Genomic DNA, 43,315 nt, shown 5'->3' on the forward strand with positions numbered 1-43,315 from the left:
CAGAAGTGAAACGTTGTAGCGCCGATGGTAGTGTGGGGTCTCCCCATGTGAGAGTAGGGAACTGCCAGGCATTAAATAAGACGAGAAAGCCAACCCACTGGGTTGGCTTTTTTGCGTTTGGGGTTTTATTTTAAATTTTTTACTTCATTTCTTTTTAATAAATTGTTTTATTTAAAATAATTTATTTCCATCCTATTTCTATACCTAAATTAATTCTCATATACCGATTCAAATTATAAAAAAACATAGGATTAAACATATATTTAACATCATTTTTGTGCCAACATTAATTGTCATACAAATATAACAATAAATAAATGGCGGTTGGTAAATTATTTTGTGTAATAAATAAGCAATAGGAGCAAATGTATGGATGTTAATTTCTATGTCACATGTATTGGGGATGCTCTAAAATCCCATATGGCAAGAGACAGTGTATTACTGCTAGAAAAATTAGGTTGTCGGGTTCATTTTCTTGAAAAACAAGGTTGTTGTGGTCAACCTGCTATTAATAGTGGTTATATTGAGAATGCAAAACCTGCAATGAAGAAATTGATTGAAACCTTCGAAGTTAATGATTACCCCATTATTTCTCCTGCTGGATCTTGTACTTATGCAATTAAAGGTTATTCCAAATATCTTGCTGATGAACCTAATTGGGCTATACGAGCTGAAAAAATAGCTAACAGAATGTTTGATTTAACCTCTTTTATTGTAAATCAGCTTGGCGTACTTGATGTCGGCGCAAGTCTTAAAGGTAAAGCTGTTTATCACCCATCTTGTAGCCTATTTCGTAAAATGGGCGTTAAAGAAGAACCTATTAAATTATTACAACATGTAAAAGGTCTTGAATTATTACCTTTTCAAGATATGGAAACCTGCTGTGGTTTCGGTGGGACATTCTCAATCAAAATGGCCGAAATTTCAGGAGAAATGGTAAAAGAAAAAGTCCACCATATTATGGATGTTAAGCCTGATTATTTAATTGGTGCGGATGTTAGCTGTCTTCTAAATATTGGCGGTCGTTTAGAGCGAGAAGGACACCCTGTTAAAGTATTACATATTGCACAAGTCTTGATGAGTCATGAGGAGGAATTATGTCGTTAAGAACGAGTACGATTCCTTTTAAAGCGCTTATCGATCGCCAAGTACATGATGAAGTCATGCAAAAAGCCGTTGCTAATGCACAAGAAACTATTGGTAAAAATCGGCAAAAAATGGTTGATGATCTTGGACATTGGGAGGATTGGAGAGATAGAGCGGCTCAAATTCGAGATCATGTGCTTGCTAACTTAGATGCTTATTTATGTCAATTGTCTGAAAAAGTAGAAGAACATGGTGGGCACGTTTTCTTTGCTAAAACAAAAGAAGAAGCAGCGCAATATATTCTTAGTGTAGCTAAAGAAAAAAAAGCAAAGAAAGTTGTTAAAGCTAAGTCAATGGTAACTGAAGAAATCGGTATGAATACCGCATTAGAGAATGCTGGGATTAAAGTTATTGAAACCGATTTAGCTGAATTTATACTCCAGCAAGCTAAAGATGCGCCTTCGCATGTTGTTGTACCTGCTATTCATAAAAATAGAGAACAAATTCGTCAAATATTCCATGATAAATTGGGATATAACGGCTCTGATACACCAGAAGAAATGACTCGTTTTGTTCGTCAAACTATTAGAGATGATTTTTTTACTGCTGATATTGGTGTAACGGGTTGTAACTTTGCAGTTGCAGAAACGGGCTCGGTTTGTTTAGTGACTAATGAAGGTAATGCTCGCTTAAGTACTACATTGCCTAAAACACATATAGCAGTGATGGGTATGGAACGTATCGCACCGACATTTAAAGAGGTGGATATTCTTATTACCATGTTAGCACGCAGTGCTGTTGGATTACGTCTAACGGGCTATAACACATGGCTTACAGGGCCTAGAGAAAAAGACAATGTTGATGGCCCTGAAGATTTCCATCTTGTTATTGTTGATAATGGGCGTTCAAAAATTATTGGCTCAGAATTTAAAGATATTTTGCGTTGTATTCGTTGTGGTGCATGTATGAATACTTGCCCTGCTTACCGTCATATTGGTGGACAAGGATATGGCTCTATTTATCCAGGCCCAGTTGGTGCTGTTTTAACCCCTTTATTAGGTGGTTATAAGAATTTTAAAAACCTTCCTTATGTATGTTCATTATGTACTGCTTGTGATTCTGTATGCCCGGTAAAAATACCGCTATCCAATTTAATTAAAAAACATAGAAATGTGATGGTTAAAGAAAAAATCACACCAACAACAGAGCGTACGATCACCAATATATTTAACTATGTGAACCGTCATCCAACATTATGGAAAGTTGGTATGAATTGGGAGGCTCATGCTGCAAGGTGGTTTATTAAAGAGGGGAAAGCTCCTTTAAATATAGGCGCATTAAAAGAGTGGACTGAAGCAAGAAACTTGCCACAAGGTGATGGTGAAAGTTTCCGTAGTTGGTTTAAAAAACATCAAAAAGAGGAGAAATAAGAGATGAATAATAAAAACACATTCCTATCTCATTTAGCTTCTCAGTTAGGAAGACCATTAAAAACAATACCAGACTCATTACCAACGCCAATAAATACATATCCGGAAGAAAGATTAACTGAATTATCGGAAGAGGAACGATATCAATATTTTCTTAATACCGCTAAATTAGCCGGAAGCGATTATGAGACAACGACACAAGAAGCTTTACCTCAGTGCTTACTTGCATTATGTAATAAATATGGTTCATCAGTGATATTGACGGGTGATCCTCGTTTAAAAGAAAGTGGTGTTATTGATTTATTATCTGAACATTGTGATGTTAGTGTGTGGGATCACCATGTTGGTGGAGAAAATATTGAGCATGTAAAAAATGCTAAAGTGGGGATTGTTTTTGCTGAATATGGACTTGCTGAATCGGGGGGCGTTGTTTTATTTTCTGGAGCAGATAAAGGACGTAGTGTTAGTTTGATCCCAGAAACAACGCTCTTTGTTATTAAGAGGAGTACCATTTTACCGAGAGTTGCTCAATTAGCGGAAGAACTTCATCAACTAGCAATAAAAGATGTCCGAATGCCTTCTTGTATTAATATTATTAGTGGACCAAGTTGTACTTCTGATATTGAATTAATTAAAGTTGTTGGGGTTCATGGCTCTTTAAATGCCATTTATATAGTGATTGAAGATTGCTAATAATTATGTATAAGGAGCCATATATTATTGTGGCTCTTGTTCTTCAGAACTTAATAAATCATATTTTAAGAGATTTTTATTACCATCAATGACCATGATGGGTGATCTTGGCTGATAACAATCTGCTAAGGGTGAATAGCATTTATTCGGTGAATGATGTTCTATACCAAGCCAACTACTTAATAACCAATAATTATTTGCTGTTGAGTAAGGTTTGTTTAACACCGCATTACTAATGATTGGTTTTACGGTTGAGGGGCTATACCAAATAAACAACGGGATATCGTAAGCTTCTTTACGTGGTGTATTTACGCCATGATGATAACGAACCTCTCTATTTTTATCGAGACGCTGTAAAGCATGATCGGAAAAGTAGAGAATAGAAGCAGGTTTATCTTTAACTTTTTCAATGATGTCATTAATTAATTTATCTGTATAAGCGATAGAGCTGTCATAACAATTATCATCATCTTCTTGTGTGAATTTCTTTAGATACTGATTTGGAAATCGATTACAGGCCGGCTCATGGCTACCATATGTATGTAAGATGATTAATTTTTTCTGTGCAGATGATTCATTAAGCGCGCTATCTAAATAAGGAAGTAGCTCTTCATCATAACCGATAAATTCATTCCACTTTTTATTTTGGGCCATATTAGCAATGACAGAAATAACACTGGTTTTTTGATTACCTTCACCTTGGTTACTTAGCCAATATGTTTTAAATCCAGCATGATTGGCAAGAGAAACAATATTATCAGCATAATGATTTTTATCTTGTAACTGTTCTAATCCTATATTTGAGAGCGAAATGGGTACAGAAAGAATGGTCACTGGTGCTGGAGAATAAACTTGATTGAATAAAATAAGATGACTCTTTTCTTTCATTAGATTAGGTGTTGTATCGTGCTGATAGCCATAAATTCCAAGATGATCTCTGCGAACAGATTCTCCAATAATTAGGATGTAAATTTCTGTATTATCACTATTTTTATTATATTGGAACTCAACTTTTTGAGAAGGAATTCTTCTAATTTTGCGATTTTCATGGAGGGTTCGGACAAGTGCTGCTGCATTATAAAAAGGTGTATTCAGAAGAGTATATTCTGCAAGTAATTTACTATTGTTGTCGTTTCTTAATGCTAAGCTTTTATAAAATGGAATAATGGCGATTAATATAACAAAAGCGGTCACACTTTTTTTTGTCGTTTTTAGATCAGAGACTTGAGCCGCTTTATGGATGAAAAAATAGTAAACGGCAAAAGCACATATATAAAATAAGACATAGTACTTATTATAAGAGAGCATACCGACAGTTTCGCTACTGTTAGTATTAATAAAAGTTTCAGCAATGGATGATGAAAAGGCAATATCATGTTCACGATAGAAAAATAGAGAAATAGAAAGATTTAAAGACCATAGCGCACTAATAACAACGGTTATTATTTTTCCAAAAACGTAGCGATAAATACCACTACATATCAGCATAAGTAGCCAGCCAATAAGAACAATATAGATTTTTTGTTCTATATACAGCGTTGAACCACCCAATGTTGCAGGTGCCATAGATAAGAAAAATAAAAGTGCGTAATGAGTTAACCAAGACATAATCTATTTAAAAATACCATCTCTTTTTATATACAATAAAAAGTTAATCATTTACGTTTTGACAATACAAGCCTTGTTTGTCTGAAGTGTGTCTGAAATTGATATTATTATGCATCTTTCTGGTTATTTTGGGCTTTTGGGCTTTATTAATAAGTTATATTATAAATAAATTATGTTTACTTTTTTATTTATAATTAATTGATTTTAAATTAATTTATTTTTCTTTTTATACTGCTAGAGTAGATGATAATAAGTTATATAAATAATCGTATAGATATGTAGTTAAAGCTTAAAAATATTATAAATAAGTAAATGATAGAAATAAGAGCACGGTTTTTATGATAATTGATAAAAACGATTGGAATTGAAGAGCCCCAAAGTTGGAATTCACTTTGAGGCTCTTTTTATTAAGAAAGGTTACATTATTTCTGGCTGTTAGTGCTGTTTACCTTGCTCAATACCCAAGCCAATTTGAGAACGTATAAACTGTGCTTGGAATTTTGCTTTTTCTTGCTCACCTAAAGATGATTTATCTGTAATAGAGAAAAGCCATGAGATAATAAAAGCAATAATGATTGAGAATAATGCTGGATATTCATAAGGGTAGATTGGTTTTTCATGACCTAAAATACTTACCCAAATGGTTGGCCCTAATATCATCAATGTGACAGCTACTAATAAACCAGACCATCCTCCTGCCACGGCTCCTCGTGTTGTAAGCCCTTTCCAATACATAGATAACAATATGATTGGGAAGTTACAGCTTGCTGCAATTGAGAATGCTAGCCCTACCATAAAGGCAATATTTTGCTTTTCAAATAAAATACCTAAACCGATAGCGACGATACCCAAGATAACTACAGTAATTTTGGATACTTTTAGCTCTTGTCTTTCATCTGCATGACCATTTTTAATTACATTAGCGTAGAGATCATGCGATACCGCAGATGCGCCCGCTAAAGTTAGTCCCGCAACAACGGCTAAAATAGTGGCGAAGGCAACAGCTGAAATAAAGCCTAAGAAGAAATTACCGCCAACAGCATCTGCTAAGTGAACGGCCGCCATATTGGTTCCGCCAATCAAAGCACCAGCGGCATCTTTGAACATAGGATTAGGGCTAACGAGTAAGATAGCGCCGAAACCAATAATAAAAGTAAGAATATAGAAATAACCGATAAAACCTGTTGCATAGAAAACACTCTTACGGGCTTCTTTTGCATCGCTAACAGTAAAGAAGCGCATGATGATATGAGGAAGTCCCGCTGTACCAAACATTAAAGCAAGACCTAAAGAGAGAGCAGATATAGGATCAGAAACCAAGCCACCTGGGCTCATGATAGAGAACCCTTTTGAGTGAACACTAACGGCTTCTTTAAATAAGGTATTGAAATTGAAATCGGCAGCTTTCATAACCATAACAGCCATAAAGCTTGCACCTGCAAGTAATAAAATAGCTTTAATGATTTGAACCCAAGTGGTGGCTAACATGCCTCCAAATAAAACATATAGCACCATTAGAATACCAACGAGCACAACAGCAATATGGTAGTTTAAACCGAAAAGGAGTTCGATTAATTTTCCGGCACCGACCATTTGTGCTATTAGATAAAGGGCAACGACAACCAGTGATCCAATCGCGGAGAGTGTTCTTACAGGTTTAGGGCTTAAGCGATACGAGACAACATCTGCAAAGGTATAACGCCCTAAATTACGCAAGCGTTCAGCAATGATAAAAAGAATAATAGGCCAACCAATCAGAAATCCAATTGAATAGATAAGTCCATCATAACCCGAAGTATAAACCAGTGCGGAGATCCCTAAAAAGGATGCGGCAGACATAAAGTCACCAGCAATTGCCATCCCATTTTGAAAGCCAGTAATTTTTCCTCCAGCAGTGTAGTAATCAGCACGAGAGCGAGTACGTTTAGAAGCCCAATAAGTAATGTAAAGTGTTAATCCTACGAATATTAGGAACATTATAATGGCCTGAATATTCATCGGTTGTTTCTCACCTCCTTCTGTTATTTCAGCAGCATAAGCCACCGTTGAAGAAAGGAAAAATAAGCTTATTGTATAAAATAACTTTCTCATTTTTCTACCTCTTCAATAACTTCAGCGGTAAGTTTGTCAAATTCAGTATTAGCTTTGATTACGTAAATACCTGTTAATAGAAATGAGGCAATAATTAAGCCAATACCAATAGGAATGCCTCGTGTAATGTAGCTTCCTTCGTACAGTGGTGTACCTAACCACTGTGGATAGAATGCAATAAGTAAGATAAACGAGACATACATAACGAGCGTAATTATTGAAAGTGTCCATGAAAAACGACTACGTTTATTAACCAGTTCTTTAAAGCGAGGGTTGTTTTCTATCTCTTGATAAATATTGGCATTCATCAGAGTTCTCCTCTATATAATTGTTTGGTTTATCACTTGATTTAGAGGCTTCAATCCCCTGCATTTCATGATTTTTAGGTAAGAGCGCCTAGCAAAGACATTTTCATGTCTTTGCTTTGTCGTATTACGTTTTTTAAATGACAGCTATTTTGTTGTGTATTAAGCGGTGAGTGATAGAGACTGTTTTTCTTCTAACAGTTTCTCTACAACACCCGGATCAGCGAGTGTTGAGGTATCTCCGAGGTTAGTTGTGTCGCCAGAGGCAATTTTACGCAAGATTCGGCGCATAATTTTCCCTGATCGTGTTTTGGGTAGGGAATCTGTCCAATGTAGAATATCTGGTGTAGCTATTGGTCCAATTTCTTTACGTACCCAGTTGCGAACTTCAGTATAAAGTTCAGGGGTTGGTTCTTCACCGTGATTTAAAGTGACATACGCATAAATGGCTTGCCCTTTAATATTGTGAGGAATACCCACTACTGCAGCTTCTGCAATTTTAGGATGTGCAACAAGAGCAGATTCAATCTCTGCTGTTCCTAAACGATGACCTGAAATATTCAAGACATCATCAACACGTCCTGTTATCCAATAGTCGCCATCTTCATCTCGGCGAGCGCCATCACCAGAGAAATACATACCTTTAAAGGTTGAGAAGTAAGTTTGTTCAAAACGTTCGTGATCACCAAAAAGTGTTCTTGCTTGACCCGGCCAAGAATCAGTAATCACTAAGTTACCTTCACAAGCCCCTTGCTGTACTTCTCCCATATTATCGACAATTGCAGGCTGAACGCCGAAGAAAGGGCGTGTTGCTGAGCCTGGTTTTAGATCCATTGCTCCTGGTAATGGCGTTATCATGAAACCACCGGTTTCTGTTTGCCACCATGTATCAACGATAGGACATTGGCTACGCCCCATTTTCTGATAGAACCATTCCCATGCTTCTGGGTTAATTGGTTCACCAACAGAGCCTAGAATGCGCAGAGAAGTACGTTGAGTCCCTTCAATTGCTTTATCACCTTCAGCCATTAATGCACGGATTGCAGTAGGTGCAGTATATAAAATATTGATTTGGTGCTTATCAACAACTTGAGCCATACGGTTAACAGATGGGTAATTAGGAACACCTTCAAACATAACCGTGGTCGCGCCATTTGATAGTGGGCCATACAGTAAGTAGCTATGGCCTGTTACCCAACCCACATCAGCAGTACACCAATAAATGTCGCCTTCATGATAATCAAAGGTGTATTTAAAGGTCATTGAAGCATAAACGAGATAGCCCCCCGTCGTGTGCAGTACACCTTTAGGTTTGCCTGTTGAACCTGATGTATACAGAATAAAGAGAGGATCTTCTGCATCCATAACTTCGACTTCACATTCTGCACTGACACCTTGGATGATTTCATCCCACCAAACATCACGTCCTTCAATCCATTGTTCGGTATGCCCTGTGCGGCGAAATACCACTACATGATTAATAAGAGGGATATCAGCATGATTTAAAGCATCATCAACATTTTTCTTTAAAGGGATAGCGCGACCCGCTCGTAATCCTTCATCAGCTGTAATGACTAATTTAGCTTTTGAGTCTATGATCCGGCCTGCAACCGCTTCAGGGGAGAAACCACCAAAAATAACAGAATGGATAGCACCAATACGAGTACAAGCAAGCATAGCGACTGCGGCTTCTGGCACCATAGGCATATAAATCGCCACAACATCGCCTTTTTTAATACCTAAGTTTTTTAATACGTTGGCGAATTGGCAAACATCGTGGTGAAGTTGTCGGTAAGTGATTTTTTTTGACTCATTAGGTGAGTCACCTTCCCAAATAATGGCAACTTGATCACCTCGTGTTTTAAGATGGCGATCAAGACAGTTCTGACTGATATTTAGCTGACCATCTTCAAACCAGCGAATGCGTACATGGCCTGGGTCAAAAGATGTATTTTTTACCACAGTATATGGTTTTATCCAGTCAATGATTTTCCCTTTATCTGCCCAAAAGGCCTCAGGGTTTTTGATGGATAATTCATAATCTTTTTGGTATTGCTCTTTATTGATCAGGGTGTGTTCTGCAATGTTTGCAGGAATATGATGTTGGTTTATTTTTGTCATAATAGTTCTCCTCACTGTTGTTAATACTATGTCAAAAAGTCGTTAACAAAAGAGGGTAAATAAAGATTGTTTCTTTTTTGCGCAGAAGATCACGAATTAATGGAAATGCTTTTCATGGAATGTTCAAATAGTGCGAAAGCTAGTGGTGAATGATTAATCTACTATTCTCTTATTTAATAGAATTATCATTTAATAGAAAGCTTTAAAATTAAAATAATATACTGTGAAAATTAATTTAACCATGCTGGATAAAAAAACCACAAAAATAATATGGATATGATAATGATTTTCATTAGCATTTTTTTCACTATAATGAAATGAAAAGATAAATCACATGGTGTGATCGAAGATAAAACAGCACTGGAGATTAATATGAGCTATACATTACCTGCACTGCCTTATGCTTATGATGCATTAGAACCTCATTTTGATGAGCGCACAATGGAAATTCACCATACTAAGCATCATCAAACTTATGTGAATAATACCAACACAGCATTAGAAAAATTACCTGAGCTTGCTGGTTTAGAAATTGATGAATTAGTTAAAAATCTTCATAAAGTACCTGCTGATCAACGTACCTTTTTACGTAATAACGCAGGTGGTCACTCTAATCATTCATTATTCTGGAAAGGGCTGAAGCTAGGTACTCAATTACAAGGTTCTCTAAAAGATGCGATTGAACGCGATTTTGGTAGCGTTGATGCCTTTAAAGAGTTATTTGAAAAAGCAGCAGCTAGCCGTTTCGGTTCTGGTTGGGCTTGGTTGGTATTAAAAGATGATGGCAAACTTGCGGTAGTTTCTACAGCAAACCAAGATAGCCCATTAATGGGTGAAGAGTTAGCTGGCGCATCTGGTTACCCAATTATAGGGTTAGATGTGTGGGAACATGCTTACTACTTGAAATATCAAAATCGTCGCCCTGATTATATTAAAGCGTTTTGGTCGGTTGTTAACTGGGATGAAGCGCAAAAACGTTTTCAGAGTAAAGCATAATTGAGTAAATAGCTTCCTTTCTTTTTATATTTTCAATGCCGACATCTGTCGGCATTGTTTCTTTTGAACACTCTCTTTACTATGAGTTATTCTTTTCTGTTTAGGTAGAGAGCTATGCGTTATTTTCCTAGTGTTTTTATCGGTAATATCACAACAACATCTAATGGATTTACCAGTGCGATCACCAAAAGGCTGGTGGATGGTCATATCAAATTGACATCACTGGGATTAGAAGGTGATGAGCAAGCAGAAAAGAGTTTTCACGGTGGCCCTGATCGCGCACTTTGTCATTATCCTAAAGAACATTATTTTTATTGGGCTGAGCAATTTCCGCAATTGACGGATTTTTTTCATGCTCCTGCATTTGGTGAAAATATCTCAACAACAGGCATGACAGAAGAAAATGTTTTTATTGGTGATATTTATCAATGGGGAACCGCATTAATTCAAGTTACTCAACCTCGCTCTCCTTGCTACAAACTTAACACAGTGACAGATGTCAGTAACTTTTCGCAAATTATGCAAGATAGTGGTTATTGTGGTTGGTTATATCGGGTTGTGAGTGTGGGAGAAACGGGGAGCCATCATCCTCTTGTTTTAGTTTCAAGAAACAGTGATGTCTCTGTTAAAGAAGCGATTTCGATAGCTTTTCATATGCCATTTGATGAAGAGCTTTATCATCGGTTATTAAGTGCCGCAGGATTATCTGCAAGTTGGAGTAAGACTATGCAGTTGAGGCTGCAAAATCAAACTATTGAGAGTTTTAATCGACGGTTGTTTAAGGAATAAATAGTTAATTTGCTCTTTACTAAAAAAACACCTTCCTAAAAATAAACTGGGGTCAGTTCAAAAATAGGTGAGGTGTTTTTCTAGGTATTAACAAAAGATTATGGATGTGCAATAAATCCGATTGCGTCATAAACCTTGTCTAAGGTTGCTTGAGCGCGAGCTTTGGCTTTATCAGCACCTTCTTTCATAATTTTATTAAGTAATACTTCATCATTACGGAATGTGTTAAAACGTTCTTGAATGTTAGTTAGCATTTCAGATACCGCATCAGCAACAGCACCTTTTAGATGGCCATACATTTTGCCTTCAAATTCAGCTTCTAATTCAGGAATAGTTTTGCCTGTAACACCCGCTAAGATATCGAGTAAATTAGATACACCCGCTTTGTTTTCAAGATCGTAAATAACACGAGGTGGCTCTTCTGAGTCTGTCATTGCACGTTTGATCTTTTTAGCTGCTGATTTAGGATCTTCAAGCAATGCGATAACGTTATTACGGTTATCATCAGACTTAGACATTTTTTTAGTCGGATCTTGTAATGCCATCACACGAGCACCGCCTTTTGGAATAAAAGGATCGGGTACGGTGAATATATCGCCATATATAGCGTTAAAGCGCTGGGCAATATCACGGCTTAATTCAAGATGTTGTTTCTGGTCGATACCAACAGGAACTTGGTTTGTTTGATAAATCAGAATATCTGCTGCCATTAATACAGGATAATCGAATAATCCGGCATTGATATTTTCAGCGTGGCGCGCTGACTTATCTTTAAATTGAGTCATTCGGCTCAATTCACCAAAATAGGTATAGCAGTTAAGTGCCCAGCTTAATTGTGCATGTTGTGGAACATGTGACTGAACAAAAATAGTGCTTTTTTCTGGATCGATACCACAAGCAAGGTACAGAGCCAGTGTATCTAAGGTTCTTTTTCTTAACTCTTTAGGATCTTGACGTACTGTAATAGCGTGTTGGTCAACGATACAGTAAATGCAATCATAATCATCTTGCATTTGTACCCATTGACGCAGTGCACCCATATAGTTTCCGATAGTTAATTCACCAGAAGGTTGTGCACCACTGAATACAATTGGCTTTTGTGCCGTTTTTTCTACTGAAGTCGTCATTTTAATTCTGTTCCACAGTTGTCATTGGCGTGATATCGAGGATAGAGAGCAAATCAGCAAAATTATCGAGAGTAAAATCAGGTTTGCTGTCTGCAATAGATACGCCGTAGTTATAGCCGTAGGTTAAACCTACGCAAGGGCACTCAGCCTCTTGTGCTGCAATAATATCGTTGCGAGAATCCCCAACAAAAAGGAGTTCTTCCTTTTTAACACCAAATGTGCCCATTGTTAAATATAATGGTGCTGGATGCGGTTTTTTTTCTTTTACATCATCGCCACCTAACACCAAGGAGAAGTATTTTTCAATTTCCAATTGTTGTAGTAAAGGTGCAATAAATAGTGTTGGTTTGTTTGTCACGATACCCAGAGGAATATTGTGTGAAGCTAATGCCTCCAGGGTTTCTTTGACGTGAGGGAATAAATCACTGCCTGTTTTGACTGAGGTCGCATAATGTTCATCAAAAAGATCACGCATCTCTTTTAATAAGGTATCAGTCACATCCTCGACGCCAGCATTGTGCAAAGCGCGTGTCAGTAGCATATCCACACCGTTCCCAACCCAAATAGTGACATTATGTTTGCCAGCAGGAGGAAAGCCTTTTGCTTTTAATGCGTAGTCTGTTGCTTCTGTAAGACCAACAGCGCTGTCGGTGAGGGTGCCATCAAGATCAAAGGCGATAGCACGGATACCTTTGAGTTTTTTATCTGTCATTACGATACCTTTTCTAATTCATGGCGCATATTGTCGATAACATGCTTATAGTCTGGCTGATTGAAAATAGCTGAGCCTGCAACAAACATATCAGCGCCAGCTTGCGCAATTTCAGCAATATTATCGACTTTGACACCACCATCAATTTCTAAACGAATGTCATAGCCACCATCATCAATCATTTTACGTACTTGGCGTAATTTATCGAGAGTATTAGGAATAAATGATTGGCCACCAAAGCCTGGGTTAACAGACATCAGTAGAATAAGATCTAATTTATCCATAACATAGTCGAGATAGTTTAATGGGGTTGCTGGATTAAGCACTAAGCCCGCTTTACAACCACAATCTTTAATTAATTGAATAGTGCGATCGACGTGGTCACTGGCTTCAGCGTGAAATGAGATATAAGTTGCGCCCGCGTTTGCAAAGTCAGGAATGATACGGTCAACGGGTTTAACCATTAGGTGAACATCAATGGGGGCGGTAATACCATAGTTACGCAACGCCTTACAAATTGGCGCACCAAATGTTAGGTTAGGAACATAGTGGTTATCCATAACATCAAAGTGGACAACATCAGCGCCCGCAGCGAGTACTTTTTCAGTATCTTCGCCCAGGCGAGCAAAATCAGCGGATAAAATAGAAGGGGCAATCAGAAAATCTTTCATCGCATTCTCCTGACAACACTCCCATTGTCGGGAAGTGTTAACGATTATTTATATAAGGCAAGTAATTCGTTCACTTTGCTACGACCAAGTGTGTTGCTACTGATTGTTCTTCGGACTTTCACACTGTGTAGCTCTTTTGCGTTCACATACCACGTTTTTGTTAACGCAGTCTCATGGTTTGATATTAACACGGGTATCTGTCTCTCGTAAGCCAGCATTGAGGCAAGTTGAGCCAGATGTTCTTGCTCTTGAAAACTAAAGCTATTTGTATGGTATGACGTGAAATTTGCAGTCGGTGATAATGGCGCATAAGGCGGATCGCAATAAACGACGGCACCTTTTTTTGCATTAGTCATCGTTGATGAATAGCTTTGGCAAACAAATTCGGCTTTTTGTGCTTTTTCAGAAAACCAAATTAATTCAGTTTCAGGAAAATAAGGTTTTTTATAACGACCAAAAGGGACATTGTATTCACCTTTTGAGTTATAACGGCACAGCCCATTGTAGCAATGACGGTTAAGATAGAGAAATAACACACTACGCTGATAAGCATCTGTTGAACGATTAAACTCTTGTCGTAGTTGATAAAACTCTTCTGCGATATTCATTTGAGGGGTAAATAATAAGCGGGCATCCTTCATAAATTTTTCAGGATGTTGCTTTACCGTGTTATAGAGATGAATTAGATCACTATTTATATCGGCAAGAATATATGAATCGTATTCTGTATTTAGAAAAACAGAACCGGCACCCATAAAAGGTTCAATTAAACAATTACCCTCAGGCAGATGACGTTTAATGTCATCTACCAAAGGATATTTACCACCAGCCCATTTTAGGAATGCGCGTTTTTTTTTCATGCCGTCCAAATTTCTCAATCGTTTCAGAGTCGCCGATTGTACTCTGTTTCAGACAGCATATCAGCGGTGAACTTCGTCTTAATTATTTTTTTAGATCCTGATGAACATGTTTCATCGGTCTAACCCAAGGTTGTTTTGCTTGTACTGGCGCAGGTAAAGAAGAAACGGCCTGCTTGGCTTCGCTTATATTACGATAATTTCCATAGATGAGTACATACCATGGATTACCATTACGCTGTGTTTTGTAAATAGCGTAGTTTCCATTGAGGTTCTTTTTAGCGAAAGCCTCTAAGGTATCTTGGCGACTTGCACCACTTAATTGCAACGTATAGTTAGTAGCAGGAATAGAACTTAAATTACCTGCTGATAATGAACCTGAAACAACAGGTTTAGTTGTTGCAGGTTTAGTTTGCGTTGTTGCTGGAGGTGTCACTGGTTTTGTCGGTGGTGTTTTTACTTCAGCCGGCTTTTGTACAGGTTGTACTGGTTTGGTGACGGGAGCTTGTGTAACCGGTTGTTGCGGTTTTGGTTGTTGTGCGTTTAATTGCTGATTAGCCGCTTGATTGATGCCCGCTTGTTGTTGATTTAAAGAATCAACGATATCTCCAGGGATCTCAACACGTTGACCTTGTGAATCAATCATTGGTGGTAAGTTTTGTGAAGGTGGTGTTGCAGGCTGTATCTCTTGCCCAGAAATAGATTGAGGAGCCGATGGCTGACCATTTTCTGAAGGCGTAACGGATGACGGTTGTTGAGATAGATCGATATTTCTTTCTGTATTGGTTGAAGGCGTTGGTTCAGTTGTTTCTGGTGATTTTAATGCTGAGCTTATTGCGATAATTAGCAGAATAAGGACTAAAACACCAACACCAATCATCATCTGTTGACGGGATACAGAGAATCGTGCATTTTTTAATGGATTGCTACGAGGTCGATTGGCTCTACGTTCAGGCCTATCCGATGTATCAGGTTTGAGTGAATTATTACCCTTGGTTTCATTATCAGGTTTGAACTCGTCCATTATGCCCTCCGTCAGAGCGTCAAAAAGCGAAAAATATTCTATTCAGCTTAGCCATTACCTCATAGTATAAGGATGAAACGCTTTTTCTGAAACGTTGCATTTGACAATATTAACCAGAATTTTCCTTAATTGAATGTTCTGGTTTATTTCTGGTCAGGTAATGGGGTGCTTAATTTGCATTAATGCAAGATGTTATCGCTTTGTGGACTTGTTCGCGAGTAATATCGGCACGTAATTCGGATTGACCGATACCTTTTGGTAAAACAAGGTGTAATTTGCCACCAGATACTTTTTTATCTCTCATCATATGAGGTAAATAGTCATCAGGTGTCATTTCAATAGGACCATTGACGGGGAGATTGGCTTTCTCAAGCAATTGAATAACACGTTGCGTCTCTTCTTCAGTGAATTGACCCAGTGCTTGAGATGTTCTTGCCGCCATTACCATGCCTGCGGCAACGGCTTCACCATGCAACCAAACACCATATCCCATATGCGCTTCAATAGCGTGTCCATAGGTATGGCCAAGGTTGAGTAGTGCGCGTAAACCACTTGTTTCTTTTTCATCAGCGGCGACAACGTCAGCTTTTAACTCACAGCAACGGCGGATACAAAATGCCATGGCTTTAGGATCAAGAGCTAAGAGTTTATCAATATTATTTTCAAGCCAGATAAAAAAGTTTTTATCTAAAATGATGCCATATTTAATAACTTCAGCTAAACCCGATGAAAGTTCACGAGGCGGTAATGTGGCAAGACAATCGAGATCGATAACAACAGAAGCAGGCTGATAAAACGCACCAATCATGTTTTTGCCAAGAGGATGATTAACCGCGGTTTTTCCACCCACAGAAGAATCGACTTGTGACAATAGTGTTGTTGGTACTTGGATAAAGCGAACACCTCGTTGATAGCTTGCTGCGGCAAAACCGGTTAGGTCACCAATAACACCACCGCCTAATGCGATAAGTGTTGTATCTCGATTGTGATTTTTTTCTAATAATGCAGTAAAGACATCATTCATGATCTCAAGCGATTTATATTGTTCGCCATCAGGCAAAATTACGCTATCAACCAAAACACCCTGTTTTTTTAAGGTGTTTGTTACCTTTTCTAAATAGAGTGGGGCAAGTGTCACATTTGTGACTATCATAACTTGCTGCCCTGATGTTAATGGTAAAAAGGTATCTTCTTGATGAAAAAGGCCAGAAGCAATGGTAATGGGATAGCTTCTTTCACCTAATGTGACAGTGATTTTTTCCATAACAGTGGCCTTCTTCTTATTGTCTTTACTTAACCTTATAAATAGTTGAATTTATTAGTTTTGTTCTAATAATTCAATTATTTGATTGGCTACAATTTTTGCACTCTGATCATCAGTATGAATAGTGATGTCAGCAATCTCTTCATAAAGAGGATTACGTTCTTCAGCTAATGTCTCTAAGACATCACGCACAGGTTCAACACCTTGCAATAAAGGACGTTTTTTATCACGTTGGGTACGAGCGAGTTGTTTTTCAATGTTGGTTTCTAAATAAACAACCACACCACGTGCAGATAGTCTGTTACGGGTTTCTCGCGATTTCACCGAACCACCACCTGTTGCAAGTACAATGCCTTGTTTTTCAGTAAGTTCGTTGATTATTTTCTCTTCTCGTTGACGGAAGCCTTCTTCGCCTTCAACATCAAATACCCAACCTACATCCGCACCTGTACGCCGCTCAATTTCCTGATCGGAATCATAAAACTCCATACTAAGTTGTTGAGCTAACTGACGACCAATAGTGCTTTTGCCGGCACCCATAGGCCCAACCAGAAAGATATTACGTTTCTCTGCCATGTTTTTGGTATTACTAAGATATTCGTTAATGATAACCCGCCCCGCCAAATTCATTCAGCGACGGGACCTAAACTGAAATTTATGAGTGTTTATCTAATTCATGCCTGATAACATTTGTTATCCACTCTCATAATAAGACTGAGTTCTTTCAGTAGATCGCTATAAAATAACCACATGCTGTCATAAGTGACAACATAGGATAAAAATCCCTTTGCCCACAGTACATAACAAAAACTACTAAAAAGTAATTATCTTTGTTGGCAATGCGGAGATTCTAACACAATTTAGTCGGAAAACCGCATCTGATAATATTGTCTTTTTCGTCATCAATCGATCAATATTACATATAAAAAGCCCTACCTCCAAGAATAGAGGAAGTGCATAAAATGTATCCGTATTTTTATTGTGATGTTTCAGGCTCACTCAAATTAGCTAACCCTTGTAAGCTAAATCGTCCTCATCGTCAAATCTATAAATACAGATTATAAGAAAAAACAATGAATAACTCTCAATTTAATCTTAGTGAAAAACATATAATTAATTGTATTTTATAATAAAATTACTTTCTACATAAAAAATTAGATTAATTTGGGTGTAATAAAAATAACCAATTCATGGCGACTGTGTTGATCTCTTTTATGACTGAAAAGTACGCCGAGTAAGGGAATAGAGGATAAGAAGGGTATTTTTGCCGTGTGCTCTTGCTGTTTTTGCTGAAATATACCTCCTAACATAATGGTTTCTCCATCACGAATCGCCACTTCTGTGCTGATCTCTTGTTTATCAATAGACAGATGTTCACTTCCACCTTGAACAAGAGCAATGCCCGGTGTGTTTTGACTAATTTTAAGTATTAACCTTATCTTTTTATCTTTTTGAATAATGGGTGTGACTTCCATACCCAAGACAGCTTCTTTAAATTGAACTCGTGTAATTTCATTATCTCGACTGACATAGGGGATCTCCGTTCCTTGTTTGATGGATGCTGTTTTTTCATGAGCGGTTGTTAGTCGTGGACTTGCAATAATAGATAATTGTTTCTCTTGTTCTAACGCGCTTAATTCAAGCTCTAATAGGCGTCCATTGATTCTGGCAATGTTAAATGCAATATAGTGAAGGGGATTTTTGGTGTTTTGATGGAGTGATAGTGCAGAGAGTGAAGGTGTTGATAACGCTGAATTAAGTGAGGAGGTTGTTGAAATCGCATTAGGTATTGTGGATGTTGTTTCGGTTTGTGTTTTTAATGCTTGTAATCCCCATTGAGTGCCTAATTCATTTAAAGCATCCTGACTGCTACTGACAATATGCGCGGTGATATGAACTTGTTGGTGTGGGGTGTCCCGTAGTTTTAGCCAATCTTCTATTTCAGACAGTGTTTTACTATTATCAACAATTGAAAGGCTATTCGCTTCTCTATCAATAATAACCCGCCCTTGCTGACTAAGTAATGGAATAGTGTGATTAGTTAGTTGGTCACCTAATCTCTGTGCATCTGCATAATTTAAAGGAAAAAGTTGGTGATGCAATTCTTCAGGTTGCTCTGTCGTTGATATTCGTTCTTCAATAAAGGTAGAGGATATCGTTTCATTATCGATATTCTGAGGAAAAAAGGGATCTCGGGTGTGAGCCCAAATGGTGGTTGTTATACATAATATGGCGATTAACATGCCTATCTTTATCATGATATATCACCCTGTATTGCATGAGGATAACTTAGTTCTGTCAGGCTCATTTGTACTGAAATTAGATGGTTTTCTATTGGGAAAATATTCAGAGAAATCAGTGCTAAACTTGTTTGATTGAGACATTCCAATAGTGTTAAAAACTGAGAATAAGACAAAGTAAATGTGAGTTTATGTAACGAGTTGGGCGTGTTTTCCCAAATTTCGGGGATAAATTGATAAATCATCAGTAAGCGTTGTAATTGCTTACTAACCGGTGAGTTATCGAATGGAATGTCATAATCTATCTGTTGTGTGATTAGTGAATTCATTGATGGCATTGTGTTTAATGTGTTTTGATGGTGATTAATTCGCTTTAGTCTTTGTGCTATTTCTAGGTGTTGTTGGGTTATTTCTTGCTGGTAGTCGGTGTAGATAAAGAGGTAATAAGCTAGCAGAGTAATAAAAGGTATCATTAAGCTTAGTAAAGTTAGTTTCCACTTAGGTAAAAACGCAATAAGTAACAGCCATTGTGCATTTTTTTTCATTGTGTTCCCTCATCATCGTCACTCCATCGCTCTTGTTCTTCTAATTTTCCGTTTAAATATACTTCTGTGTAAAACGGATCAATTTTGCTTTGTTGCACATAACTCAGCGTTAAAGAGGCTAAAGCTGGATGACTTTTAAGGTTGGTAATAAAGGTGAGTGATTGTGTCTTGGGGAGCGAGATGTGCAGTGAGCGTTGATTATCTGTCTCATCATAGTGGCTAATCCAACCCGTTGCGGGAAGATGTGTTTCGATAGCTCGAAAGAAGCGAATGTAATGTAAATAACGTAACCAGTTTTGATAATAGAGAGAGTAGTGTTGATAGCGTAAAAGTGTCTGTTTTTTCTGTTTTTGATATATATCGAGTTGTTTTAGTAATAAATCTTCTTGTTGTTGAGTCTGGTGTTGTTGGTCTGTTATAAGTGATTGTTTTTGTGCCAAATAATAGGTGCAATAGCTACATACAACGAAAATGATTATGAGCAATGATAGTGTTTGAGAAAGCCATAACAATGCTTTTTGTTTAAATAAACGGTGGCGCCAAGGTAGATAATTTATTTGATACATAACACCTCTTTAGGGCGTAATGCTAAACCTAATGCAACAAGTGGAATGAGATCTTTATCTGACGTTGTTTCAAATAAGTTGTGGGAACGATTGGGCCAAATAGGCATCAACTGGCTAAAATATTCTTCGTTATCGCCTGTTAAGTAACACTGTTTTAATGACCAATGATATTTTTCTATTAATTGGTAAATACAAGTTTGTTGTTCTTGTTGGTTTTCATAGGTGAGAGTACCGTAATGAGGCATATTTTCATCAGATGATACCCAAAGTAGTGTTTTGTTTTTACAGTATAAAAGTGGATTTTGAGGTGATAGGTTAAGGTAAGTTGCTAAATAACGCAGTGCACATGCTGGGGTATCAATCGCTGTTATTGTTAAGTTTATTCGAGAAAATAAGTCAATATACTTATCTAAAATCGTTTTGTGGCACAGATGAATAGCAAGTTTATCCTTATTCTGTCGATAATCAAAATTAACAGGGATTTTTGTATTTTGTGTGTAAGATGTAGCTCGTAGTTGCGCTAATCGATAACATGCTGCTGATGTAAGGGAAACTGTATGAGGTAGAGGGATAATTTGATAGCTTTCATAATGATCCGGTAGAGAAAGCGTAACATTATTAATAAAGGGTAAGTTTTTACGCCAATCCATTAAGATTTTTCTTAATTTTATATCATTTAAATCGTCATTAAGAGGTAAAGGGAATTGCCAAAATGTACTGATCTTCCATTGTTTATTCTGCTGAAATACCAAAATTGCATTGATATGATGAGTGTTAATTTCAATACCAATCTGATAATTGTGTGTTTCCATAAGTGATATCCATATCTATTGATGAGTAATTGCCTATTTTCAAAGAGGCGTTACCTTTATACTACGCACTGTTTGTTTATAAACCGCCCAATTCACACTACATGGGAAATTTAAGGTGAAGTTCTTAAAATATTTTTTCATCTTCGTTTTTGCTTGCATAATTTTGGGAGCAGCCTCGATATATGGTATGTATAAGTATGTTGAGCCTCAGTTGCCCGATGTCGCGACATTAAAAGATGTTCGTTTACAAACCCCTATGCAGGTATTTAGTGCAGACGGAGAGTTGATCGCGCAATACGGCGAAAAACGTCGTTTACCGCTAACATTGGAGGAGATGCCTCCTCAACTTATTAATGCCTTTATTGCAACAGAAGATACACGTTTTCGTGAACACCACGGTATTGACCCTATTGGGATCTCGCGTGCTGTTGTAGTGGCATTAACATCAGGACAAGCCTCTCAAGGCGCGAGTACCATTACGCAACAATTAGCTCGAAATTTCTTTTTAACACCTGAGAAGAAGTTAATGCGGAAAATAAAAGAAGCCTTTTTGGCGATCCGCATTGAGAAAGAGCTCACTAAAGATGAAATTTTAGCACTGTATTTAAATAAAATTTATCTAGGCAACCGTGCTTATGGTGTGGGTGCTGCGGCTTATGTGTACTTTGGTAAAAGTGTTCATGAACTTAGCTTAAATGAAATGGCAGTAATTGCTGGTTTACCGAAAGCGCCATCTACACTTAACCCACTCTATTCTTATGATCGCGCTTTAAAACGTCGTAATATCGTTTTACAGCGTATGTATGAAGAGAACTATATCACTCGTGCACAATATGAAAGTGCAAAAGCCGAGCCTATTGTTGCGAAATACCATGCACCGCAAATTGATTTTTCTGCACCTTATCTCACAGAAATGGTGAGAATGGAAATGTATGAGCGTTATGGTGAAAATGCTTATACCGATGGCTATAAAATTTACACTACCATTGTTCGTAAAGATCAATTAGCAGCAGAAAAAGCCTTGCGTGACAATGTTATCGACTATGATATGCGTCATGGTTACCGTGGTGCTCAAGAAGTTCTGTGGCGTGAAGGGCAAACGCCATGGGATAACGAAGCTATCAACAAAAAATTAAAAGGGATCCAAACTTATGGTCCTTTAATTCCTGCTGTTGTGTTATCCGCTGATGCGAAAGAAGCCAAAGTTATCTTAAAAACGGGCGACAATATTACGCTAGATTTAAAAGCGGTGCGTTGGGCTCGTAAATTTATTTCTGACACCTCTCAAGGCCCAACACCAACAAAGGTTGATGCCGTTGTGCGTGTTGGTGAGCAAATATGGGTACGTCAAAATAACGAAAACAATTGGGTATTAGCACAGATTCCAGAAGTGAATGCGGCGTTTGTTGCGTTAGATCCTATTAATGGTGGAATTATTGCGCTGGTTGGTGGTTTTGATTTTGAGATCAGTAAATTTAACCGAGTTTCTCAATCTTTACGCCAAGTTGGTTCAAATATCAAACCTTTCTTATATGCAGCTGCATTAGACAAAGGATTGACGTTATCCACATTGCTTAATGATTTACCTATTAGCCGTTGGGATGCGGGCGCAGGCACAGATTGGCGTCCTAAAAACTCCCCACCAACGTATGCTGGCCCTATTCGTTTACGTCAAGGTTTAGGCCAGTCTAAAAACGTGGTGATGGTACGTGCAATGCGTGCAATGGGGGTCGATTATGCTGCTGATTATCTATTACGTTTTGGTTTCCCTAATCAAAATATTGATAGAACAGAATCTTTAGCATTAGGATCACCATCCTTTACACCAATGCAAATGGTGCGAGGGTTTGCTGTTATGGCAAACGGCGGATATCTTATCGAACCTTACTATATCCAACGTATTGAAAATGCGGATGGTGAAGAGCTGTTTACTGCAAAACCAAAGCTAGCTTGCCCAGATTGCACTGATATCCCTGTTATTTACGGCGATACCATGCGTTCTATTGCGTTATCTGATGACTATATGGAAAACGTTGCTCAATCTAATAAATCTCAGCCAGCAGTGGCTACGCCTGAAATTGAATTAGAACAAGCACCATTAGCTGAGACTGTAAAAGAAAGCCCTTATGCGCCACATGTTATTAGCACACCTCTGGCTTACTTAATGCATGATGCATTAAGAACAAACCTTGTGGGTGAACCGGGATGGTCTGGTACTGGTTGGCGTGCTGTTCGTGATCTTAAACGTCAAGATATTGGTGGTAAGACAGGAACAACAAACAGTTCTAAAGATGCATGGTTCTCTGGATATGGTGCCAATATTGTTGCTACAGCTTGGATTGGTTTTGATGATAGTAGTCGCAATTTAGGTCGAACTGCCGCGAGTGGTGGTGAAGCGGGGGCGAAAACAGCTCAACCTATTTGGAACGACTTTATGAAAGTGGCTCTCGATGGCGTACCAGTTAATATGATGCCTGTACCACAAGGTGTTGTGGCCGTTCAAATTGATAGAAGAACTGGGAAATTAGCAGGTGATGGCCCTTCAATGAAAGAATATTTTATTGAAGGGACTCAACCGACAGAAAGAGCAAAAAATGAAGTAGGAACAAAGATTTTTGAGGATAATGGCGAATCTAACGAGTTATTCTAATTAATCGAAAATAAAAACCGGATGTTAACGTCCGGTTTTTTTATTATCTATTTATTTTGTAATAGATAGCGGTGAGCTAAGAAAAGAGCACTGACACTACGAGCTTCTGTAAAGTCTGGATGATCGAGTAAGTCCATCATTTTTGCAATAGGCCAATGTATTTGGAACAGTGGCTCAGGCTCATCCCCTTCGAGTTGTTCTGGATAAAGGTCACGTGCAATGACAATGTTCATTTTGCTAGAAAAGTAAGATGGCGCCATAGAAAGCTTAGCGAGTTCTATGAATGAGTGAGCACCATAGCCAATTTCTTCTTTTAGTTCACGGTTGGCAGCTTGTAGGGCATTTTCACCAGGATCAATTGCGCCTTTTGGAAAACCAAAATCGTAATTTTCGATACCAACAGCGTATTCACGAATAAGAATAAGATTGTCATCAATGATAGGAACAATCATAACGGCTTCACGATTAGCGGGTTTCATTCGCTCATAAGTGCGTTTTTCTCCGTTACTAAACTCTAGATTAACGGATTGGATCTGAAATAATCGAGAACGGGCGATGTTATCAATGTTTAATATATTGGGTTTTTTTAGTTCTTTCATAACAGCCCCTGACAGAATAGAGATTAACCTGAATTTAACACATTAATGACAAAATAAATCTAACAATTAGATTTAGCTTTTAAAGGAAAATTGAGTACACTCCGCTATTAAACCTAGTTATTTATTGATTTTTTGAGAATATTATTATTTATTGATTCGCTATTTTACCTGAAGATAGCATCGTTAGCGGATATAAACTTGATAATAGATATAAATTATAACGCGACTTCAAAAATATAATCTATTGTATTTAAATAAAAAATAGAACAAAAGAATAGGAATTGCCTTATGTTGGGCAGGGTTTTAAATTTGTTATTGTTACTACGCAGCATCAGTATAAGTATGGGGAAAAAATGAGACTATCAGTCATTATATTGGCTATCTTGATGATAAGCCTATTTATAATGGCCGCCTTTCTATTTTTTAAAAGAAGGCGGCTTGATGGTTCACATCATCTCCCGTCTCTTGCTAAACCTACTTATCGCAAGCTCACTTCTGATGACTATGGGCTTATTAGTGATTATTTATCTTATTTTGGCACATCTGACTTCTCTTCTGGTTATTCATTGCAAAACTTCCCCGAGATGCCGATTAAAGGTGAAGTCGTTACTACTTTAAGAAATATCGTCAACCGCTTTGCTGGTTCTAGTGAAGGATTAAATCATTGGCGTTATTATATTGATGCTGTAGAAATTCACATTCCCCCGCTACTTGTTCCTTATCTTCAGCAAGAAAACGTCCTCGATGTTGTTTGTACCCCTTCGATCCCTATCGTTGTTGGTGTGAATGGACATTTCTTAAAAGATGAAAAAATTCATTTTTCTGCTTTAAGTTTAAAACAGCTCTCTGAACCTATATTGGCAAATGGTTCCTCAACAATTCAAAAGAATGAAGGTGATGCGGCTCACTTATTACAAATCCGAGAAGAAACCAACGAAGAATATCGATTACATAACTCATCTGGTTTTTGGGATGGCTCTTTTATTTGTATAGGGCTCACGTTGTGTCTAACAGCCTTAATGATGCCTCAAGTTTTTCTGCCGTGGATCTTAGCGACTGGTGGTGCTTTTCTTGCTGTTGGTATTTTTTTGATCCACAATCCTCTGATCAAACCACGTAAACAAGAAATTCACTGTTTTAAAGGGCGTTTAAAGCGCTGGGGGCTTTTTGGCAATTTTGATCATGGGCAGGTAAAAAATGTTTCTTTAGGGGGGATTGATCTTGTTTATCCACCTCATTGGGAGCCTTATATTCAAAGTGATATTGATAAGGTGACTTATTTAGAAATGTATCCAAGTCATCATGTTGTAAAGCAAGGAAACTACCTTTCATTGCATGATGAAGAAAAAAATTATCCATATAAACGCTATATTAAAAATATTATTTTCGTTTTCTGGAGCCTGTTTATTATTGGCATGTTGTATCTTTATCAACCTCTTTCCCTTTCAATGAAACTCAGTTTTTCATGGCTTAAAGATACAGAACCTCATTTAGTCACCAATTTTACTGAGCTGGAAACAACTGATTTACATGTCGGGGATATTATCCAAGCAAAAGGGGTTGGGATGTGCTACATGCCACCTAATTTATCCAGTAAGAATAATAAAACGATTTTTGCGCCTTTTGATTGCTCAGGGATTTACTGGAATAACAGTAATCCAATGCCAATGCCTGAATCGAGCACGATAGAAAAAGCTGCCGCTTTATTACATATGGTCGAAGAGCAATTACATCCTGTTTCTAATAACCGAGTTAATCCAAGTTTAGGCCAAGCGATCACTAAATCAGGGATGAACTTGTTAGATAATTTTGATGGTATTGTGTTGAAAACACAGGATTTATGCCCGCGAGAAAATGAATGTATTCGCCTGAAAATGGCGCTAGTTAATTTAAGTAATGTCAATGATTGGGATGCATTGGTTCAACGAGCTGAAAGTGGTAAATTAACCGGAACCAATGTTTTATTACGTGCAGTGAGTGCTGAGGCCTTGGAAAAGCTTATCGACACCACCACATCTTCTTTTATCTACCGAGAAATAGATAAAGCCGCAATACTGTTAAACAGTCCTCCTCCAGGTGGGGTACTGTTAATCAGTGATGAAAGAAAACAGCTTGTTGATTACGCTTCAAGTTCAAACTCCGTGTTTGAACCTACTCCGTTAGAACAGTGGCGAGAACTACAACGTTTATCCGATATTTTATTACATACACCTTTTGATACGGGTGGGGTAATAACAGGCATGGTTGTCGATGCGAATGGTACGTTACAGATATTTTTACATAGCCTGCCAGATTCGATGACAATGTTATATTACATTGGTAATACGTTATTATTGTTTATCGCTATTGGGTTCTTAATATTGAACCTATTTCTTATCATCCGGCGTCGGCGACAAAACAACCAACGCATGAATAAAATCAGTCTCTATTATGAGCACTGTTTTTATCGCCCTCCTCAGTAAGTCCCTTGTTGTGGAAGGCTATGTGTTTACACTATCGCCTTCATAAAGAAGTTGAAGTTAAGGAGAAAGGGATGAATCAACTATCTCAAGAAAGTGGCGTTCGTTTAGATAAATGGCTTTGGGCTGCACGTTTTTATAAAACGCGCGCTATCGCTCGCACAATGATTGAAGGTGGCAAAGTTCACTACAACGGTGTGAGAGGTAAGCCAAGTAAAACCGTTGAAGAAGGCGCTGAAATACGTCTACGACAAGGTAATGATGAACGGACGGTAATCATTCTGATGGTAAGTTCACAGCGACAAGGTGCTACCCAAGCCCAAGCGCTTTATTGTGAAACACCAGAGAGTATTGCTAAAAGAGAAAAAATTGCTCTGGCAAGAAAAATGAATGCGTTAACAATGCCTCATCCTGAGCGTCGCCCTGATAAAAAGGAAAGACGCACCTTACTTCGCTTCAAACAGACAAATTTACAAGAATCGGATTAACCGATTCCCTGAAATGAGAGAAAATCATGTCTAAAAAAGACTCTTTATCACGTTTTTTATTCGAAAAAAACGCGGTACGTGGTGAATTGGTCAATGTGACTGAAACCTATCAATCAATGCTTGAAAATCACCATTATCCTGAGCCAGTTCAACACCTTCTGGGCGATTTGCTGGTGGCGACCAGTTTGTTAACAGCTACGCTTAAATTTGAAGGCGATATTACAGTTCAAATACAAGGTGATGGCCCTGTGCGACTAGCTGTGATCAATGGAAATAACAATCAACAAATGCGTGGTGTTGCACGTATTGGGGATGATGTTAAAGCAGGTAGTACCTTAAAAGAGATGATCGGGAATGGTTTTATGGTCATCACGGTGACACCTGAAAAAGGTGAACGTTATCAAGGTATTGTTGCTCTTGATGGTGAAACTATTGAAGCCTGTATTGATAACTACTTTAAGCAGTCAGAACAGTTACCTACGCGGGTATTTATTCGTAGTGGTATGCAAGCGGGCAAGCCAGCCGCAGCGGGTATGTTATTACAAGTATTGCCTGCTTCAGAAGAGTTCACAGCAGAGCATACAGCTGAGCATTTTGAACTGCTTACACAGTTAACACACACAATCAAAGCTGAAGAGCTATTTACGCTAGAGACTAAAGAGATTTTACATCGCTTATATCACGAAGAAGATGTCACTCTTTATGATCCTCAACTTGTTGAATTTCATTGCACTTGTTCGCGTGAACGTTGTGAAAATACATTAGTAACATTGTCGAAAGAAGATGTGAACCACCTGTTGCAAGAACAGGGAAATATTGATATGGAATGCGAATATTGTGGAACACACTACATCTTCACTGAGAGTGATATTAATAATATCAATGCGTTAGATGATTCTGAATTACACTGATTCGATTTAGCAAAGCTGTTTTATCAAAAGGACGCTATTTTGCGTCCTTTTTTATTCAATAATTTTTCTTTAGTTTTGTGCATTAGTTCTCGTTCTTAACATAAAAAAATTATAAATTTTCAAAATATTGATAACAATCGCTGTTAATTACTCGTAACACCTTAATATTATTCGTAGAAAGGTCTATTTATCAGGAGCGAAACTATGAGCGTTAAAGGTCTTACCCCTAAGGATCTCCAGCAGTACGGTATTAAGGACACAAGTGAAATCATTTATAACCCAAGCTATGAGCTGTTATTTAATGAAGAAACCAAACCAGGATTAACAGGTTATGAACGAGGCACACAAACCTCGTTAGGCGCTATTGCCGTTGATACAGGTATATTTACTGGACGTTCTCCGAAAGATAAATACATTGTTCGTGATGATGTTACTCGTGATACCGTATGGTGGGCTGATCAGGGGAAAGGTAAGAATGATAATAAGCCACTTTCACAAGAAGTGTGGAATGACTTAAAATCATTAGTTACCAACCAGCTATCAGGCAAACGTTTGTTTGTTGTTGATGCCTTTTGTGGTGCGAATGCGGATACACGTTTAAAAGTTCGTTTTATCACAGAAGTTGCTTGGCAAGCACATTTTGTTAAAAATATGTTTATTCGCCCTGAACAAGAAGAGCTGGAAAATTTCACACCAGACTTCATTGTGATGAACGGAGCGAAATGTACAAATCCAAATTGGAAGGCGCAAGGTCTGAATTCAGAGAACTTTGTTGCCTTCAATTTAACTGAACGCATTCAGTTAATTGGTGGTACTTGGTATGGTGGCGAAATGAAGAAAGGCATGTTCTCTATGATGAACTACTTTCTTCCTCTTAAAGGTATCGCTTCTATGCACTGTTCCGCAAATGTTGGCGAAAGTGGTGATGTTGCTATTTTCTTTGGTTTATCTGGTACAGGTAAAACAACACTTTCAACCGATCCTAAGCGTAAGCTGATTGGTGATGATGAACATGGTTGGGATGATGACGGCGTGTTTAACTTTGAAGGTGGATGCTATGCGAAAACTATCCACTTATCAAAAGAAGCTGAGCCCGATATCTACGGTGCAATTAAACGTGATGCACTATTAGAAAATGTGGTTGTTTTAGCGGATGGTTCTGTTGATTTTGACGATGGTTCGAAAACAGAAAATACCCGCGTTTCTTACCCTATTTATCATATTGATAATATCGTTAAACCAGTTTCCAAAGCCGGTCATGCTAAGAAAGTTATTTTCTTAACAGCGGATGCGTTTGGTGTGTTACCTCCTGTTTCACGTTTAACACCAGAACAGACACAATACCACTTTTTATCAGGTTTCACTGCTAAACTAGCGGGAACAGAACGTGGTGTGACCGAGCCAACGCCAACATTCTCAGCTTGTTTTGGTGCGGCATTTTTATCACTACACCCGACACAATACGCAGAAGTTTTAGTAAAACGTATGCAAGCTTCAGGTGCAAAGGCTTATCTGGTAAACACCGGTTGGAATGGTACAGGCAAGCGTATTTCGATTAAAGATACACGAGCTATTATTGATGCCATCTTAAATGGTGATATTGATAAAGCACCAACGAAAACATTACCTGTGTTTGATTTAGAGATCCCAACAGCATTACCAGGCGTTAACAGCGAAATCTTAGATCCTCGCGATACTTATGCGGATAAAACGCAATGGGATACTAAAGCAGACGATCTTGCCGATCGTTTTGTGAAAAACTTCGATAAATATACGGATACCCCTGCGGGTCAGGCGTTAACTAAAGTTGGGCCAAAACGTTAATTCTTATTAGCATGAATAAAAAACACCAATCTCATAGTATGTGATTTTGGTGTTTTTTTATTTGAGAGCTTTTAGATAAAAAAAATCCCTGAAATGCGAGAAGCTTTCAGGGAATAGAAAAATAAAGTGAATTGTTTATTAGAGAAAAAGTGACTTTAGAGGGTGATAACCCAACTATGCTGTTACTGGAGGTAAATCAAACAGTAAAATTTCACTATCTTCATCACCAACGAAATGGATCATATCCTCATTCGCAATTGCTATTCCATCACTGGTGGTCGCAATAATGTCATTAATCGCTATCTTGCCTTTCACAACTTGTAGCCAAACATGACGACCTGTTTCGGCTTGATATTGTGCTTTTTCACCTTTTTTAAGGTTCCAGCGCCATAACGTCATATCTTGGAAGACTTTTAAAGAGCCATCACGAGCATCAGGCGATAAAATAAGCTGCTTGCTTACTGTCGTATCAAAACGGCGTTGATCGTAACGTGGTGTGATACCGACGGTGTTTGGCATAATCCAAATTTGGTAAAAATGCAGTCCTTTATCATTATTTGGATTATATTCTGAGTGAGTAATACCTGTACCTGCACTCATTATTTGAAACTCACCTGCGGGAACATTTTCTTTGTTACCCATGCTGTCTTTATGCTCAATATTACCTTCAAGCACATAGGTTAAAATTTCCATGTCTTTATGAGGGTGAGTACCGAAACCTTCACCGGGTATTACGCGATCTTCATTAATAACGCGTAGTGCAGAAAATCCCATAAAATCACGATCGTAATAATTTGCGAAAGAGAAGGTATGCCAACTATCTAGCCAACCATGATTAGCGTGTCCTCTTTCATTTGCTTTGCGTAGATAAATCATAATGTGTTTCCTTCTCTGAAGTTGTTGAACACAGTTTACTCAATAGCGCAAAGTAAAAAAGCGGAGGAATTTAACCTGAGGATCCAAATAATTTGAATAAGAGAAAATAAAAACATCGAATAAGTTCTAGAAAAGAAAAAGCCAGCACCCGGCTGGCTAAAGTAAAACACTGGAAGCAATGTGAGCAATGTCGTTCTTTCATATGACCCTGAAGGAGGTGCATCTGAAAGTGATATTAATGATAATAGTTCTCAGTATCATTTGTAAAGTCTTTTTTTTAATCAAATTAGAAAAAAGAGCCAAAAAAGTCTTAACTCACTGATTAACGAGTTATTTTATTTTAATAATTTTTTAAAATATCAATATAACCAAATAGTTAACAACATTCTTTATGGGGTCATTTATAGAAAAAAGAAGAGAAAACATGGCATAAAACCAGAGAAAAGGAAGGGGTATAAGGCATTTTGAGTCGTTATCGAGAAATACCAGAAGAAAAAGCCATCACTGATTGATGATGGCAGGTTTTCATTATATATGACGTATAAGTTTATAAAATTACAAAACCGATATTTATAACTTTACTATTTACACATTTATTTATTATTACTCAACAAAAGTCGATTTTGGTGTTGAAATAAGACTCTGTGCACAGGCATAAGCTGAGCTCCATGCCCACTGGAAATTATATCCACCTAACCAACCCGTCACATCAACGACTTCTCCAATAAAATAGAGTCCTTTGACTTTCGTGGCTTCCATTGTTTTAGAGGAAAGGGCACGAGTATCTACGCCACCTAGTGTGACTTCTGCGGTGCGATACCCCTCAGTACCATTTGGCTGAACTTGCCATTCTTGTAGTAATGTTGCAACTTGCGTAATACGTTCATTACTAAGTTGAGTCAGAGAAACATCGGGTAACTGTTGATTTTCTATCATTATCTCAATAAACCGCTTTGGTAATAAGCGAGAAAGCGTATTTTTTAATAATTGATTCGGATGTTCTTGACGTTTTTCTTGTAGAAGGTTTTCAAGATCAATATTTGGAAGTAAGTTAATACTTACATACTCACCTGGTTGCCAATAACTAGAGATTTGCAAAATAGCAGGACCAGAAAGGCCACGATGCGTAAAAAGAATGTTTTCTTTAAAACTCGTTCCATTTTTTGCCGTCACAATAGCAGATATAGCTACGCCAGATAGTTGGCTTAATTGTTCAAGTTGGGGTTTATGCAATGTAAAAGGAACTAATCCTGCGCGTGTTGGTAAAACAGAAAGCCCAAATTGCTCTGCAACTTTATAGCCAAAAGGAGTTGCACCTAAACCGGGCATTGAAAGACCACCACTGGCAATAACGACTGAAGATGTTGTGATTGTTTTTCCATCAACAAAAATAGTAAAGCCTACATCTGTTTTCTCGATTTGCGTAATCTCACTACGTAAGCGAACACTTACTTTCCCTTTTTGACATTCAGTGAGTAATAAATCAACAATTTGTTGTGCTGAATCATCACAAAATAGCTGTCCTAACGTTTTTTCATGGTAGGCGATGTTATGTTTTTGCACTAATTCAATAAAATCCCATTGTGTATAGCGAGCAAGCGCTGACTTACAGAAATGAGGGTTCTCTGATAAATACGCTGAAGGTTCGATATACATATTGGTGAAATTACAGCGTCCACCACCTGACATTAGAATTTTACGGCCTGCTTTTTTGCCATTATCGAGGACTAAAACAGATAATCCTGCTTGTCCTGCTAAAGATGCACAAAAAAGCCCCGCGGCACCTGCACCTATAATTACTGTATCGTATGATCCCACAATGATGCCTCGTTCTTAGTTTTTACTGACTACTTAATCAATGATTTTCGCGTAAGATCAGCATGTTTTTGTAAAATTATATGGAGAAATCTGTATTTTTCACCTAAATTCGTATTAGCAAGGAAAAAATTTGTCAGAAATTTACTTTTTTTTTATTTTTATTAATTGGATGATATATAAGGAATTATCTTAAAAAGACTCTGATTTTGTTGGTTATCAAATCAAAAAAAGGTTAAATTTCGCTTCCACCGTTCGCATTTGTCGCTGATAATGCGCCGCGTTCATGTCCAACTAACTGGCTTAACGTCTATGCTACATTTGTTTACTGACCTAGAATTTCATACAGGTTTAATGTTAGTTTTAGCACTGCTATTTGTGCTATTTTATGAAGCTATTAACGGCTTCCATGATACCGCAAATGCGGTAGCAACAGTTATCTATACTCGTGCTATGCGTGCGCAATTTGCGGTCGTGATGGCGGGTGTATTTAACTTTCTTGGAGTTTTGCTCGGTGGATTGAGCGTAGCTTATGCTATTGTTCACTTGTTACCGACAGATCTTCTGCTGAATGTGAGCTCAGCTCATGGCCTCGCCATGGTCTTCTCGTTGCTGTTAGCTGCCATTATCTGGAACTTAGGTACATGGTATTTTGGTATCCCAGCATCAAGTTCACATACGCTGATAGGTGCTATCATTGGTATTGGTTTAACAAATGCTATCGTGACAGATTCGTCTATCGTTGATGCGTTAAACGTACCTAAAATGATCAGTATCTTCCTGTCACTCATTCTTTCTCCAATTATCGGCTTGGTTATTGCAGGCGCGATGATTTTCTTACTGCGCCGTTACTGGAGTGGTACGAAAAAACGTCGTCGTATTCACCTGACACCAGCTGAACGTGAGAAGCAAGATGGTAAGCGTAAGCCGCCATTTTGGACCCGTACTGCACTGATTTTATCAGCAGTTGGGGTGAGTTTCTCTCATGGTGCAAATGATGGGCAGAAAGGTATCGGTCTTATCATGCTGGTATTAATTGGCGTAGCGCCTGCGGGCTTTGTCGTCAATATGAGTGCGAGCGGATACGATATCACCAAAACTCATGATGCAGTTGTACACTTACAACAATATTATGAGAAACATCAGCCAGCGCTACAGCATGCTATTGATAATACACCAGTAGTACCAGCACAAGCTGATGCTAGTGATACAGATTTTCACTGTAATAGCGCAAGAACGCCAATTGTTCTGAATCAAACAGAACAGATGCTTGCAAATATTAGCTCTTATGACGAGCTAACAGCAGACCAGCGTGCTCAAATGCGTCGATTACTTATGTGTATCGCTGATACCGCAACAGAAGTGGCTAAATTACCAGAAACTAGCGCCCAAGATGCACGGTTCTTAAAAACATTGAGTCGTGACCTGCTAAACACGGTGGAATATGCTCCGATTTGGATCATTATCGCAGTGGCATTAGCGCTCTCTATCGGGACAATGGTAGGTTGGAAACGCGTTGCAGTAACAATTGGTGAGAAAATTGGTAAAAAAGGTATGACTTATGCACAAGGGGTTTCTGCTCAGGTAACAGCCGCAGTTTCCATTGGTGTAGCAAGTTATACGGGTATGCCTGTATCAACAACTCAAGTTCTGTCATCTGCAGTTGCAGGTACGATGATTGTTGATGGTGGTGGTGTTCAAACTAAGACAGTGAAAAACATTGCGCTGGCTTGGATCTTAACATTACCTGTTAGCATTGGTTTATCAGGCTTACTTTATTGGATATCACTTACATTTATTGTGAATAGCTAATAGTAGCAAATTACCCAAGTTTGTTTATAAACGGTGACTTTTAGTCACCGTTTTTTGTTTTTGTCTCTACCAGAAAAGCATCGCAATTAAACTTGCGACAGCCAAAATACAAAAACGACTAACAAGATAAAATTGCCGATAAATTCGTTCGCAACGCATAATGACTTCAGGATTATGATGATTGATGTATTGGCGTTGGTTGATATAGCGGATCAGCCGTAACTGTTTTGAAAATTGTCCATGCATAGTAAAAAATCCATTGCCATCCACTGATTGGTATAGCAAAGGATCAGATTGACGCAGTATTGTGAGTAATACCCGAATAGATGAAAAATAACGCATCATATTAATCAGGCAAAGAATACATAGCGCCCAAAAGACAACAATGACATTAAACATAATCCCCTCCCTAGAATAATAGATTCTGAGATGAGAAAATCTTTACCAATAAAGGTTACTTTTTCTCTAATTTAAGTTTAGGTGAAATTAAGCAATAAACAAAAGTGACTTTTTCAAGTTGTTTCCTTTTTCAGAAAAAAAAATAAAAAATAACTCTAAAAGGGTGTTTTTGTTGTTTTTTATACTCAATTCTCATTATTATGATGATATTGTCGGTGAATGACATCGTGCTAATCTAAAATGGTGTATATTGTTATTTATCGATAGATGCTTTCTTGATGATTTGACATAAGTTGTGATCAAGACGACATCTAACTTTCATCTTAAAACGTTATATTTAATACATAGGATTTAGGCTTAACCGCCTTTCCAACCGATTAATCAGCTTATGGAAGGAGTTCACGATGGCTTATAAGCATATTCTAGTGGCAGTTGATTTATCCCCTGAGAGTAACGTCTTAGTACAGAAAGCTGTATCTATGGCAAAACCCTATAATGCCAAAGTTTCCTTAATTCACGTTGATGTTAACTACTCTGATCTTTATACCGGTCTAATTGATGTCAACCTCGGTGATATGCAACAACGTATTACTGATGAAACCCGTAACGCGTTAAAAGACCTTTCTGATAAATCGGGTTATGAAATTCAAGAAACCCTGAGCGGTAGCGGTGATTTAGGTCAAGTTCTGGTTGATGCGATTAAAAAATACGATATGGATTTAGTCGTTTGTGGTCATCACCAAGACTTCTGGAGCAAATTGATGTCATCGGCACGCCAACTAATTAATACTGTGCATGTTGATATGCTAATTGTTCCTCTTAAAGATGATGAATAATAATCGATTGCTTGTTTAAGCAAAAAAAATGCCTGCTTATGCAGGTATTTTTTTGCCTAAAATTCCTATTTTTCCGACAGTTAAACTGAGTCAACCTTTTTTATTTGTCTAATTATGAAAAAAATGTCTTGAAGTGTGAATACATTTTAATGATATATTCAAGAAGCAAAACAATATCAACCTCACAAAAACCCAAAAATATTCCGAATAAATGAGGTTATGTCATCATCACATTACACAAAAAAGGAATAGTTGAATGAATATATCTGGCTCATTATCTTCGTTTTTAGAAGGGGTAGAAAAATATAACGCTCATCAACCTGAGTATCATCAGGCGGTTCGTGAAGTTTTTACCACTTTGTGGCCTTTTTTAGAGAAAAACCCACAATATCGTGAACAATCATTACTTGAGCGTTTAGTTGAGCCTGAACGAATTATTCAGTTTCGCGTCTGTTGGTTAGATGACAAAGGGCAAGTACAAGTTAACCGTGCATGGCGCATCCAATTTAACTCAGCCATTGGACCTTACAAAGGTGGTATGCGTTTTCATCCATCAGTCAATCTTTCCATCCTAAAATTCTTAGGTTTTGAGCAAACATTTAAAAATGCATTAACTACATTGCCGATGGGGGGAGCCAAAGGTGGTTCTGATTTTAATCCTAAAGGTAAAAGTCATGGGGAAGTGATGCGTTTTTGTCAGGCACTGATGACTGAACTTTATCGCCATTTAGGCGCCAATACTGATGTTCCTGCGGGTGATATTGGTGTAGGGGCTCGAGAAGTTGGTTTTATGGCCGGTATGATGAAAAAGCTGTCTAATAGTAATGAATGTGTATTTACAGGCAAAGGCCTTTCATTCGGTGGCAGTTTAATCCGTCCAGAAGCCACAGGGTACGGTTTAGTTTACTTTACTGATGCAATGCTTAAACGTCATGGTATGTCTCTTGAGGGAATGCGTGTGGCGGTTTCTGGTGCAGGTAATGTTGCACAGTTCACTATCGAAAAATGTTTAGAATTAGGTGCTAAGGTAATAACTGCATCAGATTCAGGTGGTACTGTGGTTGATGAAGCTGGATTTACGACTGAAAAACTCGCTCGATTCACTGAAATTAAAAATAATTACGGTCGTGTTGAAGAGTATGCAAAAGAATTTGGCTTAACATATCTTGAAGGTCAACAACCTTGGGCAGTTCCTGTTGATATTGCTTTGCCTTGTGCAACACAAAATGAGTTAGATTTAGAAGCAGCTAAAGTGCTTATCAAAAATGGTGTGAAGGCGGTTGCTGAAGGTGCGAATATGCCAACAACAATCGCAGCAACTGATGCCTTTATTGAAGCAGGTGTTCTTTTTGCACCAGGTAAAGCGGCTAATGCCGGCGGTGTTGCAACCTCTGGTTTAGAGATGGCACAGAATGCAGCACGTTTAAGCTGGAAAGCGGAGAAAGTCGATGCTCGCTTACATCACATTATGTTAGATATTCACCATGCTTGTGTGAACTACGGTGGTGAAGGTAAGCAGACTAATTATATTCAAGGCGCGAACATTGCAGGCTTTGTTAAAGTCGCGGATGCAATGTTGGCTCAAGGCGTACTATAAATTTTATCTATTCTGAACGGGTGTTTAACACCCGTCAGATCCCCTTGAATCTGCTACCCTCGTTTACCTATCTTATCTTTTTCAAATTTTTCATCTGCTATCCTTAAAAAAGAGGCACTTTATAAAGTGATTATTTTTGTAGGAGAAATTTATGGCAATGCAGATCGATTTTACTCTACCAAATAAAGTCGCTGTTATTACTGGTGGAGCCGCTGGAATTGGATTATCTATTGCTAAGATGTTTATTCAGAAAGGGGCAAAAGTCGCGTTATTAGATAGATCCGAGAAAGTTGAGCAAGTTGCTCAGCAATTAAATAGTGCAGTTGGTATTCAATGTGATGTCACAAATGAAGAGTCTGTACATCGTGCGGTTTATTCCGTATTTGAAGAATTTGGCCATATTGATATTTTGGTGAATTGCGCAGGTATTGTCGCGTTAGCGCCTGCGGGATCACTTTCTGTTGAGGACTGGAATAAAACGTTATCAGTCAATTTAACGGGGACATTTTTGTTATGCCAAGAAGTGGGACAATATATGTTACAACAAGGGAAAGGGAAGATTATCAATTTGGCCTCTCAAGCAGGTGTGATAGCTTTGCCCGAACATATTGCTTATTGTGCTACTAAAGCGGGTGTTATCGGTATGACCAAAGTGTTAGCGTTAGAATGGGCACCTAAAGGTTTACAAATCAATGCAATATCTCCCACTATTGTGATGACCGATCTAGGAAAGCAGGCTTGGGAAGGAGAGAAAGGTGAAAAGATGAAAGCTCAAATTCCAGCTAAACGCTTTGCAGAACCAGAAGAGATTGCCGCAGCCGCTGTCTTTTTAGCGAGTAATGCTTCAGATATGATAAATGGTCATAATCTTGTTATTGATGGTGGGTATAGTATTCAATAATCAGAAAATAGAAGAAAAGCTGTGGTGGTGTAATAAAGGGGCTTTTATAGCCCCTTTATAATAAAAGGATAACCTTAAACACAAGGATAAATATCAAAGCGGTGATTTTTGGTTGTTACATTGGCATGTGCAGTCTGATTATTTAATGGTTCTGCGTAGTCGGGTCTTTTTACAACGACACGTTTTTTCGCCAAAGTCATTGCGGGTTCTAATAGCGTATCTGCATCTTCATCAGCACCCACTAAAGACTGAAATACTCGCATCTCTTTTTTTACTAATGCACTTTTCGCCTTATGTGGATACATAGGATCAAGATAAACAACATCAGGAGGGGGGGTGATCTCAGTGAGTGCTTGGGCTGAAGAGGCATGAATTAACGTCATTCTCTCTTGCATCCATTCACCAATATCAGCATCAAGATAAGCACGCTTTAGGCCGTCTTCAAGTAATGCAGCAACGACTGGGTGGCGCTCTACCATTCTGACTTTGCAACCAATAGACGCTAATACAAATGCATCTCGACCAAGTCCTGCTGTCGCATCAACAACATCAGGTAGATAGTCTTTTTTGATCCCAACCGCTTTTGCTACCGCCTCACCTCGACCTCCACCAAATTTACGACGATGTGCCATTGTGCCTTCTACGAAATCCACATAGATGCCACCTAATTTAGGTTCATCTTGTTTGCGTAATTCAAGGTGAGTCGGTGTTAATACTAAAGCCATGATTTGCGTTTCGTCGTGAACTAGTCCCCAACGTTGCGCTAAATCAGATAAGGCGCTGTTATCAGCGCCTTCTTCACAAAGTAAACAGATATTCACATATCATCCTTTAATGCCGTAGCCTTTAAGCATAGCATCAAGTTTCGGTTCACGACCACGGAAGCGCTTGAATAGCTCCATTGGTTCTTCTGAACCACCACGAGTTAAAATATTATCAAGGAATGATTGGCCCGTTTCGCGGTTAAAAATGCCTTCTTCAGAGAAGCGAGAGAAGGCATCAGCTGCCAGTACATCTGCCCATAAATAGCTGTAATAACCGGCTGCATACCCACCTGCAAAGATATGGCTAAAGGCATGAGGGAAACGCGCCCAACGTGTTGAAGGAACAACAGAAACTTGTTCTTTCACACTGTTTAAGGTTTCCATTATACGAGCTCCCTTCGTTGGGTCGTACTCTGCATGTAAACGGAAATCAAACAAACCAAATTCTAATTGGCGTAATACAAACATAGCGGACTGATAATTTTTTGCTTTAAGCATATTATCAAGCATTGCCTGTGGTAATGGCTCGCCAGTTTCATAATGACCAGAAATAAAGGCTAATGCTTCTGGCTCCCAACACCAGTTTTCCATAAATTGGCTTGGTAATTCAACTGCATCCCAAGGTACGCCATTAATACCGGCAACATCAGCAGTATCAATTTGCGTTAACATATGATGCAAGCCATGCCCAAACTCATGGAACAGTGTGGTGACTTCATTATGAGTAAAGAGTGCTGGTTTATCGCCTACCGGCTTATTGAAGTTACAGGTGAGATAAGCAACGGGGTTTTGTAGCTTGCCATCAGCATGACGCATTCTTCCTATGCAATCATCCATCCAAGCGCCACCACGTTTGTGTTCGCGAGCATATAAATCAAGATAGAAACTACCACGTAAAGTGTTACTTTCATCATAAAGCTCAAAGAAACGGACATCATCATGCCAAGTGTCGATGTCGTTACGTTCTTTGGCTGTTAAACCATAGATACGATGAACAACTTCAAATAAACCACTTAAAGCACGCTGTTCAGGGAAGTAAGGGCGTAATTGCTCATCATCGATTGAGAACAGGTGTTGTTTCTGTTTTTCGCTGTAATAAGCCAGATCCCAAGACTCTAATTTATCAACACCATAGTGCTCTTTTGCAAATTGAGTTAACTCAGCCAACTCTTCTTTACCTTGTGGGTGAGCGCGTTGTGCTAAATCAGTTAAAAAATCAAGGACTTGTTTTGGAGACTCCGCCATTTTAGTGGCAAGTGATTTTTCAGCGTAATTTTTAAAACCAAGTAGTTGGGCGAGTTCGTGACGTAATGCGAGGATTTCCGCCATTATTTCACTGTTATCCCACTGGCCTGCATTTGGACCTTGATCTGATGCACGCGTGCTATAAGCGATACTCATCTCTTTTCTTAGTTCACGATTATCCGCATAGGTCATCACAGGGAGATAGCTAGGCATATCAAGTGTTAACAGATAGCCGTCTTGTTCTTTTGCTTGTGCGATAGCTTTTGCGGCATCAATAGCACTTTGAGGCATACCTGATAAATCTTCTACATCAGTAATTAATTTAGACCAACCCATCGTTGCATCTAATACGTTATTTCCATATTTAGCGCTTAACTCAGACATACGCGCGCTAATTTCACCAAAACGCTGTTGTTTCTCTTTAGGTAAACCGATACCTGATAATTCAAAGTCACGTAATGCGTTTTCAATCGCTTTTTTCTGTGATTGAGTTAACGCATTAAAATCAGCACTTTCTTTAATTGATTTATAAGCTTGATATAAGCCTTCATGCTGTCCCATCCATGTACTGAATTCAGATAGCAACGGTAAACTTTTCTCATACGCTTCACGTAGTTCAGCACAGTTTTTAACAGAATTTAAATGGCTAACGGGGGACCAAACACGAGAAAGTTTATCGCCAGCTTCTGCTAAGGGTTGGCAAAGGTTATCCCAGGTAAATTGCGTGTTATCAGCCAGTAATTTTTCGACGGTTTGGCGATAGGTAGTTAAAACTTCTTTTAGTGCAGGAACAACATGTTCTGGTTTGATAAGGGAAAATGCAGGCAATCCCGTTGTGCTAAGTAATGGATTTGACATAAAAAACATCCTGTATTTGGGTTTGCAGTGACGTAAAATACACCACTGAGTTTATTCGTTATAGATAGTAAGATGAGGATGAAACTGTATAAGTTCAATAGTATCGCGGTAATTATCCGAAGTTTTACTCAAAAACGGGATTATTTTATTTGAAAGAGGTTTTATTGATTTGATGCACTTGGGATTAAAAATAATTCAGCGTATAATCATTCCGTTATTTCCTTTTGACCATATTTAAAAATGGAAGATCATCGTCCCCGGTGGGGCGGCTGGACTTCAAATCCAGATGGGGCCGCCAGCGGTCCTTGGCAGGTTCGACTCCTGTGATCTTCCGCCACTCAAGTTCAATGCACCTCCACAAAAATCAAATAATTCCTTAAATATCAGTTGGTAAGCTAATTTATGCTCTTCTGATGTCAACCCGACTCAACCTACACTTGTTTTAGTGGTACTTGCTGAAGCGAGTGATCTGCGAAACCAAGCAAAGAAGATACTCACTGCTGGTGGTGATCTCAGAGAAATAGAAAAAAAGAGTAGGTGAATCAAGAACTCAATACGGATAATACCTTTGAAAGGACATCTTTCCTTAAAGATTTTCTGGCTTAAATTGCCCTAAATGGAAAGAAATCGATAGAGGGCAAAGTGGAGTAAAAGTGAATTAATAAATCGTCTATTATAAAGTTCATCGGTTTTATAACAAAATAGGGAGTGAATAGTGAAGAAAATAACGGGGTGTCTCATCTTGGGATTGTTATCAGTAAGTATGTCTGCATCAGCAACAGAAGATAGGTATGCCAGTATTACTCACACTAAAGAAAGTTTTCTTAACCAAGGTTATTGTAGTTATGAATTCTCATTAGATAATGGCGGCAGCCATATGTCACTCGATAATGCAGGATTTGGCGCTTTAGAAATGACTTTGCAGATGAAAGATAAAAAAGGAAGTGTTATCGGCAATGAAGTGCTTGAAGTTGAACCTTTTGGTGATATGGGGGCTAACCGTTCAATTACAGCATCTTTAGAAGTACTGTGTAACGATATCGGAGAGTTTAAAGTGATTAAGGTCGTTGAAGATAAAAACGGTCGTAAAGTCCAATTACCACTCAGTATTTTTGAGCCAATGAACCCAGAGCTTGCCAAGATGTCTGTGAGTGGCTCTAAATAACACTTTCTGTTTATTATTGTGCTGGTGGTTTGCTAACACAATAATAAATTTATAAAGTTAATCGTTATATGTGAGGTTAATTTTATTTTTTATAAATCATGAAGTTAGTGCTGAGTTAGTAATTATCTTAATTGTGTGTTTTATTTCATTGTTCGCGTCCGCTTGGTGTTGTGAGTTCAATTAATCAATTCAGCACTATCCTTAAATAAGGATAGGCATTAATGGGGGCACTGCTATTTATCCAACTCAGTAAACTCATTTAATACCATTATCCATTAAATTCGACTCCAGTGATCCCACTCATTGCTATCTACTCCAATTTAATTACAGCTAATCTTAAGATATGTAGCATATTGTTATTTCATAAAATAATGTGGTTTCTTACTATTTACAGATGTCCTTATCTTTTTATTAAACATGATATATTGTTATTCATTGTTTATTTATAGCGCACAGATCGGAGGCAGTTTGATAAGCGATAATCTTCCTAAAGCATCACAGGGCGAATTTGTTTTGTTTCGAAGTGAAGATGGACAGACACTCGCGTCGAATGCCGTTTTGAGTCGGATACGCTGTGGTTATTTCAGGCTGAAATTGCCAATTTTTATCAGGTAACACCTCAGGCAATAACTCAACATGTTAAAGCTGTTTACGAAGAGGGTGAGCTTGTACAAAATTCAACTTGTAAGTCTTTCTTACAAGTTCGACAAGAAGGTAATCGGCAGGTTAATCGCAACACGCTGCATTACAACCTCTCAATGATCCTCGCGATTGGCTACCGTGTCCGTTCTGTTCGTGGTACACAGTTTCGTCAGTGGGCAACGCAAACTCTGGAGCAGTATCTGGTCAAAGGGTTTGTGATGGATGATGAGCGTCTGAAGAACCCGCCTATCGGTCAATCAGTCGTGCTAGATTACTTTGATGAGATGCTCGAACGAATCCGGGATATTCGCGCTAGTGAGAGGCGAGTATATTTACGGGTGAAAGAGATATTCACCATGGCAGCGGACTACGAACCTTCCAATAAAGAAACCAATCGTTTCTTCCAAACCATGTGACTGCTCCCCGCCCTGTCGGGCGAGGCTTCCCACTTCTTAGACCGCAACCGTCTGTGTGACGGATTTACGCTGGCCTCCATGGGCAGAAACGACGAGTCCCGCCGCTTGTAATTCCAGTATG

Annotated in this window: 36 protein-coding genes, 1 tRNA gene and 2 pseudogenes; 17 read left to right on the plus strand and 22 right to left on the minus strand. The window is 38.3% G+C overall.

Going from position 1 to position 43,315, the window contains the following annotated elements; all coding sequences use genetic code 11:
* The first annotated feature begins 369 nt into the window (after nt 1-369).
* From QSH13_RS16525 to QSH13_RS16535, 3 genes are read left to right on the plus strand one after another with little or no spacing between them, the layout of a single operon-like run.
* On the plus strand, nt 370-1,107 hold the full coding sequence (locus tag QSH13_RS16525; protein ID WP_109407189.1) for a (Fe-S)-binding protein: 738 nt from the start codon (nt 370-372) through the stop codon (nt 1,105-1,107).
* A complete protein-coding gene (locus tag QSH13_RS16530) occupies nt 1,098-2,516 on the plus strand; it encodes a LutB/LldF family L-lactate oxidation iron-sulfur protein (RefSeq protein ID WP_286039385.1) in 1,419 nt (472 codons plus the stop codon). Before QSH13_RS16525 ends, QSH13_RS16530 begins: the two co-directional genes overlap by 10 nt.
* 3 nt (nt 2,517-2,519) lie before the next feature.
* Nucleotides 2,520-3,209, plus strand: coding sequence for a LutC/YkgG family protein (locus tag QSH13_RS16535; protein WP_109397772.1), 690 nt, complete (start codon nt 2,520-2,522; stop codon nt 3,207-3,209).
* A 24-nt stretch (nt 3,210-3,233) separates the two neighbouring features.
* Here QSH13_RS16535 and QSH13_RS16540 read toward each other — a convergent pair whose 3' ends face one another.
* From QSH13_RS16540 to acs, 4 genes are all read right to left on the minus strand, one after another.
* A complete protein-coding gene (locus tag QSH13_RS16540; RefSeq protein ID WP_286039384.1) occupies nt 3,234-4,817 on the minus strand; it encodes a phosphoethanolamine transferase in 1,584 nt (527 codons plus the stop codon).
* Between the two features lie 435 nt (nt 4,818-5,252).
* On the minus strand, nt 5,253-6,908 hold the full coding sequence (locus QSH13_RS16545; RefSeq protein WP_286039383.1) for a cation acetate symporter: 1,656 nt from the start codon (nt 6,906-6,908) through the stop codon (nt 5,253-5,255).
* Nucleotides 6,905-7,216 (minus strand): DUF485 domain-containing protein, encoded by a 312-nt coding sequence (locus QSH13_RS16550; RefSeq protein ID WP_006534371.1) that lies wholly within the window; start codon nt 7,214-7,216, stop codon nt 6,905-6,907. The genes QSH13_RS16545 and QSH13_RS16550 overlap by 4 nt, the downstream gene beginning before the upstream one ends.
* A gap of 159 nt (nt 7,217-7,375) precedes the next feature.
* The gene (gene acs / locus QSH13_RS16555; protein ID WP_109397769.1) at nt 7,376-9,334 is read right to left on the minus strand and encodes an acetate--CoA ligase; all 1,959 of its coding nucleotides are present in this window, start codon (nt 9,332-9,334) and stop codon (nt 7,376-7,378) included.
* 372 nt (nt 9,335-9,706) lie between these two features.
* Here acs and sodA point away from each other — a divergent pair, with 372 nt between their 5' ends.
* Nucleotides 9,707-10,330 (plus strand): superoxide dismutase [Mn], encoded by a 624-nt coding sequence (gene sodA / locus QSH13_RS16560; protein WP_109397768.1) that lies wholly within the window; start codon nt 9,707-9,709, stop codon nt 10,328-10,330.
* Nucleotides 10,331-10,444: 114 nt separating this feature from the next.
* Nucleotides 10,445-11,119: a 6-hydroxyaminopurine reductase gene (gene yiiM / locus QSH13_RS16565; protein WP_109397767.1), complete on the plus strand. Its 675-nt coding sequence runs from the start codon at nt 10,445-10,447 to the stop codon at nt 11,117-11,119.
* 98 nt (nt 11,120-11,217) lie between these two features.
* Here the strand turns inward: yiiM and trpS are convergent, their stop codons facing one another.
* From trpS to QSH13_RS16620, 11 genes are all read right to left on the minus strand, one after another.
* The gene (trpS, locus tag QSH13_RS16570) at nt 11,218-12,246 is read right to left on the minus strand and encodes a tryptophan--tRNA ligase (RefSeq protein ID WP_109397766.1); all 1,029 of its coding nucleotides are present in this window, start codon (nt 12,244-12,246) and stop codon (nt 11,218-11,220) included.
* Between the two features lies 1 nt (nt 12,247).
* The gene (locus QSH13_RS16575) at nt 12,248-12,958 is read right to left on the minus strand and encodes a phosphoglycolate phosphatase (protein ID WP_286039382.1); all 711 of its coding nucleotides are present in this window, start codon (nt 12,956-12,958) and stop codon (nt 12,248-12,250) included.
* A complete protein-coding gene (gene rpe, locus QSH13_RS16580) occupies nt 12,958-13,629 on the minus strand; it encodes a ribulose-phosphate 3-epimerase (RefSeq protein ID WP_023583115.1) in 672 nt (223 codons plus the stop codon). The genes QSH13_RS16575 and rpe overlap by 1 nt, the downstream gene beginning before the upstream one ends.
* Nucleotides 13,630-13,673: 44 nt before the next feature.
* The gene (gene dam, locus QSH13_RS16585) at nt 13,674-14,489 is read right to left on the minus strand and encodes an adenine-specific DNA-methyltransferase (protein ID WP_109397764.1); all 816 of its coding nucleotides are present in this window, start codon (nt 14,487-14,489) and stop codon (nt 13,674-13,676) included.
* Nucleotides 14,490-14,571: 82 nt separating this feature from the next.
* Nucleotides 14,572-15,510, minus strand: coding sequence for an SPOR domain-containing protein (locus QSH13_RS16590; RefSeq protein ID WP_109407185.1), 939 nt, complete (start codon nt 15,508-15,510; stop codon nt 14,572-14,574).
* 169 nt (nt 15,511-15,679) lie between these two features.
* A complete protein-coding gene (gene aroB / locus QSH13_RS16595) occupies nt 15,680-16,774 on the minus strand; it encodes a 3-dehydroquinate synthase (protein WP_286039381.1) in 1,095 nt (364 codons plus the stop codon).
* A gap of 54 nt (nt 16,775-16,828) precedes the next feature.
* Complete coding sequence (gene aroK / locus QSH13_RS16600; protein WP_036914409.1) at nt 16,829-17,350, minus strand: shikimate kinase AroK; 522 nt, start codon at nt 17,348-17,350, stop codon at nt 16,829-16,831.
* A 578-nt stretch (nt 17,351-17,928) separates the two neighbouring features.
* Nucleotides 17,929-19,029 carry a type IV pilus secretin PilQ gene (pilQ, locus tag QSH13_RS16605; RefSeq protein ID WP_369961857.1) on the minus strand — a complete coding sequence of 367 codons (1,101 nt, stop codon included), beginning with the start codon at nt 19,027-19,029 and terminating at the stop codon, nt 17,929-17,931.
* A complete protein-coding gene (locus QSH13_RS16610; protein WP_286039379.1) occupies nt 19,029-19,559 on the minus strand; it encodes a hypothetical protein in 531 nt (176 codons plus the stop codon). Before QSH13_RS16610 ends, pilQ begins: the two co-directional genes overlap by 1 nt.
* Nucleotides 19,556-20,125 (minus strand): fimbrial assembly protein, encoded by a 570-nt coding sequence (locus QSH13_RS16615; protein WP_286039378.1) that lies wholly within the window; start codon nt 20,123-20,125, stop codon nt 19,556-19,558. Before QSH13_RS16615 ends, QSH13_RS16610 begins: the two co-directional genes overlap by 4 nt.
* Complete coding sequence (locus QSH13_RS16620) at nt 20,113-20,937, minus strand: hypothetical protein (protein ID WP_196544542.1); 825 nt, start codon at nt 20,935-20,937, stop codon at nt 20,113-20,115. Before QSH13_RS16620 ends, QSH13_RS16615 begins: the two co-directional genes overlap by 13 nt.
* Nucleotides 20,938-21,052: 115 nt before the next feature.
* On the opposite strand from QSH13_RS16620, the gene mrcA reads away from it, so the two are divergent.
* A complete protein-coding gene (gene mrcA, locus QSH13_RS16625; RefSeq protein ID WP_109397757.1) occupies nt 21,053-23,587 on the plus strand; it encodes a peptidoglycan glycosyltransferase/peptidoglycan DD-transpeptidase MrcA in 2,535 nt (844 codons plus the stop codon).
* A 47-nt stretch (nt 23,588-23,634) separates the two neighbouring features.
* On the opposite strand, the gene nudE is transcribed toward mrcA, so the two are convergent.
* Nucleotides 23,635-24,186: an ADP compounds hydrolase NudE gene (gene nudE / locus QSH13_RS16630; protein WP_109407181.1), complete on the minus strand. Its 552-nt coding sequence runs from the start codon at nt 24,184-24,186 to the stop codon at nt 23,635-23,637.
* A gap of 353 nt (nt 24,187-24,539) precedes the next feature.
* Here nudE and umoB point away from each other — a divergent pair, with 353 nt between their 5' ends.
* The 4 genes from umoB (at nt 24,540) to pckA (ending at nt 29,868) form a co-directional block, all read left to right on the plus strand.
* Entirely contained in the window at nt 24,540-26,648 is a 2,109-nt protein-coding gene (gene umoB, locus QSH13_RS16635; RefSeq protein WP_109397755.1) for a flagellar biogenesis regulator UmoB, read from the plus strand.
* A gap of 71 nt (nt 26,649-26,719) precedes the next feature.
* A complete protein-coding gene (hslR, locus tag QSH13_RS16640) occupies nt 26,720-27,133 on the plus strand; it encodes a ribosome-associated heat shock protein Hsp15 (protein ID WP_109397754.1) in 414 nt (137 codons plus the stop codon).
* Between the two features lie 26 nt (nt 27,134-27,159).
* Nucleotides 27,160-28,044, plus strand: a complete 885-nt coding sequence (gene hslO, locus QSH13_RS16645) for an Hsp33 family molecular chaperone HslO (RefSeq protein ID WP_109397753.1) — start codon at nt 27,160-27,162, stop codon at nt 28,042-28,044.
* Nucleotides 28,045-28,248: 204 nt separating this feature from the next.
* Entirely contained in the window at nt 28,249-29,868 is a 1,620-nt protein-coding gene (gene pckA / locus QSH13_RS16650) for a phosphoenolpyruvate carboxykinase (ATP) (RefSeq protein ID WP_109397752.1), read from the plus strand.
* 174 nt (nt 29,869-30,042) lie between these two features.
* On the opposite strand, the gene QSH13_RS16655 is transcribed toward pckA, so the two are convergent.
* Complete coding sequence (locus tag QSH13_RS16655; protein WP_109397751.1) at nt 30,043-30,744, minus strand: pirin family protein; 702 nt, start codon at nt 30,742-30,744, stop codon at nt 30,043-30,045.
* Nucleotides 30,745-31,347: 603 nt separating this feature from the next.
* Nucleotides 31,348-32,562 (minus strand): BaiN/RdsA family NAD(P)/FAD-dependent oxidoreductase, encoded by a 1,215-nt coding sequence (locus QSH13_RS16660; RefSeq protein WP_286039377.1) that lies wholly within the window; start codon nt 32,560-32,562, stop codon nt 31,348-31,350.
* 309 nt (nt 32,563-32,871) lie between these two features.
* Here QSH13_RS16660 and pitA point away from each other — a divergent pair, with 309 nt between their 5' ends.
* A complete protein-coding gene (gene pitA, locus QSH13_RS16665; protein ID WP_109397749.1) occupies nt 32,872-34,371 on the plus strand; it encodes an inorganic phosphate transporter PitA in 1,500 nt (499 codons plus the stop codon).
* A 66-nt stretch (nt 34,372-34,437) separates the two neighbouring features.
* On the opposite strand, the gene uspB is transcribed toward pitA, so the two are convergent.
* The gene (gene uspB / locus QSH13_RS16670) at nt 34,438-34,770 is read right to left on the minus strand and encodes a universal stress protein UspB (RefSeq protein WP_006534411.1); all 333 of its coding nucleotides are present in this window, start codon (nt 34,768-34,770) and stop codon (nt 34,438-34,440) included.
* 404 nt (nt 34,771-35,174) lie between these two features.
* Here uspB and uspA point away from each other — a divergent pair, with 404 nt between their 5' ends.
* The 3 genes from uspA to QSH13_RS16685 all read left to right on the plus strand — a co-directional run bounded on the left by uspA (nt 35,175) and on the right by QSH13_RS16685 (nt 38,104).
* On the plus strand, nt 35,175-35,606 hold the full coding sequence (gene uspA, locus QSH13_RS16675; protein WP_023583131.1) for a universal stress protein UspA: 432 nt from the start codon (nt 35,175-35,177) through the stop codon (nt 35,604-35,606).
* 256 nt (nt 35,607-35,862) lie between these two features.
* On the plus strand, nt 35,863-37,203 hold the full coding sequence (gdhA, locus tag QSH13_RS16680) for an NADP-specific glutamate dehydrogenase (RefSeq protein ID WP_109407178.1): 1,341 nt from the start codon (nt 35,863-35,865) through the stop codon (nt 37,201-37,203).
* Nucleotides 37,204-37,354: 151 nt separating this feature from the next.
* Nucleotides 37,355-38,104: an SDR family oxidoreductase gene (locus tag QSH13_RS16685; protein WP_109407177.1), complete on the plus strand. Its 750-nt coding sequence runs from the start codon at nt 37,355-37,357 to the stop codon at nt 38,102-38,104.
* Nucleotides 38,105-38,178: 74 nt separating this feature from the next.
* Here the strand turns inward: QSH13_RS16685 and rsmJ are convergent, their stop codons facing one another.
* Nucleotides 38,179-38,925 carry a 16S rRNA (guanine(1516)-N(2))-methyltransferase RsmJ gene (gene rsmJ / locus QSH13_RS16690; RefSeq protein ID WP_109407176.1) on the minus strand — a complete coding sequence of 249 codons (747 nt, stop codon included), beginning with the start codon at nt 38,923-38,925 and terminating at the stop codon, nt 38,179-38,181.
* Nucleotides 38,926-38,928: 3 nt separating this feature from the next.
* A complete protein-coding gene (gene prlC, locus QSH13_RS16695) occupies nt 38,929-40,971 on the minus strand; it encodes an oligopeptidase A (protein ID WP_286039376.1) in 2,043 nt (680 codons plus the stop codon).
* A 242-nt stretch (nt 40,972-41,213) separates the two neighbouring features.
* Between prlC and QSH13_RS16700 the strand changes: the two genes are divergently transcribed.
* The 3 genes and pseudogenes from QSH13_RS16700 to rhuM all read left to right on the plus strand — a co-directional run.
* Nucleotides 41,214-41,308: transfer RNA gene (locus QSH13_RS16700), tRNA-Sec, on the plus strand.
* 378 nt (nt 41,309-41,686) lie between these two features.
* On the plus strand, nt 41,687-42,136 hold the full coding sequence (locus QSH13_RS16705; RefSeq protein ID WP_235376070.1) for an IrmA family protein: 450 nt from the start codon (nt 41,687-41,689) through the stop codon (nt 42,134-42,136).
* A 471-nt stretch (nt 42,137-42,607) separates the two neighbouring features.
* Nucleotides 42,608-43,191: pseudogene (gene rhuM / locus QSH13_RS16710) on the plus strand (RhuM family protein); the annotation flags it as partial.
* A gap of 39 nt (nt 43,192-43,230) precedes the next feature.
* Here rhuM and QSH13_RS16715 read toward each other — a convergent pair.
* Nucleotides 43,231-43,315: pseudogene (locus QSH13_RS16715) on the minus strand (RNA-guided endonuclease InsQ/TnpB family protein); the annotation flags it as partial.

Source organism: Proteus faecis, assembly GCF_030286765.1.
Taxonomy (GTDB): domain Bacteria; phylum Pseudomonadota; class Gammaproteobacteria; order Enterobacterales; family Enterobacteriaceae; genus Proteus; species Proteus faecis.

What these genes read in the sequence shown, in the direction of transcription:
- QSH13_RS16655 (WP_109397751.1), bottom strand. Translation starts at nt 30,744, where the DNA reads ATGATTTATCTACGCAAAGCAAATGAAAGAGGACACGCTAATCATGGT.
- hslO (WP_109397753.1), top strand. Translation starts at nt 27,160, where the DNA reads ATGTCTAAAAAAGACTCTTTATCACGTTTTTTATTCGAAAAAAACGCG.
- QSH13_RS16615 (WP_286039378.1), bottom strand. Translation starts at nt 20,125, where the DNA reads ATGTATCAAATAAATTATCTACCTTGGCGCCACCGTTTATTTAAACAA.
- pitA (WP_109397749.1), top strand. Translation starts at nt 32,872, where the DNA reads ATGCTACATTTGTTTACTGACCTAGAATTTCATACAGGTTTAATGTTA.
- yiiM (WP_109397767.1), top strand. Translation starts at nt 10,445, where the DNA reads ATGCGTTATTTTCCTAGTGTTTTTATCGGTAATATCACAACAACATCT.
- rpe (WP_023583115.1), bottom strand. Translation starts at nt 13,629, where the DNA reads ATGAAAGATTTTCTGATTGCCCCTTCTATTTTATCCGCTGATTTTGCT.
- QSH13_RS16575 (WP_286039382.1), bottom strand. Translation starts at nt 12,958, where the DNA reads ATGACAGATAAAAAACTCAAAGGTATCCGTGCTATCGCCTTTGATCTT.
- nudE (WP_109407181.1), bottom strand. Translation starts at nt 24,186, where the DNA reads ATGAAAGAACTAAAAAAACCCAATATATTAAACATTGATAACATCGCC.
- pckA (WP_109397752.1), top strand. Translation starts at nt 28,249, where the DNA reads ATGAGCGTTAAAGGTCTTACCCCTAAGGATCTCCAGCAGTACGGTATT.
- QSH13_RS16620 (WP_196544542.1), bottom strand. Translation starts at nt 20,937, where the DNA reads ATGGAAACACACAATTATCAGATTGGTATTGAAATTAACACTCATCAT.
- dam (WP_109397764.1), bottom strand. Translation starts at nt 14,489, where the DNA reads ATGAAAAAAAAACGCGCATTCCTAAAATGGGCTGGTGGTAAATATCCT.
- uspB (WP_006534411.1), bottom strand. Translation starts at nt 34,770, where the DNA reads ATGTTTAATGTCATTGTTGTCTTTTGGGCGCTATGTATTCTTTGCCTG.
- QSH13_RS16590 (WP_109407185.1), bottom strand. Translation starts at nt 15,510, where the DNA reads ATGGACGAGTTCAAACCTGATAATGAAACCAAGGGTAATAATTCACTC.
- gdhA (WP_109407178.1), top strand. Translation starts at nt 35,863, where the DNA reads ATGAATATATCTGGCTCATTATCTTCGTTTTTAGAAGGGGTAGAAAAA.
- QSH13_RS16545 (WP_286039383.1), bottom strand. Translation starts at nt 6,908, where the DNA reads ATGAGAAAGTTATTTTATACAATAAGCTTATTTTTCCTTTCTTCAACG.
- sodA (WP_109397768.1), top strand. Translation starts at nt 9,707, where the DNA reads ATGAGCTATACATTACCTGCACTGCCTTATGCTTATGATGCATTAGAA.
- QSH13_RS16530 (WP_286039385.1), top strand. Translation starts at nt 1,098, where the DNA reads ATGTCGTTAAGAACGAGTACGATTCCTTTTAAAGCGCTTATCGATCGC.
- acs (WP_109397769.1), bottom strand. Translation starts at nt 9,334, where the DNA reads ATGACAAAAATAAACCAACATCATATTCCTGCAAACATTGCAGAACAC.
- prlC (WP_286039376.1), bottom strand. Translation starts at nt 40,971, where the DNA reads ATGTCAAATCCATTACTTAGCACAACGGGATTGCCTGCATTTTCCCTT.
- aroK (WP_036914409.1), bottom strand. Translation starts at nt 17,350, where the DNA reads ATGGCAGAGAAACGTAATATCTTTCTGGTTGGGCCTATGGGTGCCGGC.
- QSH13_RS16610 (WP_286039379.1), bottom strand. Translation starts at nt 19,559, where the DNA reads ATGAAAAAAAATGCACAATGGCTGTTACTTATTGCGTTTTTACCTAAG.
- trpS (WP_109397766.1), bottom strand. Translation starts at nt 12,246, where the DNA reads ATGACGACTTCAGTAGAAAAAACGGCACAAAAGCCAATTGTATTCAGT.
- QSH13_RS16685 (WP_109407177.1), top strand. Translation starts at nt 37,355, where the DNA reads ATGGCAATGCAGATCGATTTTACTCTACCAAATAAAGTCGCTGTTATT.
- QSH13_RS16535 (WP_109397772.1), top strand. Translation starts at nt 2,520, where the DNA reads ATGAATAATAAAAACACATTCCTATCTCATTTAGCTTCTCAGTTAGGA.
- QSH13_RS16525 (WP_109407189.1), top strand. Translation starts at nt 370, where the DNA reads ATGGATGTTAATTTCTATGTCACATGTATTGGGGATGCTCTAAAATCC.
- hslR (WP_109397754.1), top strand. Translation starts at nt 26,720, where the DNA reads ATGAATCAACTATCTCAAGAAAGTGGCGTTCGTTTAGATAAATGGCTT.
- QSH13_RS16540 (WP_286039384.1), bottom strand. Translation starts at nt 4,817, where the DNA reads ATGTCTTGGTTAACTCATTACGCACTTTTATTTTTCTTATCTATGGCA.
- aroB (WP_286039381.1), bottom strand. Translation starts at nt 16,774, where the DNA reads ATGGAAAAAATCACTGTCACATTAGGTGAAAGAAGCTATCCCATTACC.
- uspA (WP_023583131.1), top strand. Translation starts at nt 35,175, where the DNA reads ATGGCTTATAAGCATATTCTAGTGGCAGTTGATTTATCCCCTGAGAGT.
- umoB (WP_109397755.1), top strand. Translation starts at nt 24,540, where the DNA reads ATGAGACTATCAGTCATTATATTGGCTATCTTGATGATAAGCCTATTT.
- QSH13_RS16550 (WP_006534371.1), bottom strand. Translation starts at nt 7,216, where the DNA reads ATGAATGCCAATATTTATCAAGAGATAGAAAACAACCCTCGCTTTAAA.